This window comes from Sphingomonas sp. Tas61C01 (assembly GCF_052567495.1).
The window spans coordinates 462,536-520,206 of sequence record NZ_CP199583.1 but is presented as its reverse complement, the minus strand read 5'-3'; the positions used below and the strand labels follow the sequence as shown (position 1 = coordinate 520,206).

The window sequence follows — 57,671 nt, the reverse complement described above, 5'->3', positions numbered from 1 at the left end:
GCGCCGCGAAGATCTGTACGAGTGACCCGCGTCGCCTTCGACACCAACGTGCTCGCCTATGTCGCGGGCGTTGACCGGCATGCCGATGATGCAGTGAAGATCGACGCCAGCCGCATGCTCCTGAAGCAGCTGCGCGGTCGTGCCGCCCTCGTCGTGCCGGTCCAGGTCCTGGGTGAGCTCTACGTCGTGCTGACCCGCTCGGGTGCATCACGCGACGAGGCGCGCGACGCGGTGCTGCGCATGGCGCAGGCTTTCGGAACCGCGGACAGCAACGCCTCGGCTTTCCTGTCGGCGCTCGACCTGGCCACAACCCACAAGCTGCAGTTCTGGGACTCGCTGATCGTGAACGCCGCCGCCGAAGCCGGCTGCACGCTCCTCCTCTCCGAAGACATGAGCGATGGTTTCTCATGGCGCGGGACCGTCGTGGTCAATCCGTTCGCGACGTCGGTCGATGAGCGTCTGGCCCGCCTCATCGCCTGAGTTCGGGCAACCCGCCACCCTCCCACGACTTAGAAGAGGAAAGGAGGCGTCGAGGACGCGAGCCGGCGCAGGCGCGCCCGAGGCTCGTGACCAAGGAGACCGACGATGATCCAGACTATTGCGCTCGGCAAGCTCGTGCCGTCCAAGCGGAACGTCCGCCGCCGCAGCGATGCCGCAGCCGATGCCCAGCTCCGTGCCGATATCGAGGCACGCGGGCTGCTCCAGAACCTGATCGTGACCGCCAACAAGAAGCCGCGGGGCACCTACGCCGTCGAGGCCGGCGGACGGCGGCACAATGCGCTCAAGGCTCTGGCCGAGGAAGGCAAGCTCGACACCAACTTCGCCGTTCCCTGCCTTGTGCTCGACGACCTCGGTAGTGCCGTTGCGGAAGCGAGCCTGGCCGAGAACTTCCAGAAGCTCGCCCTGAACCCAGCCGACGAGTGTCTCGCCTTCCAGCACTTCATCGAGCAAGGCTCCGATGTAGAGGGCGTTGCCCGCCGTTTCGGTGTCACCGTGCGGTTCGTGGAAGGCCGGCTGCGGCTCGCGAGCCTCGCCCCCGTCGTCTTCCAGGCGCTCGCCGATGGCGAGATCACACTCGATATCGCCAAGGCCTACGCCTCCACCCCGGATCGCGAGCGTCAGGCCCACGTCTTCGACCAGATGAGCCGCGGCTATGGCGGTGCTCATCCGGACAGCATCCGGCGCATGATGACGCAGGCGACGGTCTCCGGCGCTGATCCGCGCGCACGCCTCGTCGGGGAAGATGCGTATCTCGCCGCGGGTGGGCGGATCGATCGCGACCTGTTCGCCGACGACAGCACCACGCGCTGGCTGGACATCGCCATCCTCGAGCGCCTCGCCAGCGAGATAATGGAAGCCGCCGCCGCCGCCGTCGCGGCGGAAACGGGATACGCCTGGGTCCGCCCGACGCTGGATCGCTACGTCGACTGGCAGCAGACCGAGGGCCTGCAGCGCGTCGATCTCGCGCCGCCATCGCTATCCGCAGCCGAGCAGGACCAGATCGCCACCCTGGAGGCGGGCGCTGCGGACAAGATGGCGCTGATCGAGGACGAGAACAGTAGCGAGGACGAGCGTGCCGTCGCCGAGACCGCGCTCGAAAGCATCGAAAGGGCAATCGAGACAATCACCGAGAGGCCTCCCGTCCTTCCCGAAGAGCTGCGACCGATGGTAGGCGCCTTCCTCGTGCTCGGCCCGGACGGCGCCCCGCGCCTCCATCAGACGCTCTATGTCAAACCGGTCCAAGAACCGGAGGCGGTGATGGAGAGTGACATCGGCGACGAAGTGCCAGCCTCGCCCGCCCGCTCAGTGGGGCTGTCACAGCGGCTGACCGACGAACTCGCGATCCAGCGCCGCGACATCCTCGCCGTCCATGTCGCCGCCGACCCGGACTTCGCTCTCGACCTGGCGATCTTCCTGATGATCGATCGCAAGCCTGGACATGGGGTCGAGCGGTACGGCTCGTCGCTCAGCGCCCGAGCGCCTCAGGAGCCTGTGATCGGCTTCAAGACACCGGAGGCCGCGGCAACGCTCGCGAGGATCGAGGCCGAGCAAGCACTCGACCGCAGCTGGACCATCCGGGAGACGCCGAGCGCCCGCTTCGATGCTTTCCGGGCGCTTGGCGCCGATGAGCGCGCCGCGTGGCTCGGACACGCTGTCGCTTCCACACTCGAGGCGAGCGTGCTCGGTGCCGGCGCGAGCGGCTGTGACTTTCACGATCATCTGGGGCAGCTGCTCAGCATCGACGTCGCGGCATGGTGGCGGCCGACAGCCGCCAACTTCTTCGACAAGGTCACCAAGCCCGTCATGTTCGACGCGCTTGCCGAGATCGACGGGCCGGCGCTCGCCGCGCGGTATGGCAACGCGAAGAAGTCCGACCTCGCCGCCGCGTGCGAGAAGATTTGCGCTGGCGACTTCATCGGTGAGGTCGGCACGAAGCACTTGGCGCGTGGGTGGCTGCCGACGGCGATGCGCTTCACACCGGCTCAGGCTGCCGAGGCAGCGCCGGAGAGCACACCTGCTCTGGAGGGCACGTCTATGAGCGACGCGGACGCCGGCGACGGGGAGGATAACGCGGTCGACCGCGAAGCAGCCTGAACGACGACGACGCGGGGGCGGCCTCTACTGGAGGTCGCCCCTTTGTCTTGGGGCCGGTGAGAGAGGGGAGACGGCTGTCGCCGGGGGCGAGCCGATCCGGCTCTTATCCGAGAGGAGATGCGCGATGCGCCCCACACGTTCTTCCGCCGTGTCCGTCAGTCCCGCCGAGACGATCACCAACGCCATCATCGAGCGCCTGGAGGCTGGCGTCAGGCCGTGGCGCCAGCCCTGGACCGGTGGCCCCGTTTCGCGGCCACTGCGCGTCTGCGGAACCCCCTACCGCGGCGTGAACGTGATCTGGCTGTGGATGGCTGCCCAGGCACGCGGCTTCATCTCACCGACCTGGATGACCTACCATCAGTCGCAACTGCTCGGAGGTCAGGTCCGCAAGGGCGAACGCGGCACCTGCGCCATCTTCTACAAGAGCTACAGCAAGGAGGTCGAAGATCCCGCCACAGGCGAGCGCGAGGACGAAGCTCGCCGTGTGCTGAAAAGCTTCACCGTCTTCAATGTCGACCAGATCGACGGCCTGCCCGAACGCTTCACGCCGGAGCCCATCCCGCGGCCCGAGCCGACCGCGCGCGATCATGCGCTCGACGCCTTCTTCGGCGTGATCCCCGCCTCGATCCGCCATGGCGGCGGCGAAGCCTATTACCTGCCGAGTGCCGACCAGATCACGATGCCCGATCCTGCCGCGTTCCGGTCACGTGACTTGTACCGGTCCACGCTCGCCCACGAGTTGGCGCACTGGACGGGACACCAGAGCCGGCTCGCGCGCTCTCTCGGCAACCGGTTCGGCAGCGACGCCTATGCCATGGAAGAGCTGATCGCCGAACTCGCCTCCGCCATGGTTGGCGCCGAACTCGGCCTGCCGGTCGATCACCTCGAGGACCATGCGAGCTACCTCGCGTCCTGGCTCAAGGTGCTGAAGGCCGACAATCGCGCGATCCTGACAGCTGCCGCCAAGGCCGAAGAGGCGTCTGCCTTCCTGCTGGGCTTCGCTCGGGTTGCGCACGCGCCGGACGCCCTCCTCGCCGCCTGATCCTGCCGCCGGGAGCGAAAGCACGCGTCCGCTCCCGACACTCTCTTTCCATCGGAGACACCCCATGACCTACGATGTCTGTTATCGCTTCGCGCAGGCGCTCGATCCGAGTGGCCTCGACACCATCGCTGCCTGCCTGCACGCCATCCAGGCCGCGGCCAAGGACTGCCGCAACGCAGGCAAACCGTTCGAAACTGATCCTGCCGTCGTGCTCCTGGCGCAGCATCTCGGGGCCGTCGCACGCGCCAAGATGCCCGACCCGGAAGCGCTGCGGTCGTTATGCGGGCAGGCGGTGGCCGAGATCGCCCGCACACCCCTGCTGACCGTGCTTGCCGCTCGCGGCGTCGACCATGATGCAGACGCCAAGCGGACCTTTCATACGGAGGCACGCCGCGCGCTCCGGCGGCTTGCGGAAGAGCTCCAACTCGCCAGCGGCACGTACGAGATACGGGTCTGCGCAGGCGGGCCGGCGGTCTCCGGCGAGGTGATCTTGCACGGCGATGAGCTCTATGTGCAGGTCTCGATCGGCGGCTTCGGCCGAGGTGAGATCCTGCTCCGCAGGTGCCGCGGCCGCTCCGACTATGTCGGCGAACGCAACCACTGGGCACGCATGGCGGAGTTGGTGGATCCCGCCACACTGGCGGCCCGTATCGCCAGCGAACTCGGGCTTGCCATGCCCGTTGAACTCCAGCCGCGGCTGGTTGCCTGAGGTCACAAGAGAAGGTCTCTCAGACCCCACCTGCGGCCGCAGAGGCCCTCTACCCGCCGGCGGTCCACGCGCAACCCGCCCGCCTGCGGCCCGTGTTGCCTCACCCGGTGCCGGGCACCGGGTGAGGCTGCCCGCGCCAGCCTTGTCGGTGGGTGGCGCTGCGTCCCTGCTGCCGGCGGGTTGGAGGGCTTGCGTCGCCGCAAGGATGCGGCGTCTGACAGGAGACCTCCCATGCCGACCACCCTCTCCGCCCAGCTCGCCGCCTTGGAGCTCGGCCATCTCTCGATCACTGCTGATCGCGGAACGCGTGCCCTCGCCCGTCCCGAACCCGAGGCGATCGACCATACACTGGCCGCCGTCTGGTCCGACCTGTTCGCGCTGTTCACCAACACGATCCTCGAGGATCAGGCCGAGGAACTCGGCTGGGGATTCGTGAACCTTTTCCACCGTGCGGCAACGAAGGCCTCGACCCGGATCGACCGCGCGACCGACGAGATCCGCTTGTTGCTGGCAACCGCCGACGGGTCCGAGGTCCATACGTCCGAGCTTGAGCAGCAGGTCGAGCGTGCCCAGGATGCCGAGGCCGAGATGCTCGCACTCGAGAACCTGCGGGAGACCGCGGCATCCTTGTACCTCGCCGAGACGGGGTCCTCGTGGAAGCCCGCCGGCGGCTCTCGGCTCAGTCACGACGCGCTGACGACATCTGCGGTCGTTCAGGGTCGCGAGTTCCTGAAAGCGCGCGCCGAAGGGAAGCGCCGGGCCGCTATGCCCGAGGGAACGCCGGTCGTGTTCGCCGGTGGACGGCAGACCTTCCAGACGACCGATGACGCGAAGACCTATGGCGATGCGATCTGGCAGACGCTCGACCGCGTCCGCGCAAACGTCGCCGACATGGTGCTGGTCCACGGCGGCGACGGCAAGGGAGCCGACCGCCTCGCCGCATCCTGGGCCGAGCGCCACAAGGTGCCCCAGATCAGCTTCAGCCTCGACACGCGCCTGGGCGCACGGGCCGGCTTCCGTCGCAACGAGCAGATGCTCGGATTGAAGCCCCGCTATGTCGTGGCATTCGCCGGCAATGGCGTGCTGGAGCGGCTCGTCATTCAGGCCAAGGAGCGGAGCATTGCCGTGGTCGATCGTCGCGGACCGCTCGGCACCAATCCCAAGCACAACGCACGGGTGACCGGCGCTTCCGTAGCGGGTTGACCGCTCGCATGGGCGTCGCTTCGGCGGCGCCCTTGCCCCCTGTGATCAAGCCCTGTGTGAAGGGCCGAGGCGCGACGGAGGGCGCGCCGCTCAGGACTACGCCGCCTCGCGCTGATCGGTTGCCGCGGCCGCGACATCCCCGCTGCCGACGGCATCCCACCCGGCAGGAGTCAGGGCGTACAGCCCCCGCTCCGTTCGCTCGAACCAGCCATAGACATCGCGCAACAGGATCGCGCCGGCATCCTCGGCAAGGGCCTTCAGATCGCGCGGGCGTTTCGCTCCATCCCGCATGGCTTCAGCGCACGCGATCGCCCGCTGGCGATAGGCAGTCATGATCGGCCAGCGGGTCGATCCGCCCGCAGTCGGATCTCCTTTGCGCCGGCGATGCTCGGCCACAAGTCGCCGCCGCTGCGGCAGGTTTGGCCTCGGCCTATAGGGAGTCGGTTCGGAGATGACGGTCACGCTGCCCAGCCGCAGATCGACCGTGAGCAGACCGATGCCGAGCATCCGGCAAAGCCGATGCACCCTTCTGTCTTGGTCACGGCCCCGACGTGTTGCGGGCACCGCGACATAGACGAGGTCCGAGGATCGCGTCCGCTCGACGGCCTGGAGCAGGAGCTCGAGCGAGAAGGATAGCTTCAGTTCGGTGATCACCACCAGCGGCGGCTCGCCATCGGCCAGGCCGACGATATCGCAACCGCAGACCTCGCCTTTGACCTCGAACCCGCAGGTCTCAAGGTAGCGCTTGATTGGCGCGTAAAGCGATGTCTCGGTAGTGGCGGCCGACCTGTTCGTCATCCTCTGTGCAGTAGCTGCCGCGCGTTCGGCATCAAGCGCTTCGCGAGCGCTCGACCATCGATCCTGCTGGTCCCGAAACCACTACCGGGTAAGAGGCCGTGAATGCTTCTGCTCTTCCTCCTGGCAAGCGCCGCTGCGCCCGGCACGACCTTTACCTGCACGCCCGTGGCGGTGTGGGATGGTGATGGACCGATCTGGTGCGCCGAAGGGCCGCGTATTCGTTTGGCGGGGATCGCCGCGCGCGAAATCGACGAGACGTGCCGGCCCGGCCACCCCTGCCCGTCGGCAAGCGGACGCACCGCACGCGACTACCTCGTCTCACTCTTGGGCGGTGCCCGCGGTACCCGTCGCACCGGCCACGTCGTGGTTCGCGGACCACGCCTCACCTGCGTGTCGAACGGGTCTGCCAGGGGCGATCGGACCGGCGCGTTGTGCCGTTCGCCGCAAACGGGCGACCTCTCCTGTGCGATGGTCCGGGGCGGCTATGCGCTGGCGTGGAAGCGCTATGGCGGCGACCGGCTCTGTAAGTCGGCGGGTCTGTTCTCCAGGCGAAGGTGAAGCGTCAGGGCTTGACCATCGGCTTGGTCAGGACCGCTCCCATCGACTTCTCACCCCTATGGCGGGCGCCATCCGAAGCAACCCGCTCGAGCCCAGGCCCGTGTTGCTCGGGGCTTCGCCCCTCCCTGCCCGCGCCAGCCTTGGTCTCGGGGGTTCCCCTCCGGCCCTGACGGGCCTGCGGTGCGTCGTCTCGGCTTGCCTCGCCATGGCCGGGGCTCCGTCGATCGGGACGGTCCCGACGACCCTTTGGAGTGAGCCCCATGACCAACACCGTTCTTCTCGTCGGCAATCTCGGCACCGATCCCGAGACCCGCACCACCCGCGGCGACACCCGCGTTACCTCGCTAAGCCTGGGCACCAGCCGACCCAAGCGCGACAGCGAGGGCAAGACCTTCAAGGATGCGAACGGCTTTACGGCCAAGGAAACCGAGTGGCACCGCATCACCTGCTTCAACGGGCTCGGCAAGACGGTCTCGCAGTTTGCGACCAAGGGCATGCTGGTGTCGGTGCGCGGCCGGATCCACTACAGCAAGTGGACCGACAAGGAGGGCGTCGAGCGGTACGGCTGCGAGATCATCGCGGACGACGTGCAGTTCCTCAGCCGGGGCAAGCCTGCGGCCGAAGGCGGGGCGAGCCAGTCCGACATCGACGACGATCTCCCCTTCTGACCTCAGCGGATCACCCCGGCGGCAACCCGCCGCCGGGGCTCTCCTGGCGTTATCGACAGCTCGAAAAATGCCGGGCGACCATCGCGTCCAGCCGACGGGTCAGCAGCGCCGCCAGTGTCAGCGCATCCCGTTCGGCATCGAACGGATCACGCGTGCAGGCAGACACGATCGCATCACGCAGCCAGTAGCTGGTTGCCGGATCGGCGATGATCGCGATGACCTCCGCCACATCGCCAACATCGTGTCTCTCGAGGGGCTCAGCCATGGCTGTTCTCCTCGCTTTCGACTGCCGCACCGGTGCGAGGCACAGCAGCCTTGCCAGCCCGTTCGAGAGCCGCAAGGTCTTGCGAGGGAGCAGCCACGGCGTCGGCGATAAGACGCCGCAATGCGTCGGCACCGAGCCGTGAACCGCCAGCGTCGAGCACGATCAGACCCAGCTCGAGTGCCGCCGCACGCCTGAGCTCGGCGCCCTTCGTCTGCATCGCGAGACGCTCCTCGTCATGTCGGGTGAGCGCTTCCAAGGCGCTCGGCTTCTTCTTGGCCACGACCAATCTCCTTGCGGTCGAAGCCCCTTCCACCCGCGATATTGGCGCGGGCCCCGGGTGTAGGAAAGCGATTCCTGTGCAGGCGGGCGAAAGAGGTCTCCGCCTCGGGGCTCACCGCATCCAATCGGCCGGGACGGGCATCGAGCCCGCCCCGGCCGAACTCTTCTACTCGCTCAACGATGGGCAGGATGACAGCGGCGAAGACCGGGCCTCAAGGACGACGGGGCCCCACCATTTTTCCGGCCGCGATCGGGCGGTAGTGCCTCACCTCGAGCCGAGTAGCGCGGCCGGAAAAATCGTGACCCCCATCGCCGCTGCGCGGCCGCACCCTGCGGGTGCGGTCCCTGACCCCCGATCTTCCCCGCTGTCGCGAGACCTCCGTCTTTCACATGAGATTGAGGAGATGGACGATGACTTACTTCAGCCCGATCAGCACCAACGACCACAACACCGTGCTGGAGCACGAAGCCTTCATGGCCGCCTACGCCAAGGCAGCGGCCCGGGCGCCCTACAGCTACTTCGACCAGCACATCATCCGGACCGACGATGCCCGCTGCTGGGTGGCCGATGAAGGGGATTACGAGACGCTGATGCAGGACCTGATAGACCGGATCGTCCACACCGTACCCGCCGGCCGGGACGACGCATACTGACGACGGAGGGGGCGCAACGCTCCCTCTTGTCGTGCTCGTCCAGAGCTCAATCTTCATTGCTGTTCGTCTCTGATCGCGAACTGGCTTACCCGTCCGACCAGCCTTCCACCCCGCCGCGTAAGTGCTTCGATCGCCCGTCTCCGAGCACCGCCTCATGCGGCCCTGGGCTCCTCCGGTATCGACTGATCATCCTGGGGTTCAGGCAGCGAGATTACCGCCACCATCAATCTCTGGGCATAGGGGGACAGGGAGCACACCTTACGCGGTGCACCGCAGGAATATAGTGGGTAGATCAACAGCTTAGCGCCTGATCACCAGTGGCGCCAGTCATGGTCAAAGACCACCAGCTCACCATTGCTCACCACCCTCGGAAAACTGCCGCAATACTGGCGCTGGTCCTTGACGCTGAGCTCGTGTTCCGCCTATGTTCTCGTTGCCTTGCGTAGTGCCCACCACGCTCCATGCGAATGGATGCGTGACATGCAACGACGATTTCAGCTTGCCTGCTATGTGACGGACGACCTCAGCTCCGCGTTTGCGGCACGTGCTAGGGCGCGGGATTTGACGGTCGCGGCAGCGCTCCGCCAGCTCGTCATCAACGACGTGTTCGGGGTGGCCTACGACCCGCGAGAACAGCGCAATCACATCCTCTTCATGACGATCGCGATGGACGGTTTGCTGAGCGAACATCCCAATCCCGATCTTCGGTCTCGCCTGATCAAGGAATGGCAGGAGCGCGTCGCTCGGGAGGACCAGTCCCATGCGGCATAAGTTCACCAACTTCACCCGGGGCAGCCAGTTGCTCGGCCACTTCGGCTTTATGTTCGCCGCCGGCCTGAAGGGGCCACTGATGGTGACGGCCGCGACCTTCACAGGCCTGTGCTGGTGGCGGGTGTCGGCGGCGCTGTCCGACCATGAAAGCTATCTCTGCTGGATGCGGCTTTATGCCGGCATCTACAGCTGGTTCGAGTTCGATCCGGCCAAGGCCGTCAACCTCGAGACGCTGTCTGGTGCGCACGTCCTGCTGCCGATGGCCGACGTCACCGCGCACCCGATCGTGGTCGCCGCCTGGGACCGGATGACCTCGGCTGCCGGCACCGCCGCGATGCTCGCGGCGATCATCACCGTCCCCGCGATCGCGGCCTTCGCCTGGCTGGCAGCCTGGTTCGGCCGGCGCTCCAAGGAAAGCCGCCACGAGCGCGGCGCGACCCTTGCCGAACTGCCCGCGCTGGTGACCGAAATCGAAGCGCATAACGCCCGCGAGCGGGCATCCGAATATCGCCGCCTGCTGGGTTCAGGGTGGCGCTATGCGTCCGCGGCAGAACTGCGCGAGGCCGGCCTGTACGAGCCCTATTCGCTTGCCGACGTGCCCTACCCGTGGCGCCTCGAACAGAGCCACGCGATGCTGATCGGCACCACTGGCACGGGCAAGACCGTCGCCTTGCGTGACCTGCTCGCGCAGGTCCGCGCGAAGGGAGCGAGGGCAGTCGTGTTCGACCTGACCGGCGCCTTCATCGAGGCGTTCTTCGACGAGGCGACGGACACCATCCTCAACCCGCTCGATGCGCGCTGCCCGATGTGGTCGATCTTCGAGGATTGCAGTGACGAGGCCGAGCTGACGGCCGCCTCCGAAGCGCTCGTGCCGCATGATGGGGGCGGCTCCGAACAGTTCTGGGTGCTCGCCGCACGCATGCTGTTCGTGGAGATGTGCCTGAAGCTTATCCGCGACGGCCGCGCGACGAACGAAGCGCTCAGCACCGAGCTCATGACGGCCAGCCTCGCTCACGTCCACAAGCTGATGGAAGGCACCGTCGCCGACCCGCTCACCGCGCCCGAAGCGGCCCGCATGGCGGAGTCGATCCGCGCCGTGTTCAACGCCAACGCCAAGGCCCTCCGGATGCTGCCGACGACGGGTACGCCCTTCTCAGTCAAGCGCTGGGTCACCGGCGACAGCAAACCCGGCGCGATCCTGTTCGTGTCGGCGCGCTATGTCGACATGTCGGTCGCATCGCGGCTGCTGACGGTGTGGATGGATACGGCGATGAACACGCTGATGACGCTCGAACGATCGAGCGACCTGCGGCTCTGGTTCCTGTTCGACGAGCTCGGCGCGCTGCACCGCCTGCCCGCCATCGAGAAAGGCCTGCAGACCGTGCGCAATTATGGCGGCGCGATCGTCGCCGGCGTCCATGCCTATGCCAAGCTGAAGGAGACCTACGGTGAGAACATGGCGATGACACTGTCATCGCTGGCGCGCACCAAGCTGTTCCTGGCAACCGCCGACCGGGAGTCCGCAACCTGGTGCTCGGACTTCATCGGCCACCGCCAATATCGCGAGATGGAGGAAGGCTATAGCTACGGCTACAACAATGCTCGCGACGCCGTCAGCCTGACGCCAAGGCGCCAGATCGAGCCGCTCCTGCTCCCCGATCAGCTCATGAACCTGCAGCGGCTTCGCGGTTATCTGAAGTTCCCGGACGGCTTTCCGGCAGCCCCGATCCGGCTCACCTATGTCGACTTCCCCCGCCGCGCAGAGGCCTTCGTCGCGCGGCCCAGAGGGGCGCTTTCGGAAACCGGGAACGGGCCTGCCGGACGACCAGACGAGCCTCCTGCCGACGGCGCTGATGCACCCGGTGCGACCGACCAAGGTCCGGGTCCGAGCAGCGATGCTCGGGAGCAATCGTCGCCGTCAGACGCACGATCCGGCCCCTTGTTCGACTATGCCGATCAGCGCCCCACAGAGCCCCCGATCCCGCCCGCGGACGTGCCTGCCAGCGCATCCAATCCCGCCTTGGCGCCGCTACGCCCGGCCTTCATCAAGCCTCCGAATCCGCATGCATCGCGCGCGTCGAAGATGGGCGGAACAGCATCGCGGGGCGGCCAGGGAGAGGACGCCGAACCGGCGACCCGTCCGGCGTCGGGGAAGGAGCGATCTCCCGTCACGCCGCCACCCGGCACTCCCGGAACCGTCAACGCGGAACGCGGCGTCCGGCTTCTCCCCAGCCAGGAAAACATCTCACTGCGCGAGCTGAAATCCGGTGTGGCGCCGGGTGACACACCGGTACCGGATGACAGCATCGAGCTCTGAGGGTGTGCCATGCTGTCGGTTGCCACCGTCCGCTCCGCCAAGGGTGCCGCCGGCTATTTCGCCGCCGACAACTACTATTCGCCCGGCGAAGCGGAGACGTCGGGCGAGTGGTTCGGCAAAGGCGCGGAGGCGCTCGGGCTTGCCGGCAATGTCGACAAGGAGACGTTCGAAGCGCTGCTGAAGGGCAGCCTTCCCGATGGATCGCAGGTCGGCACTCCCGAGCGCCACCGCGCCGGCATCGACCTCACCTTTTCGCTACCCAAGAGCTGGTCCCTGCTCGCGCTGGTCGGCGGCGATCGGCGCATCCTCGACGCCTATCGCGCAGCCGTCAAGGAGACGCTCGGGTGGGCCGAGCGCAACGCCGCCGAGACCCGGATGGAGGTGAAGGGCAAGGAGAAGGTAGTCGCAACCGGCAACCTGATCGTCGCCCTGTTCGAGCATGACATCAGCCGCGAGCAGGAGCCGCAAGCCCACCTCCATGCGATCGTCGCAAACGCCACCCAAGGGTCGGATGGCAAGTGGCGCGCGCTCCACAACGACAAGCTCTGGTCCTTGAACACCCTGTTCAACGCGCTGACGATGGCGAGCTTCCGCGACAAGGTGGAGGCGCTCGGTTACGCCGTTGGCGACCGCGGCAAGCATGGAAACTTCGAAGCCGAGGGCATCGGCCGCAACCTAATCATGGCGTTCAGCACGCGACGCCAGCAGATCCTCGCCAAGGTCGCCGAGATGGCGCAGAAGACCCCGGAGGCATTCGCCGCCGCGACGCTGATGACGCGGTCCAGGAAGGCGCCCGTTGCCGACCGTGAGGCGCTTTATGATGGCTGGCGGGAGAGCGCCCGAGCAGTCGGTCTCGACCTTCCGGAACTGATCGAGCAAGCCCGCGCTCGGGGGGCCGCGCCGTTGCCGTGGGAGCGTCTGGCACAGGCTGCAGGTGCCGCGACGACACGCGGTCGCGAGCTCGTCAGCGCGTTGGCCGATCGGCTCGGCCTAGCCAGGTCCGATCCTTATCTGCCCCGCAACATTGGGGCCAAAGGTCCGGCCGAGGTCGCCGCCGCGCACGCAGTGGCCTCTGCGCTGCGTCACCTGGAGCAGCGCGAGGCCGCCTTCAAGACGACTGACATCTACAAGGCTGCGCTGGATATGGGCCTGCCCACTAAGATCGACCAGATCGAGGTGCGTGTGGCTGCGCTCGCGCGAGCGGGCCAGCTCGTCCCCGGCACCGGACGCGCCGAGGACATGATGACCACGGCACAAGGCCTCGCAGTCGAGAGACGGATCCTCTCGGCCGTCGATGCAGGGCGCGGCGCCGGCGCGAGCTTCCTGCCTCTCGGCGACGCACTTGCCACTCTGCGGGACAAGGCGCAGTCCAACTCGGGCATCATGCTCAATCCCGGTCAGGAGGCTGCAGGCGTCCTCCTGCTCTCCTCCACCGACCGCATTATCGCGGTCCAGGGCGTCGCCGGCGCAGGCAAGAGCAGTATGCTGGCGCCCGCCGCCAGACTGATCGAGGAGCGCGGCCAGAAGGTGCTGGGGCTCGCCGTCCAGAACACCCTCGTCCAGATGCTCGAGCGCGAGACCGGCATCCGGTCGATGACCGTCGCCCGGTTCCTGAGAGCCAACGCACCGCTGCTTGGCGAGCGCACAGACGCGGGCGCGCTGAAGGAGGCGCGAGCGACGTTCGGCGGCACCGCCATCCTCGTCGACGAGGCCTCGATGCTGTCGAACGCCGATCAACTGAAGCTGGTCGAGCTCGCCAACCTGCTCGGCGTCGGGCGGATGGCGTTTGTTGGTGACGCGCGTCAGCTTGGCGCGGTCGATGCAGGCAAACCCTTCTCGGTCATGCAGCAGGCCGGCGCCACCACCGCGCACATGCCGCAGAACATCCGCGCGCGCGGCGAGGCGGTGAAAGTGGCTGCGGCAGCCGCCCAGATTGGCAATGTCGAAAAGGCCATGACGGCGCTGGAGCCATTCACGGTCGAGGCCCCGGGCCGTGGTGCCGAGGAAGCTGCGGACAGGTGGCTGGCGCTCGGGTCGGATGAGCGATCGCGCACCGCCATCTATGCATCGGGCCGACGGTTGCGCGGTGACCTCAACCGCACGGTTCAGGAAGGCTTGCTGGCACGCGGGGAGATCGGTCCGGCGAGCCTCGACCTGACCGTGCTGGAGCGGGTCAATCTCACCAATGAGGAGCTACGCTACGCCCAGAATTATGCGGCCGGCATGGTGCTCGATGTGTCGGGACGCGGCAAGGGAGTTCGGCTGCCTACGGCGCGCGCGGAGGTCGTGGCGGTCGATGCGGCGGTGGGCACGGTCCGGGTGCGCGGGACAGATGCGAAAGAGCGGACGTTCCGGCCCGATCGGATCAGAGCGAGCAACGATACCCGGTTGCAGCTGTACGAGCGAAAGGCGCTCACGATCCACGAACGCGACCGCATTCGCTGGACCGCGAGTGATCATAAGCGCGGGCTGTTCAACGCCGACCGGGCACAGATCGTCGGGATCGATCGTGGCATCGTCAGCATCGAAACCTCGCTCGGCTTGAAGCTCGAATTGAAGCAGAATGATCCGATGCTGCAGAGGCTCGATCTCGCCTACGCGCTCAACGCTCATATGGCGCAGGGGCTTACGTCCGACGCCGGTATCGCTGTCATGGAGACCCGCGACACCAAGCTCGTCAACCAGCAAACCTTCCTGGTCACGGTCACGCGGCTTCGTGATACGCTGACCCTGATCGTCGATCGCGCCGACGGGCTGCAGCGGCAGCTGATCCGGAACGCTGGCGGCAAGACCTCATCACTCGAAACAACGGGCAGCGTTCTTCGCACTGAACCACCGAGTGCGGCGAACGGAGGCAAGAATAGCGGGGCTGACAAGCCGACCACGACACCCGAGAAAGCGCTCGATATCGACATCGGTCGTGGGAAAGTCGTCGAGATCGGGATTTGACCAAAATGCTTCGATGTTGCGCTTCGGACCTATATTGGGAGGTATCACGGCGCATTTGCAGACATCCAGCGCGACCTGAGCACCTCCCAAAGCTGGACGCTCGTTCACGCCTGCGGAAGTACGGTCGTAGCTTAACCCGGCGGGGGGCCGGCGTGACGCGGGAGTCGGCTCCTGCCTGGCAAGCCGATCAAGATTGTATAGCACTTGCCGATGTGTAAGATTCATGGTTCGTTCTAAGGACGTGAACATGGCCGACGGTAGTGCAATCGAATGGACGGACGCGACCTGGAACCCGGTCACGGGCTGCACAAAAATCACGGCCGGCTGCGACAACTGCTACGCTGCGCGCTTCGCCGAGCGTTGGCGCGGAGTGCCCAACCATCCTTTCCAGAACGGCTTTGATCTAACGCTCAGGCCCGAGCGCATTGGGCAGCCGCTCGCGTGGAAACGTTCCCGGATGATTTTTGTGAACTCCATGAGCGACCTGTTCCACAAGCGCGTTCCGAGGCACTTCATTGATCAGGTCTTCGAGACGATGGAGCGAGCCGATTGGCACGTGTTCCAGGTTCTCACTAAGCGCAGTTCGCTAATGCGCGACTACCTCCTGTGTCGATACCGGGATGTGGCGCCTCCCGCCCACATCTGGCTCGGCGTCTCGGTGGAGGACGCCCAGTCAGGCGCACGCGTCACCCATCTGCGTCAGGCGCCGGCGGCCGTGCGATTCTTGTCCGTCGAACCATTAATCGGCCCCGTCGGGTGCATCGACTTGACCGGTATTCATTGGGTGATCGCCGGTGGCGAGAGCGGACCCGGCGCTCGGCCGATGGCGATCGAATGGGCCCGGGAAATTCGCGATCAGTGCGCCGATCAGGACGTCGCCTTCTTCTTCAAGCAGTGGGGCGGCGCCAGGCCCAAAACGGGCGGCCGCGATCTAGACGGCCGCGAGTGGAACGAGCTGCCGGTTCCAGTCGCATCGCGGGCAGCCTGATGCGCCCAGACCTCGCCAATTACGCGGGTCGTGAGCAGGCCTACGTCAAGCATCACTTTATTGCAGACTACGTTGAACAGCTCGTGTTCAAGGTCGGGAGTAGGCGGGACGTAGTCTACATCGATGGCTTCTCGGGCCCTTGGAAAGACCAAAGCGAGAATTTCGAAGACACCTCATTCGGCATCGCGCTAGAGAGCCTCCGCCGCGCAAAGAAGACTTGGAAGGACCTTGGCCGCGGCGAGCGGACCATGACGGCGCTCCTTGTAGAGAAAGACCCGGAGGCGCACGCGAGGCTGCAGGAAATTGTGCCCCGCTACCCGGACATCACGATTAAGACGTTCAACGACGACTTTGTGAAGCTCGTCCCGGACCTGATGCGGGCCACTCCCCCGGACGCGTTCTCCTTCGTGCTGATGGATCCTAAGGGCTGGAAGATCGATATGCAGGCGGTCGCGCCGCTGCTCCGACGTGCGAATTGCGAAGTCGTCTTCAACTTCATGTTCACGATGATCAACTGGTCCGCATCCATACCCAACGCAGCGATCCAAGCCGGCCTCGAAGCGCTGATGCCCGGTACCGACTGGAGACGTCGCCTTGATGCGATCGCGCCAGCGGTTGGCCGTTCCACGGCGGACGCGAGGAAAGCTGTGCTGGTTGAAGCGATCAGCGAAGCGATAGGCCGACTTGGCGCGTACGAGTACGTGATGGAGACGCCGGTTCTGTTTCCGACCAAGGACCGGACCTTCTATTCGCTCATTTACGCCACCCGCAGCCCGAAGGGCGTCGAGGTCTTCCGCGACTGCCAGCATGCTACGTTGAAGGCGCAGGACCAGGTCAGGGCCGATCTCCAGGTCGCTAAGAGGGACGATCTCTTCAACACCACCGACATGTTTGGCGGCGCCATCACCGGGAACGAGTTTGCCGGACGCTGGATGGCCGAGCAAGAGGCAGCCGCGCTGATGGCGATACTAGAGAGAGTACCGATCAGCCCCGGCTCGATTACGTACGGCAATCTCTGGCCCAGCATTCTCGCGAAGCACGGTGTCCGGAAGACGAGGCTCGGGCGCATGGCGGCAGAGCTAAGGAGCGATGGCCGTATCGAATTCCTGGATTGGGCGGCGCGGAAGCAGGTGCCCGACGACGCGTACCGAGTGACGCGACGCGTCAACCCCTACGCATGAAGGGATCAGAAACAATCGCTGGCGATGCCGTCAGATCGAGAGGTGTGCGGACTTGAGACTGCACGACCTGGGTGACTCGTGAGCAGCCATTCAGCCCGCCCGAATCTGTTCATGTGATTGGCGGAGGCAAGCACACTCGTATCGAGCGCCTGAGCCGTTGCGGGAGCGAGATCGGCAGCCGCGCCACCATGGTGACGCCGCTTAACATCTGGCGAGCGGCGCGATGGTATTGCGGCGGTCCGAGCGGCTCAGTTCGGGACTGTCGCCGCGGTTCGCTTCGCTCGCATGTCGTTGAAAATCTTCAATGCGGCCGTGGACGAAATGTAAATGAACGGATGCGATTCCACGCCCCGCATCTCCTTTTCGCTCTCGATATGTTTGCCACCGACGCACGCGTAGCAGCCGCCTTGAATGAATCTGGAAAGGAACGGCTTGAACGTGTCGGCTTTCCTCAACTCATATTCTTTGGTCTCAAACGTCACCCATCGCAGGTTATTTCGCGATCTCACGGTGCGCTCTGCCGACTCAACGATGTTGACCCACGTTCCTATGAGCTGGACCACGTAAAACTTGGTGGAATGCTCTACGCGGTAGCGGTTGTCGCCTTGTGGCTGTTGCTGATGATCAGTTGCTCCTTGGCGTACAGAGCGTCCGGCGAATTGATCATCGATCGCTATCGTCGGACGGGCAGCAAGCTCGGCACTACTAGGCGGGCGCGTCGCCTTAGACATGCGCCGACGTAATCCCTGCCGCCTCATAGCGAGCAAACGGATTCTCGCGATCCCACCCCGCCGGCATTGCCGCCCGCAATCCCTGCGCGTTGAGGCTGGCGTCCTCATGGTGACTTAGGAGGCCGAGACGATACCAATGGTTGAGGTACGCGCCGATGCTCGCGCGCGTCAGCTCGACGTCGCCGGCGAACAATGCGGCCACGATGACGCCGATCGGAACAGCATGGTCGACGACCAGCTTCACGTCCCGATCACGCGCCGCATAGCGGCGCTGATAGGTAACAGGATCTCGCGCTGCGTCGTCAAGGATGGCAGTCGCGCCCACCGATCGATAATCGAGCGCGTCGAGCATCTGCACGCGCGCGAGTGCCGACGGATTGTTGAACCAGCGCGGCCGATCGCCCCGGCTACGATGGTGCTCATGCTGCGCATTGAACGCGTTCCAGTTGTCCAGGAAGTCCCGGAACGGCGCGCCGCGGTCCTGCGCCTCCACTGCGATCCGAATGTGGTCGAGGTAGCTGTCCGCAAGCACCTTCAGCCGGTCTGACAATCAGTCGCTCCGATCGATGTTGTGACCACGAATGGCACGCCGCTCTCCGCAACGCGAAGGCGCGGCGTGCCGTTCGCCGCCATATCTTACCTCACATCTTTCTCGATGAATCCCAGCGTGGTGGCATTCTCGATCAGGGTGCGGACCTTGCCCTTATCCATGCCCGACGGCACCTCGGCATCAATCTCGAGCTTGAGCGTGACCTCGCTGCCGGGAATGGTCGTGAGCTGTTCGACGATCGCCTCGACGATCTGATGAATCTCGCGCGCTGGACGCTCTGAGGAGATCATCACTGTGCCTAGGAAGCGCGTCGGCTTCTTCTCAACCGGGGGGGCATCAGGCGTGCTTTCAGTCTGCGGCGTAGGCGACGGCGCACCCCCAGGGACCACGGAACCATCTGCGGTCGGCGTCTCGACCTCTTTTTGTGCCGATCGATGGGCTTCGGCGACATCCGGCTTGATAATGACGCTTTCGCCATCGATGACCACCGCAGCGTTGACCGCCCGCTCGATCGCGAGTCCCAGATAGGTGTCGGTCTTTTCGTCCCACCGCTCGGCATAGGCGAAGGGGCCGGGCAGCATGCCGCCAACAGCCGCCTGTATCGCCTTGACCAAAACGGCCTGGTTCTTGACGCGCGGTAGGTAGGTGTAGCGGTTCAGATACTCCCAAAGGTCTTTCAGAGAGAGGTGCGCCTTGCCGTTCCAGATATATTTCTGGAGATCGCGATCGAGGCGGGTCGGCCCTAGTTCGGAAAGAAGCCCTTCCTCACCCACCAGCTTCTTGCTGGCACGTGCCAGCAGGCCGTCTTGCGCCGGTACCTTTCCCGAGACCCATTCAAGCTCAGCCTGGGCGCTTTCTTGAGCCGGATAATGTAGGTAGCACCAAGCGTCTCTAAGGCGTGTTTTTACCGTCTCGTTGGCTTCCGCGAGTTTGGTCTTGGCGAGAGCGTCATCGCTTTGAGTAAGGTTCAGGCGGTCCTTCTCTTTGACCACCTCGCCCCAGGCGAGGGCGGAACGAACGGCGTCCTTCAGGTTATCGAGCTGCCGGGATTCTGCAGCGATGAAAACCAACATGTTGCGATACACGCGCGGCGTGCTGCCGCGCTGAAGCAAGATATCCTTCGCCTCGATCAGCGCCTCCGAGCCTTCCCGTCCGTGATGTGGGTGCGCTACGCCCAGGACGACAGCACGCACTCCGCCAGCTTCATCCGGCACCTCTGCCGAGGAGGTCGGTGCCACCTGCACCGCATCAAAATGACCGCGGTCGGCGATCCCATTGATATATTTGGCGAGTTCGCGATCGATCTCCATCAGGACCAGCTGCTCGTCGAGTTGGCCAGCCTTATCGGCCGCGATCCGATTGAGGCTGGCCGACATCGAGTACCAGTACCGGCCAAGGTCCGAATGCATGAATTTCGCCTGGTTCGTCAGGCGCCGGAGAGCATCGCCGAAGATCGCCGGCTTCTCCCCAGGCTGAACGACACCAAGATTGATCTGCTTATCGTCAAGGCCGGTGTTCTGTTGTGCATGCGTGGGGGCAGTGCCCATGAAGATCGCACGCGCGATCCGCCGCGTCGCCGAATAGCGATTCAGATTGGGCGCTGCCTGGTCGACCTTGTACGGCGTAGCCGCGGTGCCATCCACGTCAGCTGCGATGATCGACTGCCAACTGACATCGAGATAGTGCAAAAGCTCAGGTTCCACACGAGGAGAGCTGACCGACACACTTCCCGGCATGATCATCACCGAAGGATCGGCGTTCATCCAAAGCTCATGGATCACCTGCGCCATAAGTCGCAGCACGCCACGCGTTCGTTGAAACTTCTCCAGCGATCCCCAGCTTGTATAGAGCTGGTCGAACAGCTCGGGATGGATTGGGTAGGCCTTTTCGAGCTTTCGGCGATAGTCTTCGTCGGCACAGCCTTGCGGGAAGTCGTTCGAGTTCTCCCGGTATAGCTTGGCAAACTGCTTCAGGGTATTGTCACGGTGATGGAAACGGTCGCCTGGGATTTCCTTGAAAAGGCGCCGACGCACGATCTCGTAGCTCTCTTCTTGCGAAGCGGGTCGCCACGACGACTCAACACGGCTGAAGGTTTGCTGCAACCGGGCAAGTGCCTCTTGCCCGCCTTCTCCGCCGACCTCAATTTGTGATGCAGGCAACGACGCCACCAACAATGTCCCGGGGCTCGCCTTCACTGCCTCGGTCAACGACTGGACGAACGAGAGGTTCGCGTCGAAGGAACCGGAGGGAAGTCCTTCGACACGGTAAATTTGGCGTAAGTAGGCCACCCATTCATCGATCAGAATTAGGCAGGGAGAATATTTCCTGAAGATCGCTTCCAGGATGTTCGAGCCTGGCGCTATGCCCTTGGCGTCGTTTTCGGCGATCATATCGAACGCCTCTTCCCCGCCGAGCTGCCAAGCCAATTCGCCCCAGGTCGTCCGGATTTTCCGCCCACCTGTAGCGTTCAGAACATCTTGAGGGCCGCGGGACGTACCGACGAGAACTGCCCGATTGATATTGGCTGGTACGGTAAGCCCGCTTTTCTCGAGGAGCTGATCGAGGCCCGACAGATCTTGCGCAGGGGTTCCGCCTGCCATGTGGTAAAGTGCCAACATGGAGTGGGTCTTGCCTCCGCCAAAGTTGGTCTGAAGCTCCACGACAGGATCGCCACCGCCCCCTGATAGCCGCTTCGCAGCGCCGATCAGGAGCGTGCTGAGACCCTCAGTCAGATAGGTGCGGCTAAAAAACTGCTGTGGATCGCGGTACTCGGCCGGCGCGCTGCCGGCATGAACCTTGCCAAGGTCGGCCGCAAACTCGGCCTGTTGGAACTCACCCGTGGCGACGTCCTGATGCGGCTCGACGACCTCCCGCCACGGCAGAAGCCCCGCGACCGTCTCGACGGAAATGTCTAACCGCTGCGTCTTTCGGCGCTCTTCGTTGCGCTGAAGCTCGGAAAACTTCGTGCGCAGGATCGTGTCGCGCATCTTACCAAGCTGATCGGCAACGTCGCCAGCGCTGATTGATTCCATCAAGCGACGCATCGAGTCCAGCGCACGTTCGGCGTCGTCGTAGGTGAAAGGCTCGTTGTGCGAGAGCTTGTTTCGAACGTCGAGGAGTTCGGAGACATAGGATCGCTCAGGGTGCCCCAGCACCGTTCCGAAAGACTCCTTCCAGAACGCCATCATCGTTTTGAGCAGGCCTTGTTGATCCCAGCCCACTTCACCGGTCGAGTTGGGCTTCAGACCTTGAACGCGTTGAACGACCTCGATCTGCCAGTGCCCTTTTACCGAGCTTTCTAGTCTTTTTTCTACGAACGGGATCAAGGCTTCGGGCAGAAGCTCCATGCCTTCAAACACGTACTGACGTGTGCTTCTTGCCATTTCCGGCTTCCTCTCAAATGTCCAGGCGGATTTGGCGATCGCCGCCAGTATCAGTGACGGCTGCGGCTTGGCGTGACAGTTCGGTCCAATCGGCAATAAGTGCGTTGTAGGCAGTTGCCTCTTTCGCGTCATTTCGCTTATTGGCGCATATATCGTAGAGACAGTAGGCAAGATCTTTCACTGCCTCTGCCTGTGGTTCAAGCCTTTTGAGTAGGACGGCGGTGTCGTGCGAGATGCCACCTGCTTCGTGGCTTCTGATCAGATACTGAAGGCACTCCCATATCGTTAAGTGGCCGTCATCCTCCGGGTCCCATTCATCATCCAGCTCCTCACGCGTCAGAATGCGAACTTTGCCACCAGCGCTTTCCACGATGCCAGCGTGCCTTACGCTGTCAACCGAGATGCCACGGGCGCGAGCAAGGCTATCGGCTGAGCCATAGTCCCCCTTGATCAAGCCATGTTGCTCGAACCACGTGATTGCAAAGCGCGTATCTGCATCAAACTCGCCTTGAATACCGCCCAGGTACTCGTCGAGCTCCCGGTTGATGAGCTGCAGCGCGGTCTTTACGCTCATCGGACTATCGTCGGATTCGATGACTGCCGAGTATCGAGAAAACACTCCCATGCCAGGCCCAATGGCGGACTGAGGCATATCAGCGGGAGCGATATTGGCGGCTTGAAGCTCGGCGATGGAAGGCGGCAATTCACGCTTCAACGATCGCACGAATTCTGCACGGCTGATCACGCCAATGTCCTGCTGCCGCTTGCGACAAACCAGAACTACCGAGTTGGCCAGAGCGTTTGTTCCCGTAGCAATGGTACGAGCGGCACGCTCTGTCCGTACCGGCCAGGTGCCAACGATCGCATAGCCTGCCGAGATCACAGCTTGAATAAATGTAGCCCACCCTACTGAGGCAAGTCCCTCCTGCTCAACCTCACTCTGCTTAAAAGCATAGTATATAGTTGTCGGGTAAGCCGAAGAGGCTTGAGCGGCTAGACTGGTTATAGCCTGCGTCATACCTTCTAAGAAAAACTTTTCGGCTTCTACATGGCCACCATGCCGGTAAGGTGTGGCGACAAGCTCCTCAGCCTTGGGAACTGTTATCGTGCTGCCTTGCGCCGGATATATTCCTTTGATATTCCACCGGAGCCATACATAGAAGTAGTCCGAGAGGTCGGCATAGCCAATGTTATCGTAGTATGGCGGGTCAGTGGATACGACGCAATTCTCGGGCAGGACGACGGTCTGCGCATCATGCTGTATGATGCTACCTTGGGAATTTACGCTCAGTCCAAGAAGCGCTTTCCAAACCCAATCCACAGCACCCAGGAAGTTGCCAGTGCTATCGCTGAAGACGTTGCATTCCGCAAAGTCCCAAGTCATCGCGATGCCCTGGCGAGCAAACGTAAATCGGATGAATCCAGATGATGACCATGTCGCCATTGAGCTTCCAGCATCAGCTACACGATCAATCGCGAATGACAGGTAGACGCGAATGGCCTCGGCGTAAGCCCTGGCCCCGCTGCCGCCATCGCGTAGTGGCACATCATCGTCTGCATATCCCGCGGTTACCGAATCGCGCTCGATTTCTTCATGAACTTCGCGGACGAGTTCGCTAAACGTATTGAGGGCAATAAGCTGCCGTTCGATAAAATAATCTCGAAAGGTGTTGAAGCCATACCGCCGACCCTGCGCATTACTTGCAAACGTGCCGCGACAAGGAACCTCAGTATAGCTCAGGTCCATGTCGCGGATTGTTGCCTCTGCGGCTTCAGTTGCTGCCCGCCCGCTACGCTCGTCAACAGAAAGATAGCGGCGACCGCCTGAACCCTCGGCAATGATAGCGATAAGCGACTTCTTCATACGGCCTGCGGAGGCCATGCGATCGATATACTCACCGTTTATCGCTGCATCTGAAAACAAGCATCGAAATACCGCGCGACCTGCTTTCGTGCCCTTCTTCGCTTTCTCAATCTGAGACTTGCTTCCACCCGAGCGGACCACATACTCGATCGACTTTGATCCCTTATTGATCTTCGGCTCAATCCAGGCTTCCCGGCCCGCGCCTAGGCTAAGCAAAAAACTGGAGGCGATCGGGACTTGAACATCGGCGAAGGCGGGATCTGGACTTGGTACGGTTCGCGTCCATATCCAAGCTACGACCGTTGCTAAGCCACCGCCCATTTCCTTCGGTACGGCCACTTGGGGGTATAGATGACCAATCCGGTCCCAAGCTTTTTGGCGAATTCGCTCTCCATAGAACCTAACATCTTCGGCTAAACCTTCGACGTTGCGATAGTGGTTTCGATCAAGCGCACCAGGGTGAGTTGGTCCCTTGTCTTTGAAACGTGGCGGTATCTCTACCATCGCTTTGCCGATCATGACCGCAACCGGGTTCAGATCAGATCCATACGAAGGCAAGCCGAGGCGCTGCGCCTCAAGAGGAATTGAAGCTCCGCCTGAGAATGGGTCATAGAAGGCGGGTAAATCGCCTCCGCAGCTTTTGCGAATTTCCGCCCTGGCGCGCTCTAGGACCTCCTCATTGGTGGAGTTCTCCCAAATCACCAAGTCCTCGATGATACGGAAAAGTCGCTGTCGTTCGGCCTCAACCTTCTCCTCAGTATCAAAGACCTCTGGGAAGCAGGAGGGATCGTCTACCAACTGTGCGAACAGAACCGCCCGACATGCGGCTAACGGGCGTCGAGCCCACCAAAGGTGTAGGGTTGATGGATGCCCGTGCCTGATTGACTTCTCGCGTGCCGACGCGGTGTTGATCGCCTCCAGCGGTATGGCGACTTCAATCAGCTTCTTTTTGTAGGTCGAAGTCGAGGTCATAGTGAAAACTCTATCGTTGAGGGCGTGGCGACCAGCTCTGGGCCCCGAGGCGGCGCTTCTTTGCGCCAGCCACCCTTGATGGTTTGTATCGACGAGATCGGAACACGTTGCGCTGGCGGCAGCTCGATCAGGCTTTGGACATGCCAAAACACAGCCCAATGACCGTGATTGTCGCCTTCGTACTGCCCGGTGGTTGGTGGACGGTGCGTCATGCCGGTGGAGTGCCGCCCCTTTGGGGCCTCCTCCGATCCTACATACCAACCTTTCCACGATACAATGAAGCTGGCTTTGGCCGGTACGTCCTCATGAGAGGGGTAGATGAGGACGGGCACAGGGCTACCGCCACGCATCTCATTGATCTGCCGGAAAAGCTCCCATTTGCGCGAACCGAAGGCGACGAACCCAGTGTCCTGAGCGATTTGAGTGCCTGATTTCAGGTGTTCCAACGGTACCGGCGCCAAGATGGCGAAATCCTTGATGATCATCGGGGGGCCTCCGCGCGCTCCATAAGGCGGGCTAGGTTGAACTGTATCGCCGTATGCTCGAACGCCGGCTCGTGATCCGACAAGGCCCCGCGGACGTAGCGCGGCGCGCCCGCCTCCCCGTTTTCCACATGAACGACGGCAAGGATATATTTGTCGGGCTCGTGGAGCGACGTTATCACCTCCTGCCGCGTGATCATCACGGTGTCCGCGCCCTGTACCCGTCCCTTCACCTCAATGAAGCGGAGGTGCTTGGTGGCCGGATCATAGGAAACAACGTCGTAGCCGATCTTCTGCGCGGATACGTCAGTCGGGACGTTTCCGAGGGTCCGCTCCGTCGCGATCACAGCATCCATAGCCGCCAGCTCGATCAGGCGGCGGGCAGCAGCATCGGTCGAGAAACCCTGATATGCCCCGTCGAGCGGGCTAGGGCCGGGCGAAGCTTGAGCGTCCAGCAGGCCGCGCGGGATCACCACCATCCCGCCACGCACTCGCGGGGGTTGCGATGAAATGAAGCGTTCCTGCTCCAACTGCCCCATGCGGCGTTTTTGGCGCTCGGCCAGATCCTCGGCACGGCGTTGTGCGTTTTGCCAATTAAGACGCGTTTTCTTACCGGCCTTCTCCTCCTCCTTCAGCTCGAAGGCGCGCGAATCCCAATAATTGATCTCTTTCTTGAGACGCGCACGAACCTCATGCTCGACCTTTTCGATCTCGGGAAGACGTCGGGCGCGGACCTCCGCGATGTGCGCCTGCGCCAGCTCCACGGTCGCGAACTGGACGGCCGTCTTTTCAAGCTCCGTCGTCAGCCAATCCTCGTCCAAGAAGTGGCGAATGCTGGCAATTTCATCTGATGTTGCGGGCCGCAGATTGAGGTGTGGCGCGATCCCCGCGTTCACGGCGCGACCTGCCTTGTCGATCGCGGCGAACTGTAGCCGTTCGGATACGACATGCGGTTTGCCGGCGCTGGTTGTCCTGCCATCCTGAATGCTGTGTTCGAGGAGGAACACGGCTGACAGCGCGTTGCCAGTATCCAGCTCGTCGACCAAGATTGCTCCCTGGCGCATGATCTGCTCGTATTGCTCGCGAACGACGCTGATCACGGCTTCCAGCAACGGATGGCCCGGACAGACGAAGGTCGCGACGGGTTGCTGGTTGATCCGGCTCTTTTCGAAGCAAATCCGCTCATACTTTTTTTGGATCGGAGCGCCCGTGCCGATCTGACGATCGCGCTCGCGGATGCGAACCGGCACGTGAGTGATTTCCCAGCGTCCTTCCTCACGCCGCTTCATACGGCCACCAAGGTGCTGAAACGCTTCCACGAAGAAGCTCTGGACGTGGTGCGGCTGAAGGCGCTGCGCTTCGGCGCGCTCCATCTCCAAACGAAGCTCCTGCACCTTGGCTTCGGGCATGGTGTCGTTGGTGAGCGCACGCCGTTGCAGCAGCTCCAGCAGATGGTCCTGATCGACAGCCCCATCGACCTGGCGGAAGAGGCGCGCCTTCACATCCTCTTGTTCGCCATACTGGATCGCCTGAAACAGGAGATCCTTCAGCGCCGTCCCTTCGAAAAGCTCGCCTAGAACGTCATAGACGCGGCCACCCAGCGCCTCGCGCGCAGCCTCGAGCTTCTCGAGCAATCGCGCATAGACCTCGCCTTCCCGCGTGTCTGCCGCGACGATATTCCAGAGATGGCAGACCTCCGTCTGACCGATCCGATGGATGCGCCCAAACCGTTGCTCGATCTTGTTCGGATTCCACGGCAGATCGTAGTTGACCATCAGATGGCCGCGCTGAAGGTTCACACCTTCGCCGGCAGCGTCATTGGCGATCAGCACCAGCATATCGCGATCTTGCATGAACCGTTCGATGACCTTGCGCCGCTCTTCCCGCGATACGCCGCCGTGGATCACGTCGACCGCATCGGGGTTGCCGATCCGGGCTCGAACTTTGTCGAGGAGGTAGTGCAGCGTGTCCTTCGGTTCTGTGAAAATGATCAATTTGCGCCGATTACCATCGGCATCGACCATCAGATCATCATCCAGAATGCTGTTGAGCTGGGTCCACTTGGCATCGAGCCCTGAGCGCAGGACGCCAAGGGCCATCGTCTCAAGGCCCTTGAGCGTGTCCACTTCCAGGGCGAGCTGCTCGACCGTTTCTGCGGTCGTCGCGCCGGTCGCGATCAGATCCTCAAGATCGTCGATCTCGTCCTGACCATACTCGTCCATGTTCCTGAGGACGTCGGCGTTGATGTCCGGTGCGGCAAAGCCAACCCTGCGTCCTGCGCTCGCCAGACGGGCTTCGCCCAACTCGTTTTCCAACCGCTCGCGGCGTCGCTTCAAGGACTGGTAGATCGCTGCCGGCGAGGAGGCTAGACGACGCTGCAGGATCTGCAGCGCGAAGCCGACATTGTTGCGCTTTTTGCCATCCCCTTCCGCGAACCGCTGCACACGGTTCATTTCCGTCCGAACATACTCTGTGACGGCGGTATAGAGCGCCGCCTCCAGCTCGGAGAGCTGATATTTAACCGTGTAGGCGCGGCGCTCCGGGAAGAGCGGCCGCCCATCGAAGCGAAGCAACTCCTCTTTGGTGAGGCGCCGCATCATGTCCGCGGTGTCGGCGTAATGCACGCCGTCGCGGAAGCGACCCTCGAAGCGATCGCCATCGAGGAGTGCCATGAAAAGCTGGAAATCCTCTTCCTTGCCGTTGTGCGGCGTGGCCGACATTAGCAGGAAGTGACGGCAGGCTTCACCGAGCTTCTGACCAACCTGATAGCGCTTGGTATATTTGACGTCCCCGCCGAAGTAGGTTGCCGACATGCGATGCGCCTCATCGCAGATGATCAAGTCCCATTCCCGCGCGCTCGCCAGCTTCGCTTGCAGCTCCTCGTTGCGAGCCAGGACGTCGAGGCGCACAATGAGCCGATGGCGATCCTCGAACGGATTACCCGACCGCGACGTTTCGATCATGTCGCGGGTCAGAATGTCGAACTCGAGATTGAACTTCTGACCAAGCTCATCCTGCCATTGCTCGACTAGGCTGCCCGGTGCCACGACGAGGCAGCGTTCTAGGTCGCTGCGGGCGATCAGCTCCTTGATCAAGAGGCCAGCCATGATCGTCTTGCCCGCGCCGGGATCGTCAGCGAGCAGGAAGCGCAGCGGCTGACGCGGCAGCATTTCACCATAAACGGCCGAAATCTGGTGAGGCAGCGGATCAACCAAGCTGGTGTGGATTGCCAGATAGGGATCGAAATAGTGCGCGAGCTTGATCCGGTTCGCCTCGGTTACGAGACGCAGCAGCGCACCGTCGCCGTCGAACGACCAAGGTCGGCCGTTCACTTCGACATGGAGGCGGTGTTCGTCGTCTCGATAAAGCACGGCTTCGGCGACGGCACCGTTCAGATCCCGATAGACGACGTTCATCGCCTGGTCGCCGATCCAGTCCACGGACAGAACCTGCACCACCTGCGACGAGGCAATACCGCGCACCGATGCGCCGTTTCGAATTTCCTCAAGCGTCGCCATTCTTAACCCCTCTTGGCTGAACGTGCGGGATCACACCGCGAACTCAGCCTTCTCCAGGGCTACCCTGGTCTCTTCTTGATTGATAACAACGATGTGTTGGCTGCGCGCTGGCAGCTTTGCTGCGTCGCCCAACAATCCAAGCCGTTTTAAGACATAAAACAGCATCGCGTACCGCACCTCGAGATCGGCCGTGCCATCGACCATCCCGTAGTCCTTGGCGACGATCGCTTGCTGCTGGGCTCCAAGGTCGGGATGGGGAGCGATGCGCACGACGAAGCGCTCCTGCCAGAGACCGTCCTCGCGACCGGGGCGGCCGCCATCCCCCGGACCGCGAGATCCGAGGATGCGCGGAAGCAGGAAGTCCTTGAAGCGGTCGGTGAGGTGGCAGTAGGCGCGCGCGTGCCAGCGAAAGCCATCGTAGCCGAACGCGTGCGGGCTTATCCGCCGCCAGGCGGGATCAGGCCGCTGGGGACTCATCGACTGGTAGAGGACCTCAATCGAACCGCCCGCCCGGTACGCGGCGAGAACGGACCGAAGGCACTCGTCGCTCACCTGTCGCGCAGGGGTTAGGACAACATCGACATCGGGCTGAGAACCTATCCAGGACTCCCGCGGGTCGGTCAGCCCTTCCCCCAGAGACCTCAGGCGCATGAGGTACTCGTCAGGTCCGCCTTGCAGGCAGACCGGACGGAACCCCTCGCCCGCCACGTATCGCTTCGAGCCCTTGTCATACACCGCGTTCTCGGGCGCACGCTCCTGATAGAGTGAGAGGTCTTTGGACGCCTGGGGTTCGGACACGCGGAATGCAGACATGATGTCAGAACGTCGGACGCCCCCCTCCCAGGACAGGCGGAACTCGATGAACTCGAGACGACGCTCCACGCCCCAGTTGATCTTGCCTCCATCTGCCGCCATCCGCTGGTACCCTAATACGCATCAAAAGTAGATGGACAGCTTTTCGCTTCCCGTGTACTTCCTATGCCCAGAGTCAAATCGTGTCAACCGGTTCCTCGTCCGGCGCCGCGCGCTTCCGGAAACGAGGGATCATGCCTCACGGGAACGCACAGTGAAACGGAAGGGACTGCCATGCCGCTGAGCAACACCCAGCTGCGCTACTACGACTATAACGTGCTCCGTCTGCCGAAGGAAAAGCGGACCGAGTACAACGCGCAGGTCGACCGCCTGATCGACAACCTGCGTGCGAACATCCGCGACAAGACCGAGATCAAGATCACGAAGGTGGTCAAGGCCGGCTCGTTTGCGAAGCACACGATCCTGCGCAAGACGACCGAGGATCCGGTCGATGTCGATGTCGTGTTCTACATCTCGGGCAAGGACGCCACGGTCGAGACGATCGAGACCCTGACAGCTTTCATCACGAAGCTGCTCACCGCACAGTATCCCAACAAGTCTGTCGAGGACTTCACGATCCAGTCTAAGGCGGCGACCGTCGCGTTTGTCGGCTCCGGATTATCGGTCGACATCGTGCCAGTGATCGAGGATCCTGCCCGCACCGGCTACGGATGGCAGTACGACATCCGCGACGGCGGCAAGACGCAGACCTGCGCGCCGTGCCAGATCAAGTTCGTGTACGATCGCAAGGTCGCCGATAGCGATTTCCGCACACTGGTGCGGCTGGGCAAGCGGTGGCGTAACCGCGCGGAGATCAAGCCGCTCAAGTCCTTCGCCATCGAGTTGATCATGGCCCACCTGCAGGACACGCTGGGCAAGCCTACGAGCATCGAGCAGCGTTTCCGCGACTTCCTGCTCTTCATCGCGCAGTCGGGCCTCAAGATCCCGGTCTCGTTTCCGGAAAACAGCCAGCCGGTGCCGACCTTCAGCGGCCCGGTCGTTATCATCGATCCCGTCTGCAGCTCGAACAACGTTGCCAGCCGGATCTCCGAAGCGGAGCGCAAGACCATCGTCGATGCGGCCCGCGAGGCCTGGGAGACCGCGAACTTCGCTTCGGCCGAGAACGACAACGCGATCTGGAAGGAGCTCTTCGGGCCCAAGTTCCGGACGGAGGAGCAGTGATGAGCACGACCACCACCACCGAGACCTACAGCACCACGGACGTTGAGAACGTCGTGCGGCGGTTTGCCGCCGACCTCAGGATGATCGCGGACAGTTCCGGCACCATCTCGGGCGACGAGGTCGCCAAGTACGTCCACGACGTCGAGATGCTCGCCAAGAAGGGCTACCTGAAGTCGGTCGACGTCACGCTCCTCAACCTCGGCACTGAGGAGCGGGCAGCAAAGTACACGGTCGACGCCGATGCCGGCGGGCTCGTCTCCAGCCGGCCCGGCAACGCCATGTGGCCCCGGCTGACCTTCGGGACGCTGCGCATCATCATCTCGTACACGGCGGCCTACGACGCGGATGCCCGTGAGACGCTCAGCGGCAAGCTGCGCTTCAGCTGGACCAAGAGCTACGACGATACCACCCATTCCAGCCTCAGCGACGATGGCGGACGGAACTATACCAGCGGCTCCTATGGGCTGAAGCGCAAGGATTGGACGAAGTGAGCCAGACCGACATCTTCGACAGCGAGACCCTAGTGCCCGACGAGGTATTGGCGCACCGTGCCGCGACGCTCCTCGGCTTCCAACAGCGCTACGACCGCGTTCACGACCAGTTGCGGCTGCTGCTGTCCGCGGACAAGCTCGCGGACTGGAGCAAGCGCCATCACCGGCGGAACCTGCCGATCTGCGAGCTTGTTGCCGACCAGTACCCGCTCGTCGTCTTTCATGGTGACGTCGGCACCGGCAAGACGGCCATGGCCGAGTGCATCGCTAACCGCCTGCTCACCGAGGCGCGATCGGAGGACGCGACGATCTTCCGGCTCTCCAACCGTGTGCGCGGGAGCGGCAAGGTCGGCGAGATGACCACGCTGCTCGCCGAGGCGCTGAAGCGCGTCACCGCATCGGTCGGCAAGACGCGGCGCGCCGTGCTCGTCATTGACGAGGGCGACAGCATCGCCGCAGCGCGGTCGCAGGAGCACAGCCACCACGAGGACAAGGTGGCGGTCAACACGCTGATCCAAGGGATCGACGACCTACGCCGGTACAAGGGTCGCATCGTCGTGATCCTTTGTACCAATCGCCTAAGCGTGCTCGATCCAGCACTGCTCCGGCGCGCCGCGATCGTCGACCGGTTCGACCGCCCGTCGGATGCGGAGCGCCGCGAGCTGCTCGAAATGGATCTCGACGGCATCGAGGTCACGCCCGCGCAAATCACAGAATTGGCCGAGCTGACCGGTCCAACCGGCGATGCTCCCGGCTGGACCTATTCTGACTTCCGCACCCGCTTCTACCCCGCCGCCGTGGCTAGGGCCTTCCCGGACGGGCCGCTCCGCTACGAACACCTGCGCGCTGCCGCTACCGCGATGGTCGGGTCGCGAATCATGGAAGACCGCTGATGGTCCACTCTCCTCTCTTTGGCCGGCGCGTCCACATCGCCGGCAGCATTTCCAAGGACCCCATGATTGCGACGCCCACCGACGTGGTGGCCGCGCGTGAGCTCGTGACCGGCCTCGTCCGCGCGCTGATGCGGCTCGGCGCGACGTTCGTCGTGCCAGTCGACGCCGAACCCAGGCGCGAGGATAACCATCCGATCTGCTTCGACTGGCTAGTCTGGCAGACCATCCGATCTTCACTCACGGCGCGTCCGTCCGACGCCCCCAACCCGCTCGCCGTTGCGATTCAGCACCACAAGAACGAGGACCAGATCCCCCGGGAGTTCCACTCATTGTGGGACGAGATGAGGGACTCCCCGCAGGTGCGGATCGAAAGCGCTGCGCGCTGGAACATGAACAGCAAGCGGATGGAGGCGCAGGCGCGCTACGGTGACATCCTGATTGCTCTCGGCGGGACTGAAGGCGTGCGTTTCCTTGCCGACCTCTACCATGCCGGGGGCAAACCCGTGATCCCGCTCAACCTCGCGATCACGCCCGACAACGAAGGCGGTCGCCGACTGTACTCGTTCGGCGAAGCCAGCTCTAACAGCCGGAAACTGTTCCAGATCGCGGATGGGGGCGACTCCCATGCCTGGATCAATCGCATCCGCTTCCCGGCGCGCCAATCCGTACCGGACCGCGTGACGGCGCTGGTCGACCTGCTGGAGAACCTCGAGCGACCACGCGCCTTCGCGGTCCGGCTATTGGCGCCTGACCACGCCGAGTACCCTGCGGTCCAAGGCTTCTTCGACACGGTCGTGCAACCCGTGCTCGAGGGTGAACTAGGCTACAGACTGACCGTCATTGACGGAAGGCAGGCCTATGAACACGCCCGCATTGACGAGGAGATCTTCGCGAAGCTTCACCGCTCCAGCGTAGTGGTCGCCGACATCACCGGTTCCAGACCCAACTGCTTCCTGGAACTTGGATACGCGCTCGGCCGCATGATTCCCACGATCGTGACCGCGCGGGACGGCTCCGACACCCCCTTCGACATCAAGACGCTTGCCGGCCTGCACTGGAAGACCAATGGTACGGCCGAGGAGCGCCGCGTGACGTTCCGCGAGCACTGGGAAGCGGTCCGCAACCGCCCGCCGCTGGTCAACGTGGAGGAACTGATCGCGTGACGACGAACCGCAACGAGGCCTTCATCTCGATCGACGTCGAGACGGCGGGACCGATCCCTGGCGAGTACAGCATGCTGTCGATCGGGGCATGCCTCGTGGCCGACCCGTCGACGACGTTCGCCTGCGAGCTAAAGCCGATCAACAACAAGTTCGTCCCAGAAGCGCTCGAGGTATCCGGGCTTTCACTCGATCAGCTCCATAAGACAGGAACGGCACCCGAGGCGGCCATGTCGCGGTTTCGCGATTGGATCATCGACGTCGCCGGTGACAGCGTGCCCGTCTTCGTCGGGTTCAACACGCCTTTCGATTGGTCGTTCGTCAACTACTACTTCCATCGCTTCACCGGCGACAATCCGTTTGGCTTCACCGCGCTGGACATCAAGGCGCTGTGGATGGGGATTTCGGGATGTAGCTGGGCCGACACTCGATCTAGCCGCATCGCCGAGGCAGTGCACCCGAAGCTCCATGGCGATCACGACGCCCTTCATGACGCGCAGTACCAAGCCGAACTGTTTCGGCTCGCGCTCGCTCAGCGCAGAGGACATGGGCCGCAAGCCTAGGTACGAGGCCAGGCCTTGTCCTGTCCCGCCTGTTGGCGCGCAAGATCATATCTAAGGCCGGATGCTTTCGCCCTACACCAAACCCCATCTCAGTTTCGCCGACCAGCTCGCTCTTCTCATGCAGCGCGGCTTGGTGTGACCGATCGGGCCAAGGCCGTCCTCCCCCTGCAGCGGATCGGCTATGGACGCCTTACGCCCTAATGGCAGCCGTTCAAGCAGCTCGTTCCCGATCCAAACGACGCGTCGCGGACCATCCGCATTGAGCAGTTCCAGGCAGGTGCCGAGTTCTCTCAGCTTCGAGCCTAGCGCTTACACCCCGCCCGGAGAGCAGAGCCAGCCGAGAGGATCGGATTCCACTCGCAACAGGGAAGGGCATTCGGTATGCTCTGCGAACCAGTTAGGCCGAGCCAAATGTCCGATCCTGCCACAGATGCTCACCTCCGGGCTCACGAGGATCGGCTTCGTGCATTGGAGAACGACCATATCTTCAGGCGGAACGCAGCTGTGGATGACGGATTTCATATCATTCGCGAATTCAGCCGAGCGGGAAAAGAGAATCGCTCTACTGCTTACCTTTATAGGAAGACTTGGGCTGGTCCCGTTAGCCGAGCCCTTGCCCTCGGAGTGATCATGACTATCGCCGTGATCTGGACGTACCTTCTTTTCTTTTGATCTCTGTCAGTCCCGCTTAAGGGGCGACAACGGCACCGACTTACTCCAACTGCGGGCTAACTCGGCGCCGTCGTCTGTTGGTCCGGCCGCAGCCCCGGCTGTATCTGCGTCCCGAACTCGCCGCTTTCGGTCGATAGTATCTGCACCTCTGAACTGAGCGTCAGAAACTTCGGCTCGGATGCTATCCGCACGTTCAAGCAGCGAATTATCTTCAGCCTCTCCAACCTTCTCCACTGACCTAGCCGCCACGCCGCCGCTCGCGCGAACACCCTGTCCGCTTGACGCCGACGGCCGAGCCAATCCGTTCGCATTTGGAGCGGTCAGATGCTCCTCGACTTCAGCCCGCATGTTGGCTCCGACCTGCCCGACGTATTTCGACATCAGTAGGTCGCGTTCGGCCGTAACCTGAGGATCGCTGCTGTACCAATGGGTCGCATTGGCCGGATCGAAGTCACGATAGACGAGAGGCGTGCTGGCGATCTCTGCCCGCGCGAATGCGAGAAACGCATCGCTGGTGTTGAGCAAGCCGCTTACGCTCTCGCCATCGCGCGCCGACCAGCGGGTTTCGAGGCGATCCGCTTCTTCGTAGAAACGGCGAGCTTCGCGACTGAAGCTCTGTGCTTCTGTGAGACTTGAACTGATACCGGAGGCGTTGCTTGACACGTCGGACCGAGAGCTTGTGGCAACTGATCGTTCAAACGCGTCCCTGTTCTGCGACCAGCCATGGTTCGTCGACCAGCTTTCTAGCGCATCTTCGATCCGAGACCCGTCGCGAGAGACTGCGGCGACATCACTGTCAGTCCAGCGGCGTGAAGCCCCCGCGCTTCCGCTGGCCGACGCGCCCACTTTAGCAACCCCAAAGTTCGCGCCAATTCCAGCGTTCGCGCTGAGCGATCCACTCACAAATCTTTCTGTCGCGATCGTATCAGCCACTTCGGCTCGCAGACCAAATCGGCTCTGGAGCATGCGCGATGCCTGATCCACCTCGTTGAAGCTGCTGGTGATGTTCGAGCGATCCTCTGCGCCGTAGCTGTTGGCGATCGACTGGTCGTTGCTCACCGCGTGGCGGAACTCGTTAAAGCGGTTGACGGCATTGCTCACGCTCTCACTCGCCTGATTGGACAGCGTCTCGCCGCGCGTGCGGGTCTCGCTCGCGACGCGAGACGCCTCGGTTGCCACCGACTGCGTCACCTGCGGGCTGAACGGCAGCCTAGAGACGGGAACGTCGAGCAGGTCGTTGGCGGCGAAGCTCGTTGAGAGCGTGCCGGTGTCGTTGTACGCGCGGGTCTGCGAAGCGCCATAGGTGAAGCTAGGCGCCTGGTTCCACTGATCGTGCTGGCGCGTCTGGATAGTCTGGTTGTCGAAGCTGGCGTTGCCCACGCCGATGTTGCCGGTCGATGCCTCGCGAGCGGCTTCCTCGGCGGCGTTCTGGGAAGGGTTGAGGTAGCTGGTCGCCTGACTCGAAATCGCCATCGCGCCCTTCGCAATGCCGCCGGCCAGGAACGGGATGGATGCGACGAGATAGCCGGCAAGCATGCCGATATCGTCATTGGCCTCGCTCATGCCCGTGAAGCTCGCCAGCGTTAGTCCGTTACCGCCCCCTGCCCCGGCCACCTCCGACGCGCCCTTGAACATCATGACCATGTGCAGGATGACGTAGAGCGGACCCCAGGCGGCAAGATAGAAGAAGCCGGTGACATAGCCGCGCAACGCCAGTGGGCCGCTCTTGGGCATCAGGAACAGCGGAAAGAGCACGGGAAACAGCGCGTAGAAGACGACGGTCAGCACGATATTGAGCACCGGCACCCACTTCATCGCCGAATGCGCGATCGAGCCGTAGGTCCGCTTGGTCTGGATCTCCGCGCGGGTCTGCGCATAGACATCGACGCTGCCGGTGCCCGTCGCACCCGCGGCCGAATGCATCGCTTGGCTCATGGCATTAATCGTCAGCGTCTGCTTGAGGATCTCACTGGCGGAGGCCGAGACACCGGTCAGGTAGCGATAGGCGACCGGCAGGTCTGCAAAGAGCTTGGCCTTGGCGAGATCGGCGCTCTGCCGCGGATAGAGCTGCCGTCCGAAGATGCGACCCAAATCGTCCGTCATGCCGGCCCACTGCATGCTGAGCGTCGTGTAGCCGTCGCGACAGGTCTCGATCGACGAGGTCACCGCGCCGTCGGCATCCCGGGTCAGGAAGCGCTGTGCACGCGCCTGACTGCCGGGGCCGATAGCCCCCCAGATGTCGGGTGCTTTGCTCAGCGTCTCCATCGAATAGCGGCCGAGCAGGACATCGTAGAACACGCACTGCCGGAAATGCTCGTCGAGGTTGGCGGCGAACTCGGGATCGTTGATGCGCAGGTTCTGCGTCGCCTCGAACAGCCGCGAGCCATAGATCATGCCATTACGGCTGTAATCAAGGTCGCCCGGCAACCCGAACACGAGCTCGGCCGAGCCGACGAGGTAGTCCCCGACCTGCGAGGTGAAGCTCGCCATCATCGCCAGCCCCAACGGGACATTCGCCACCTGCGCCGGTGCGAGGCTCGGGTTGATGCGATCGGTGACGTGGACGTCGAGCCGCGGCACCATCAGCACCATGTACATGAGCGTCGCCTGCAGAAACCAGTTGAGCCAGGCGCGCCAGTCGGCATTGAACGCGACGATCACCACCGAGTACGCCAGACCCATGACCATGCAGACCTGGAGCAGGCTCTTGTAGCCGCCGTCGCCGGTCCAAGCCGCAACGGCGTTCAGGACGTTCACGACATATTCGCCGCCACCGATCGTGAAGAGTTCAACCGTCGCCATTGTCCGTGCTCATTTTGAGGGTGGGTGGGTCACCGGCTGGGTGCCCGGCGACCGGAGGTGCGCTAGTTCAATCCCCGCGCGCTCACGCCGCGCGACCAGTCGAGTGCCGCCGCCATGCCCGGCGACATCGAGTTGGCGAGGACGTTCTCGAGGAACTGCGTCTTCTGGATGATTGCCATGATCGCGGTGATCCGCGCCTGCGTGGTCTGCTGCCGGTCGGCGAGCGTCGTCCGCGCGGTGTTGATCTGCGCGCTCCAGGCGGTCAACTTGGCTTCGTCGGCGGCGATGAAGCTTGCTTTCGACTTGCCGACCTCGCTCACCAGCTGGTCGAGGATCGCGTAGAGCAGATCGATCGAGGCGATCTCGGCGAGCGTCGCGCGATCGTCGGTCGACAGGCCGCGGGCATAGGCCGCCTGCACCGTCAGGATCTTGTAGAGCGGCACCGAGGCGATCTGCAGCAGCTCCTTCTGCTCGGGCGTAATCGCACTGTCGGTGCGGATCGCATCGACCATGCCGTCGATGAGCGCCGTCACGCGGGGGCGGATCGCCTTGACGGTCGGCACATCGAGCGGCTTCAAGGTCGGGCTGAGGCACTGGTCCTCGGTGTCGCAGGCATAGACCTGGACCGCGCTTGCGCTGGTGCCGTCGAGCAGCGCGGTCACGAGCGTCGAGGTCATGTCACCCGTCAGCGGCTGGAACCGGCCCGGGTCACTGTCGGTCGGCGGCACGTAGATGATCGTGCCGACCATGGTCATCACGTACTCCGCCAGCTCGCGGTCGAAACTGCCGCCGGCATTGAAGAACTTCGAGCCCTTGAGCACATGCCAGGTGTAGTTGCGTGGTACCGCCGAGTTGACCGCATCCCACTTCGCAGGATCGGCACCGTCGATGGTCGAGCGGCGCTCGCCCTTGTTGCCGCAGCCATGCTTGGCAGCGGCATAGTCCGAGAAGACGCCGTCCGAGTTGCCGATCGCTTCGCAGATCGCCTTGTCGGCGAGATCGCCTTTCGGCCAAACCGAGCCGACCAGGGCCTGCGCGGCCTCGCAGCTCGAGATGTTGAGCGCGTTCATCATCTGCGCCTTCTGCGCAAACTCATCCATGACCTTCGAGCATTCCGGGCAGACGGTGTCGATCGCGAGCTTGAAGGCGAAGCCGACCGCGTTGTTCGCCACGGCCTTCAGCATGGCGACGATCTCGCTCGCGTTGATGAACGAGAAGGAGCCGGCAAACAGGTCGATGCCGCCGCAGCCTGCACGCGCGGAGGGCAGCTGGAGGTTGGCGAGGTTGGTCGTCTTCTGCGGGAAGCGCGTCCAGACGTTGCCGAGGCTGTAATAGCCGGCCGACTGTCCCTGGAAGGCACTTGGTCCGGTGACGTTGGCGGCGCCGCCCGCATCGCGGACGAAATCTTCCATCGCCTTGGCGACTTGGGCGCTCGCGGGCGCGACCGGCACGATCATCGGCACAAGCGCGCCGGCGACGCCGAGGCTGCAGCCGAGCGCCGCCAAGCCAATGCTCGCGCGCCTGACTGCGCGCTTCGCTGCTGCCACCGCACGCTGGTGATGGCCACGCCGCGGGCGTGGCGACGGAGGGTCAATAATCACTGCCGGCCTTTCTCTGGGTGAGCGCGAAGATGCGGTCCATCAGCTCGTCGGCGGCGATGACGCCGTAGCCGATCGGAATGGGGGTGCGGGTTGCACTGTCGAACAGCACAACCGCGGGCGTGACCTGCGAGGTCAGCCCCATGGCAGCGCGCTGGTTGGTCTCGACGGTGTAGCGGGGGAAGGTCTCGGACGGACCGCCATCGGTCGAGATGGCGCGCACGGTGATGCCGTGCGTGTCGGCGACCGCCTTTACGATCGGCGACATCACCGAGCAGGCGCCGCAGCTCTGCGCGAAGAAGTAGAACAGCCCGTAGCGCTTGCCGAGTTGGCTGAGCGTGCGGTCGCGTTCGGCCTTGCGGGTATCGAGCCACTGCCGCTTGGCGACGGTCCCGACCGGCCGCTGGAGCGTGTAGTCGAGCTCCGGCGTCTGCCAGATCGCCCGCTGCCACACGTCTCCGAACAGCGAGGCTCGATCGAGCTGCGCGCGCTGGAAGCGGATATAGGCCGTGACGTTCGCCGGGCTGGGATCGAGGATTGCGCGTGCCTTGAGCTCGCGCAGCTCGGTCGTGACCGCCTCGAGTTGCTCCGCGGCCGTGGAGACTGGTGCAGACGGGGGCGCGGCCTCCGGCTCGGCCGGGCGGGGCCGCTCGCAATAGAACCAGGTCCCGAGCTGGCGATCCTCGCAGTAGAAGCGATCGCCTTGCTGGGCGGTCGGGGCTGCCTGGGCCGGCACGGCGGCGATGGCGTCCCGCGCAGACGGCATGGCCGCTGCGAGGATCATCGCCGCGACGGCGAGTCGATGGAGACGTCTCTTCATCGGCGGGGTCCGTTCAGCGTGTAGAAGTCGGTGATCTTCTGCTGGACCGCAGTCACGGTGCTCAGCTCCTCGGGCAGTCGCGCGGCGTCCTGGAACTCTGCATAGACCTCGGAGAAATCCATGGCGGACAGGTCGAGCCGGGCGAACTCGTCGACCGTGAAGCCGAGGCAAGTCTCCCGTTTCGGCGAGCCCCACGGCTTGCCGATCTGCGGACGACCCTGCTCCTGCAGGATGCGGCTGAGCTTGGACTCGAAGCAGCAATAGGCCTTGCGCTTGGTCACGCAGACGCCGAGCACGCTGCTCGCACAGTAGCTGCCGACATAGTGGCAGAGGCCCGTCGCATCGCGCTGGTGGAGCAGGATCTCCTCGCGCGAGCAGCCGAGCGCGACGAGCAGCTGGCTACCGGGGATCAGCGGAAAGGCCTTGCCCTTGCAGCAGTTGAGGACGCCGAACACGGCGCTTTTGCAGGTGTTACGCGTGCCCTTGAACAGACTGAGCGTGGCGGGATCGAACTCCCGCCCGGCCTGCGCGGCAGCGTTGAGCGCGACCGCGGCGTCCTTGAATTCGGCGTTCGGCTGGCGATCGATCGTCTCGCAATCGCCGTTGATGCAGTAGATGTCGCCGTCACAGATATACTGCTTGTCCGGGCCGACCTGGTCGGGGATCGCGCAGCGGTAGATGCGCTCCCAGGTGGTGCATGGCTCGTCTTCGCTCAGGCATTCTCGCCGTGCGAAGCTGCAAGCCGGGTTAGCGTCGAGGCTTCCGCAATCTTGGCGCTCTACCGCGCGCGAGCACTGATAGCTCCTCTCCCAGGCCCAGCACGGCCGCGTGACAGCGACGCCGTTGATCGTCCGCGTGACCGGATCGCTCGACGTGCAGGTCTCGGCTTGCTCGACGCAGCCCGTGTCGGCCCCGAGGCCCGCGCACCCGCTTTCATCGCGGCGCTCCGCGATCGTGTCGTGCCCTTCCGTGCCGCGGAGCTGCGCACCTGCCACTTCGCTGGTGCAGAGCAGTTCGTCGACAGGTTCGCCGGGTTCGGTGCACCATGGCCGACCGGATTGGTTCCTGCCACCCTGCAGGCAGCGTCCCGGACGCGAACCGGTGACGGTGCAGCTCGCCGTTTCGAACAGCGCGCAATCATCGACATCGTTGAACGCGGCGTTGAACCCGCTGCACCAATAGCGATAGCGCGTCGCACGCGTCACCGAGACGGTGAGCGGAACCGTGCAGCGCTCGATCTTTTGCTCGAGTGCGAGGCCGTCATTGCAGGTCGCCTCATAGCTGCCGTTCGAGGCGCTGCCGGGCGGAAGCTCGCGACAGCTGCCCTGCGCGCCGCCGACACCCATGCCGCTGACATAGGTGTTCGGATCAGCAGCGACCGCCTGGCCGCGCGCGATCGTCGCCTCGATGTCGCCAAGCGGAATACGCGGACGTCGCTCGACCGAGGAGCGCATCGTCTGATAGCCCTCGTGGCTGGCCGCAGCGGCGCTGGCGGCTCGCGCGAGCGCATCGGGATCGTCGAACAGCGACGACTGCGATGGCGACGCGTCGAAGTTGGGGACGCTGTCCGCGGTAGGGACACGCTTCGCCGCATCCTGCGCCTGCGCAGCGATCCCGGCTGCGAAGGCCTTGCCATCGCTCCGCGCCCGGCTCGGATCTGCGGCCTGGCCGAATGCACCGCTGCCCGTGAGACCGGTCGCGAACATGAGCATGAGCAGCGCGATGCCACGCCGATTGTTGCCTGGCGGCTTCATCGCGCCGATCCTTCGAGGCGAGCCCGATAGAGGTCGGCGATACCTGCGCCGGGACCCGAGCCCTGCGCGAAGGTATCGAGCGCATGGCCGAGGCTGACATTGCCCGACATGCGGTCGTGCGGCGGCACATGCGTGGTGCAATCGAACCCGTCGCACAGGTCGAAGTCGGTCGAGGTGACGACATAGGTCGGGACCGTCGTGACCGCGAACGCGCGGAACAGCCGCGGGTCGATCCCGACGGCGTTGCTGCTCCCTGCGGGCACGACCCTGGCGAGCGCGCCCGTGAACTGCTTCACAGAGTTGCCTGGGAACCCGCGGAAGACGACAACGCCTCCGGCGCGCCCGACATCGTCGATCATCTGGCGCAGCGACGCGGCGGGCATCGAGAGACTGGCGAACGCCACCAGCCGCGGCGCATCATCGGCAGATCCGGCCTCGCGCCCGGCGGCGGCTACCATCGCGTCGAAATCGAAGGCATTACCCGGTCGCGCATTGACGGCAGCGGTGCGCGCATGCCGCGCGGCGTTCGCCCGGGCGGCAGCCGCGCTCGCCGCAGCCTGCGTCTTCACCGCGTCCCCGCGCCTGGCGATGACCTTGCCGAACGCCTCGGCATCCTCTGGCGAAAGCCTGGCACGCTCGCGGACCTTGGCGAGATCGAGGCCGTCCACGGTCTGTGCGCCGCCGCCGCTCGCGAGCCCGAGCGCCAGCCCGAGCGCGGTCAGCACGGCGCTGATGATGAGGGGATGACGGCGCATCACAGCACGCAGCAATTGCGTTTGCGCCAGACGAGATAGCCCATATCTTCTCCGATCGCGGGATAGACCTGGCCAGCCGACATGAAGGTCGTGGACGCGCCGATCGGCGCGCAGGCGTAGCGCCCGCTGGTCTGGGGATTGGGATTGGTGGCCTGGAACCGGTATTGCTGCTTGCGCATCACCGGCATCAGATATTTGCCGCACAGGCCCTTGGAGCCCATCGTGCCCCAGGCGACGAGCTCGCGGTGGAGCTTGTAGGCGAAGCGGGCGAGCGCGAGGCGCGACGCCTGCACATGGCCGATCGAGGCGCCGATATTGCCGTTCAGCGGGTACATCGTCCCCTGGCATCCCGCGCACCAGAACAAGGGATCGGTCGGCAGCTTGGCGGTCGCGGCGATGCAGTCGGCAGCGCAGGCGGCGAGCGCGAGCGGATTGGCGAACAGCACCGCTTCGGGGTTGATCAAGGCGGTGAGCTCGCTGTCCTGCCACAGCGGGTCGATCTCGGTCAGGTACAGGATGTCGATCGAGCCCGTCTCGAGACACAGGAAATCGGTGACGATCTCCATCCAGTAGATCAGCGGATAGGCGTACCAGTGGACGTGCCAGCCGCTAGTGTTCTGCGCCTTGCCGCCAACCGCGCTCGGACCGGCGATCGTCTTGAACCCGATGTCGAACCCCGGATCCAGCTTCAGCCCGCCGAGATTGACGAAGCACCAGGGCTTCATGCTGACGTCGGCCAGCCGCACCGGCTCCCAGAAGCCCATCGCGATGCCGGGCCTGATCCCGCAATTGCAGACGGGCAAGTTCGGGTTGTCGGTGTCGGGTCGCCCCGCGATCGACGGCCAGATCTTGAGGCCGCCGACCGACATAGGGAACAGGCAGCTCCAGCAGATATCCGTGATCGGATTGACGAAGCGGCCCGTGCAGCGCCCGGGCGTGCCTGCGGCACGCGCCGGCGACGCGAGCACAAGCGCAGCCAGCGCGATGACGGCGGCGAGAAGTATGAGCGTCACGCGGGTGCGGCGGATTCGCTGCTGGTGGCGCTGGCGTGCCGCCACGAGCCATGCCGGCGGATTTGGAGTATGTGCGGTCACTTGCCGCCCTCCTTTGCTTTGGGGATGGCGATTTCGCTGACCTTGAGTGTCCGCCCCGCTTGCTCGATCACCGCCGGCACCGCGCGCACGCCGAACTTGGTCGTAAGCGTGCCCGACTGGTCGAAATAGAAGCGGCGCTGCTCGGCCTTCATCAGCGTGAAGGGCGAGCCGCGCACGAGGATGAGCTTGGCGTTCAGCGCCGTCGTCCGGCCCATCGCCCAAGCGACCTGCGCCGGATCATCGCCATCCAGGAAGACAAGCCGCTGGCGCAGCGGAACGGTGTCGAGCGGGTTCACGCGGGTCCCCCGCGCCACGACCACACGGCCCTTTGCATCGCGAAGATCCTGCTCGACGGTGATGGTGGGATCATGGGTCCAGCTTCTCGACTGGCTCGCGGCGACGATGCCCTTGACCGCAGGCGGCCGCTTGACCCGCGCTTCGGTGCGCGCGGCCAGCTCGCGATTGGCGCGATCGAGCGCGCCCGACGCCTGCATCGTGGTGAGCTTGTTCTGGATGACCGACAAAAGATCGGTCTCGATGACCGGAAACACCGCGCCCTGCTGACCATAGTCGCGCGCGGAGACCGCCTGCGACATGAGGGACAGGATCGTGGCGCTGGAAAGGAGGAGGAGCCGCTTCACAGGATCGCCCTCCCCACCCCGATGATGCGCGGACGGCAGACCCAGCCGATCGCGGCATAGCGGCTGTCGAAGCTGTCGCGGTGGGGCGTGCCCACGAAGTAGCAACCGCGCGGGATGATGCCGGTCGGTCCCAGCGCGAGCGGCTCGCCGAACCGCGTTGCCGGCTTGGCCAGCGCTACGGGCCGAGCGTTGACCGAGAATAGCCGGCCATGCCGCTCGACCCGGTCGCCGGCGACGCCATAGACGATCTTGCCGAACGGCTGCGGGCGAGCGCCGAAATGACGGGCGAGCAAGGATCCAGGCGGCGGCTCGAAGAAAATGAAGTCGCCGCGGACCGGCACCCGCCGCCGATCGATCATGAACGCCCAGTTCGGCAGGCTGGTCGTGGCATTGACCAGCAGCGCGTGGTCGTCGCTCCAGCGGGCAAGCTCGCCGAGGCTCACCAAGCCGATGCCGACCGCGGCATAGACCAGATAGCGCCGGCGCCGGGCCGGGCCCAAGAAAGCGGGCGCCGGCTGCGTCTCAACGAGGGTCATGACCGCCCTCCAGCGCGCGCTTGACCTCGGTACGGACAAGCTCAGTGCGATCGGGCACGCTCTTGCCGAGCGTCGCCTCGGTGACGAGGACGGTAGTGCCGTCGGCACCTAGCGCACTGACCGACCGGTTGATGGCGGCGAGATAGGCGGCGGTGCGGCTGGCGGTCTGCTCGGGCGTGCCGCCATTGCGGCTCTCGGCGGCCACGAAATCGCCGACCAGGGTCGACAGGCTGACCGACACGATCTGCCGCTTCGAGATGTCGAGCAGCAAGCGCGTCGCCCATGCCGCCCAGATCATTCCACCAAGCAGGAGAATTGTCGCCAGGACGTGCCCTACGGGCCAGCCGGCGATTGTCCGCCGGGTCGGCGCCAGGGTGATGGCATCGCTCATTGCTCATTCTTTCGGGAAAGCTCGCGCCGCATGCGGGCAGCGAAGGCAGGCAGCCGGGCGACGAGGAACAGCAGCGCGAGCGCAGCCGTGAGGCCCACAAGCTGGAGGTCGAACTCGGCGCGGCGTGCGGCGTCGGCGGCGAGATAGTGGCTCGCGAGATTGCCGAGGTGCGCGAACAGGATCGGCAGGCGGGCATCGGCGGCGAGAATCACCACCGCCAGGATCGTGCCGAGCGTGACGAGCAGCGTCCCGCCGAGCCATAGCGTGGTGCTCAGGGCCAGGTGGCACGCGTCGGCGAGAAAACGCCGCAGCCGCACCCTACGGCCGCCAAGTGGCCGAGGATCAAGCGCGGACATGCTGCGCCTCCTTCGTCTTCGGGGCCTGAGCCGTATCCGGAAACGCCACGGCCTCGAGCGCCTGTTCGATCGTGTCGCCCGCGACCATGCGGCGCTCGATCGCGGCATAGGTATCCGGTGAGGACGAGAAGAGCGTCGCCGAATAAGGATCGAGCACGAGCCGACCGAGCGCCTGAACCTCGGGACCGCGGATGAAGACCTCCGAATATTCCGAGCCGCTGCGCTTCAGCGAGCGGATCAGGCTCTCGGTACGATCGTCCATGTCAAGCCGCTCGGACTTGCGGAAGTCGGCGATGGTCTCCGGCTTCTGCTGGAGAACCAGCATCCAGTCGCTGTTCTCGAGTGCGGCGGTCGCGCCGCCCGACTTGTAGAAGTCGTTGAGCGACTGCGTCGCGGTCGCCAGCGCGCCACCGTATTTGCGCGCGGTACGGGCATAGGTCTCGACGAATTCGGACATCGAGCCGCCCTTCAGCATGCTCCAGGCCTCATCGATCAGCAGCAGCTTCTTCACCGAGCGAGGGCTTCGGGTCATCGCCTGGCTGGTCATGAACATGATCGCGGTCAGCACGACCGAGCGCAGCTCTTCCCGCGTCGCCAGGTCCGACATCTCGAACACGGTGAAGTCCGACTCGAGCTTGAGCGTCGCCTGACCGTTGAAGAACCCGCCGTACGTGCCGCCCGACAGGAACGGTCCCATCGCGATCGCTAGGTTGGCGGCATCGGGATTGCCGGTGTCGGTGAGCGCTCGCGCGACGCCGTCGATCGAGCCTGCATGCCCCGCGGCTTCCCACACTTGGTTCACCGCTTGGTCAATCAGGCCGCGCTCGGTGTCGGTCAGGCGGTCGATGAACCGCGCCATCTGCCCGACGATGCTCTTCAGCATCGCCATGCAGTCGAGGCGATAATCCTCGTCTGCGGCCACTCGGTCGGCGTCGATCATCGAGAAGGGATTGAGGCAGAAGCCCGAGGCCAGCGTGAACTCGATGAACGCGCCGCCCTGGAGCCGGCACGAGTTCATGAAGCTGCGGCCGTCGTCGATCACGACGACCTTGGCACCAGCCCCGCACAAGGCTGCGCACATCTCCTGCAGCAGCACCGACTTGCCCGATCCCGACTTGCCGAGGATCGCGACATTGTGGTTGCCCGCGCCATTCTCGAACGGCGACCAGAAGAAGGGCTGCCCGCGCCGCCCGACGAACAGGAGATGCGGGACGTTGCCGCCGAGATACTCGCCCTGGACCGGCGCGATGTTGGCCGCTGTCGTCGACAGCATGGTGCGCATGCGCTTGCACCGCTCCATGTCGGTGCCGAGCCCGTCACCCAGGGTCATCGGCATGGCCGCGAGCAACCCCTGGATCTGCAGGTAGCGCTCGTCGGCAAGGTCCCAGCCGGCTGCCTTGTAGAGCGACTTGATCGTGCGCTCGTTGCGGTCGCCCTGCCCTTCGGGCGAGAAGGCCGTGACCCCGTAGAAGGCGCGCACCAGCCGGCGGCCTTCCTGCATCTGCGCCTGAACCTCGCGCCACTCGGCCGCCTGCTCGCGCAGCTTCGGCAGATAGCGGGCCGAGCGGCCCTCGCTGAGCGAGGTCGTGCGCAGGAACTTCATGCCAGCGCGCGCCGAGGCCGCTTCCTGGTCGGGATAGACGAGGCAGAGCATCGTCGCTGCCGGACAGGGCATGCGCAGCTTGTCGGTGAACAGGTCGCCGATCAGGCGAGCGCATTCCCACGGCGCCCAGCGCGCCGGCATGTTGCGCACGCCGAAATGCCTGACGTCGAAACGGTCGGGATAGATCTCTCCGATCTCGGGCGCGCCTTCATCCGTGGCACCAGTCGGCCGGAAGCGCTCGGTGCGCAGGCACAGCCGGCTCTCCTCGACGACCAGCTCGATGTCGCGACGGATCGCCTGATCGGCGATCGGGTCGAGCGGGTTGTAGCCGATTGTATCGTCCTGCGGCGCGGTCGTCGGCGAGGTCAGATCATCGAGGAAGGCGATCAGTTGCACAGGATCGACATTGGCCACTGGCACGTCGAGCGAGCGCAGCACGCCCGTCAGGCTCTCGCGGACAGCAACCAGCTCCTCCTTGGTGGTGGCGCTGCCCGCAGGAACGCCGACCGAGATGAGGATCTGATGATGGCGTGCATGGAAGGGCGCGCTTGCCGAGCCGCTGGTCCAGACCAAATCGTAAAGGCACGCCGCGCGGCGCCGCGCGATGGCTTCATAGACCCCGCCCCGCGCATAGCGCGGCAGGAACCATGGCGCGATGTTGCGGCCGATACGTGGGGAAGCCCAGTGGACGATCTGGACGCAGGCACCCGCCGGCAGGCCTTCTGAAAAGAATTGGCCGAGCAGGTCGCCGGTCCGCTCGTCCGCGCCGACCAGTGGTGCCACGTTGAGCACGAAACCCATTGAGCGCGCGTTGATGTACAGCCGTGTCGCGGGCTCGTAGACACGGTAGGGCAAAAAGCTCGACAGCATGTCGAGACCGATCACCGGACGCGCTGCTTCCTGCGCGTCGGCGTCGCCGAACAGCCCGCGCGACAGGGTGTCATAGAGGGTGCGGAACGACAGGCTCATTTCGGCGCGTCCTTCGAGCTGGTCGCGGGCGCGAACACCCCATCGAGGTCAGGCTCGGCCGGTGTCCGGCCCAACTGCTCCATCGCAGGTTTGGCGAGGGCGCGGACGCGCCCCGCCGCGATGGCTCCGGCAATGCCAGCCGATGGCTTCGACTTGGTCGAAACTGCGCCCGGACGCATGCTCCCGATCACCGGCAGGGTCTGCGAACGCTCGAGGGGCACCTTGCTCAGATCGATGGTCGCGGGCCGGGCGATGCGGCGCCCGGCCTTAGCCGCAGCAAGTGCCTCCGACGTCGGTCCTGCGATGATGCCGGTCCGGGGGAGCGCACCGACCGCGGTAATAGGGTGAGGGGCTTGAGCGGGGAGTGACTCAAGCCCCTCGATTGCCGGAGCGGATGCTCCAGCAATCACCTCGCGCAGGGAGGAAGGGGCGGAACTGCGCGAGATCTCGAAACTGGGTGTGAAGGTGGCCTCGCCGGAAGCTGCCCTGTTCGCGGAGCCGACCGGCGTCACGGTCCAGGCGGCATCCTCGACGACGACATGCGCTGTCGCTTCGTCGTGGAGCACGCCCGCACGATCGACATGCGCCGGGAACACAACCCGGAGCGTCCGCTCGCCGGTGCGGCCGACGGGTCCCGAAGCTTGCGTCGACCGGAACGGCTGCAGTCGGACGTGGGGCTCGCGATCGGCCTCGGCGTCGTCTGAGCCGACCATCGTCTGGACCGCGCGGGCATCGATCGCCGACATCGGCGAGCATGTGCCGTCGGGTGCCCGGCAGGCGAAATCACCGCTGACATTCCCGCCCAGAGTGGCGCAGCCGGTGCTCGCGAGGAGCGCGGCTAGTGCAGTGCCGCACAGCGCTGCCCGGATCACCAGGCCGACGTGGCGATCGCGACGGAGTGCGGTGCGGGTCATGCCGCACCCCCGGCGACGAACGCCTTGAGCTGTGCCGCGGGGCGGAAGCCCTCGAGCACCGCACCATCGGCGCGGATGATGACCGGGGTGCCGCCAAAGCCGTGCTGCTTGGCGAACGCCTCATTGGCGTCGAGCCCGCTGGTGTCGCACTTGCCGCCAGCCGGCAACGCCTTCTGGTCATAGGCGGCGTGCAGGGCACGCGCCGGATCCTTCGAACAGAGCACGCGCTCGGCGGTGCTCCGGCTCGCCGCGCCGAAGATCGAGATCGGCCGCTCCTCGACCCGCGCACCGATCGCGCGCAGTTCGTCGGTCAGCCGGCGACAATAACTGCAGGCGAAGTCGCTGAGCACGACAAGCTTGGGTCCGTTTGCGGGTCCCCAGTGGATCGCGCCGGCGGCGGGCAGCTCACCGAGGTCCACCTTGGCTGGCGTCGCGGGTGCCTGAGGCGGCGCGGTCTCGTCGGCTTCTGCCTTCTGGCGCGCCGCGCCGGCGACGAGCAGGTCGGGGTTGAGCGCGAGCAGCCGCGTCGCGGTCAGGTCCGCCCGGGTTTCCATGTCGTAGACGCGGCCGATCATCAGGTAGCGCGCACCGCGATCGACGTAGAACAGCGTGGTGCCCGCGACGACCTCGCAGATCCCGCCGAGCCCACCGCAGTCGACCGCATTGATCACGGTCTTCGGCAGGCGCTTGGCGAGCGCGGCGAGCACCGCCTTTGCTTCCGTGCCGGCCGCGATCGTCGGCGTCGACGCGTGCGCAGCGACCGCGTTGGCGAGCATGCCGGTGCTGACACCAACGCCGAGCGACGCGGCCGACAGCAACGTCCAGAAAGCGCGACCTTCAAGTCGCCTGAAACGATCGAGCTGCAATGCCCGAGAAAAGACAGAAGAAGTCATTGCGTGTTCCTCACGTAAACGCCGTCCAGAAAGACGATTTCGACATCGATGCCGGTCGGCATCTCGATAACCGGCTGGTATTGCTCGGCCCGCTCGATCAGATATTTGGAGACCGTGTCGGCGGCGTCGCCGGCACCTTGGCCGAGCCCGCCGGTGACGATGTCGCCGGGCGACAGCTTTTCGCGGGTGCCGTCGGCACCTTGCGTGATCCCGGAGAAGACGCTGTTCGCATTGGCCGAGAAGCCCCGGCCGAAGCCGCCGACGATCCCGGCGATCAGCGCCTGGCTGACGAGACTGCCCTCGCGGCTGACGACGCGACCGCGCACGCCGGTCTTGCCGGCAAAGCTGATGAAGCCCTTGACCTCGCTCACCGCGACCCGGCCGCCGGGCTGGTCGCAGGTCATCTTGGCGAGTTTCACATAGACCTTCTCTGCCGAGAGATCGCCGCGCGCCGCGCCGTTGACGACACAGCCCTGGATGCGAGTCGTGAGCAGCTTGCCGTTGTTGACGACCGAGCGTGCCGGTCCGGTGATCCGCAGGACAACCGGGAGCGGATCGGTCTGGCTCGTGACGCCTGCCGAGGCATCGACGCCGACGATGACACGCGCCGGAGCGTAGCTGTTCGGCGGCAGATACTCGGGACTGTCCTCCACCTCGATCGGCGGCGCGCCCGGACGACCTGACCGAAGCCCCGTCTTGGTCGCTCCTGCGCTCTCGGGGGCACCTGTGCCGAACGACAAGGTCTTGACCTGCCGTTCGGGCGGCGCAGCCTCGCTTCCGGGCGTAGCGGCGAGATCGGGCGACAACGGCGAGCCGGACGGTACCGACGAACCCTGTGCGGAATAGCTGCCGCCGGGCCCGTAGGCCGGTGCGGGCGTGGTCGCCGGCGGGGTCTGCGCGGCGCGGCTCGCCTCTGCGCGCAGCCCGGCATTCTCGGCCGACAGCGCGTCGATGGTGCGCGCGCCGTCGGTGCGCATCGCCTGGTTTTCGGCGGCGAGCGCATCGAGCTTGGCTTGCAGCTCGCTCGGGTTGGTACGGCCGTCCTCGAGCGCCTTCAGTTGGCGCGCCTGGGCGTCGAGCCGATTGCCGTAGATCGCGACGAATTCCTTCTGGCTGAGGTCACGGTTGACGATGCCGTCGGTTTCGATCCGCCGCGGCGCGTCGGGATTGGCGACGCCGCCATCGGGAGAGCCGCCGAGCACGAACCAGGCGCCGAGCAATGCGACCGCACCGCCGCCGCCCAGCAGGATCATCTTCTGGCGTCGCGCGGTCTTTGCGTTGAGGGCGCCGAGTGCGCCGCCTGCCGGCAACTCGGCATCGCGGTTCTCGACCGGTATGTGCGGCTGGGTGGAGCTCACCATGCCCCCTCTCCCGCCATGCCGACGAGCCACACGCTGGTAGCCGCGCCGGGTGCTAGCTCGGGTGTCGCGACGCTGAGCGCCAGCGTGCCGGAAGGAGCGATATCACTCGCGCGAACCGACGCCGGCTTGGTCCCGCGATTGTCTATGCGGAGCACCTTGCCCACGAGTGCGGCGCCGCGATACTCGGCGATCAGACGGACGCTGAGGTCGCCGATGCGCGTCGGGGCGGCGGCGACCTGCCGCAGCTGGTAGCCGTCCACGGTAGCGGACGTTGCCATGGCCTGGATGAGCCGCACCGCGGTTTCGCGCGGGCCGGACTTAGCCTCCCATTCCGCCGCCTTCTCAACGCCGAGCGCCGGATTGGTGACGAAGATCTGTTCGGCCTCGTCGCCGCCGATCGTGCAAGCGAACTTGTAGACATAGCCCTTCTTCGAGGTGGCGAAGAAGCTTAGCGACCGTGCGGCGAACCCGTCCGGGACGGACAGGTAGATGTCTCCACGGATCGGCTCGTTGGTGACCGTAAAGTCGTTGTAGGGATAGCCAGTCGACACCTTGCTGACGCTGGCAAATCCGTCGCCGACCAGCGCGATGCGGGTCAGGTCACGCGAGGACACGACACAATCAACGCGGGCATTGTCCGCAGCCTGCCGGTACTGGTCCGCCCAGGCAGGCGTGGCGCCGAGCACCAGGGCCGCGCCGATCAGCGCGAAGCCAAGCGGCTTCAGCCCGAGATCGATCGGCCGCGAGGCGCCAGCCACGACCGAGGTCGCGCCGGCCGCGAGCAGCCATGTGGGTGGGATGCAGATCACTTAACGTGCCTCCTTGGGCGAATGGACGAGCGCGAAGCTCGTGAGAGAGAGGCGGAGGCCGGCGTAGCTCCAGCCGAAGCGAAACCGCTTGGTCTCGCTGGCAATCACCTGGCCGCCGACGAAGGTCTTGAGGTCACCCTCGACTTCCGACGTCAGGCCCTTGGGGTCGACGGTCATGCCGTTGATCACGAAGGCCTGGCTGACGTCGGAACCGCGCTGCTCGGTTACGATCTTGACGAGCTCGGCCTTGAGCGCGCCGTGTGCTGCCGGGTCGGCGAGCTTGAGGATCTGCTCCATCCAATAGTCGAGGCCGGCCGGCGACCGGTTCAGCAGCATCAGCGCGACGTCGCGCGTCACCAACTCGAGATAATCGGCCTCGACGCCCGACGAGCTGATCGTCAGAGGACGCGTCGCGATCGGTTGCAGGACGATCTCACGGTCTTTCGACGACAATGCCGAGAACAGGGCGATGTTGGTGACGAACGAGGCGGCGGCGGCGAGCAGCAGCACCTTGCGCTGCCGCAACAAGGACTGGCTGCGCTGATGCGCGATGTCGGCGAGCATATCGTCCTCCCTCAGCCGGCCAGCAGGCGACAATGGGAGGGCGGAGTGGCTTTCAGCCTGACAAAGGTCGCACCCAGATACCAATAGGCGGCATGGATCACCCACGAGCTGGCTCGGCCAGCTTTTGCCTTGCGCAGCGCAAACCACGCTCCGCAGGAGAGTATGATGCCAATCAGGATATGCTGGGTGAGAATTCCCCAGGCGAACGGGATCGCCAGCCCCATGAATTCATCAAGGGTCCAAAGGCCGATGAGCTCGGGATCATCGAGACGCCTGGGAACGATATACTTGTCAGACATGGCTGCCGCCCCGCCCTCTTTTCCCGCGCTCAGATGAGCGCGGTGACCGTGGAGGTGACGATCGGCACGCCGGTGCCGACACCGATGCCGACGCCGACGGGCAGCGCCACCTGGCCGAGGCTGAACCGACCCGACGCCATGCCGATGATGCCGCCGGCAAGGCTGAGCACGGCAATGATCTTGCCGCCCGAACCCTCGAGGAAGTCGGTGAACTTGGTCAGCGCCGGGCTGAAGGTCGCGTCTGCGCCGGCGTAGGCGGCGGTCGCGCAGAGCATGAGCCCGACAGCGGGCAGGACATAGTCACTGGCGCGGCCGAGTTTGGCGCGGACCAGCGGGAGCTTGAGGCTGTGCATCGAGAGCGTCTCCGTGGGAGTGTCGGCGCGGTCGAACGCCGACCGCCCACTCACCAAGCGCGCCTCGCCCGGCCGCCTCAACAAAAAGGAACATGAAGAGAACGGATCGCCGCTGTCGTCGCGAATTTTGCGATTGCTATCGCAGCTTGCGTTGGAATCTTCCTACTCCCCGCGACGAGGATCGCGGTGGTTGATCAGCTCCGCACCCGGCGTTGCGACGCCTGTCGCAACTTCCGCTGATTGCCTGATTCGCTCGACTCGTGGCTCGATTCGCGCCTTCGACACCCCATCGTAGTCCGACCCACAAGCCTACGCCCTGCTAGGATGTTCCTGTTTTGTTTTCCTACAGGCCATGTTCGCGCTAGCGTGCGGTGCGACTCGATAACCGGAGACTTTTCGTGCCCGCTAATGCCGACCCTCCACCCTTCACCTCGGCGCCGCTGCATGCCGTGGTTGCCGATCTCGTGGACGAAAGCGGCGTCAGCCAGCGCGACCTCGTTTCCCGCGTCGGGCTCTCCAAGGATCAATTAAGCCGCACGCTGAAGGGCTCCCGACACATGAGCCTGGAAGAAGCGGCGACGATCCTGCACGAAGCTGGGCTGCCGGCCCGCGGCACACTAACGCTGGCGCTGTTCGATCGTCAGGATCTCGCGACCGATTGGGCACGCTCAGGACTCGGTGGCTTTTTGGAGATGATGGTGGCCGCCCTCCCCGATGCGCTCGCCGCGGAAATTGGCGACACCAGCGATCGGGTCGACCCCCGTTGGGGAACGCAGGCCGCGCGCTTTGTCGCGCAGCGGATTGCCCATCACATCCACGACCTGATCGAACGAGAACAGCGTCTTGGCGACTTCTCGCCCGGACGTACCGTCTAACCCACTAGCAGCCGACCACTGGGGAGAGGTCTCGGTAGCTTCAACGAAGGACAGCTTGATGCAAGCTCATCTCTCCCGATCCTCGGAACGCCTCATCAGGCTGCCCGAAGTCAGACAGCGGGTCGGCCTCGGTCGCTCGACCATTTACCGGCTGATGGAACTCGGATCATTCCCGAAAGCGCGGAAGTTGGGCCCTCGCGCGATTGCGTGGTCCGAGGGTGAAATCGACAGCTGGATTGAGGGCAAGCTGACGGACCAAGCTAGAGACTAAGGCGCAATGCGCGTTCGCAGCGCGATCCGTTCATGCAGCAGTTGCTGGGCTCCTGTAGCGATCGCTCTCTCTCTCAAGTGCACGCCTCGGGCAGTCCCTCGGGCAACTCTTTGGCCCGCTCTGCGCCATACAATCGTTTTAGTCGCCAAACTGCCGATCCTCGATGCTGCCATCGGCGCTTGCTCACCGGCGCCGTCGAAAACGACCGGCATTGGGGACGAAGCTGCCGTTCGCGGCGCCGGCGTCGAAAAGACCGCTTGCGGAAACAGCGGACATTCAGGTCTTCCTCTTCTCCAGCCAGAACGCGCAAACCTGGGCCGGCTACCGACAGGCGGGTTTCGGGTGGCTCCAAGTGCAAAGCGGTCATTCATTTGAACAACGGATGAAGCGACTAAGACTCAATGTCCGTTAGCAGCGTGGATGAGGCGCAGTCCGAAAACCGCATTCGTTCATCTAGCGTTTCCGGTTAAAACCGGCGATTGGGGGACGGATAACTACGCAGCCGCTAAGCAGGAGAGCGAAAGTTGTCGCACGAGTAATGAGTGAGTCCGCCACGAGAGAATATTGATCCATCGACAGACATCCGATGTTGCGATACTTTCCCGGGTTGTAGGGGGGTGACGATGCGAAAGTTCGTTGCTTGGATAGCTGCCACTGGCGTCGCTGGCGCATGCTGGTATGCGGCAGTACCGGCGCAATCCGTAAATCCGGCTGACCGACTGGATCGAAGAGAACAAGCCGCCGCCGACTACGCCGGCCCGATCTTCAAGCCGAGCTACGCATTTCCGGCAGCCCTTGTGAACGAGCCTCGTCCCTGGGAAGCGATCGACTTCAAAGCAGAGCCCGACCGTTACATGATGACGGTGCTCGCCTACGTTCTCGAGGGGCAGGACACCCGTCGGTGGGACGTCTCGGCGAACCCCGTGCGAGTCTGGTATCATATGCCCTGGATGGGGCCAGGCGGCGCGGGACGCGAATATATCAGCGGCCTCACGTCCGAACGCCGCTCACGAAAGCAGGAGCTTGGACCCAACCAGCTGAAGTGCCGTCAGAACTGGGCCGTGGGCTTCTACAACCCCGTCGGCGGCTACACACTCGGCAAGGTCTGGGGGCGCGTTGCGGCGGGCACCAGCAATGAGCCCGACTTGTCGGCGCTGCCGTTCAGCCGCGGAACCGTGGTTGCAAAGACCCTCTACACTCAGGCAACCGCAGACGAAGTCCCGTTGCTTGCGGGCGCTCCCACGATCCAGGCCCACATCGTCAAAGACGACACTCCGGATGACGATCAGTGCCCCGGCGATGCAACGCCGATCGGCCAGCCTGCCGCACGGGAGGAGCAGACCCTGAGACTGTTGCAGCTCGACATTGCGGTTCGTGACCCGCGCGCGACCGTCACCGGATGGGTGTTCGGGACGTTCGTCTATGACGGACGATTGCCCGGCCAAAACCCGTGGCAGAAGCTCCGGCCAGTCGGGCTGATGTGGGGCAATGATCCCGGCCTCACCGACGACGCCGCGGCCGCAGGGGGCAAGCCAACCGAAGGCGTTTTCCTTTCCGACTTCGGCATTGGACGCCATTTCGGCCGGGGTGGTCGGGTCAACGGGCCCGTCGACAATCCCACATCGTCATGCTTGTCCTGCCACGCGACGGCGCAATCGCCGGTCACATCCGGCATGGCGCCCAGCACCGGCATGCCTTGGTCGGTCGCGAAGTGCTGGTTCCGTGATCTCCCAGCCACACAAGCATTCGGTGGCGCACCCAGCGCGACGTCCTGCGGCCAGACCAGCGCCGGCCAGCGGAGCCTCGATTACTCGCTGCAATTGGCAGTCGGTGTGCGCAACGTCGCGCTGGCCCAAGCTGCGGCCGCGGATAAGGGCAAGTTCCTGGGCGCGAAAATTGTCGATCCAGAGAAGCCGGCGATCATCAATGGTGTGCGATCGCTGCCGGTGAGCCGCGACGAAGCCGTGTTCGACAAATAATCGTGAGCACCATTCAGCTCGACATGTTCGAGGTACAGCTTGGCGCGGCGATCCTGCTCCAGATGAGGAGCGGCGATGACATCGTCCGTATCCTCGCAGATGGTGGGGTGACCCGGCATCCCGCGAGCTGGGTGCATGACAAGTTGCCGAAGGCGGTCGCTGACTTCGAGCCGGTCGATCGCATTCGCCTCGATCTCATCATCGGCACTCATTATGACGCCGACCATCTCGATGGCCTCGTACCGATCATCGAGGATGAGAACATCGACATCGGGGAAACCTGGCTTCCCCCGGTTGCCAACGACGCCACGCCACATTCAGCAGAGGACACGCCAACCGACTCCCACCTGCTGGCGCTGCAGTTCGCCCGCGACGATGGAGATGAGACGCTTAGGGCGTATCTCGTCCACAAGGCACACGTTTGCGAGACAATCGCGGAGCTGGAGCGGCAAGTCTCAGAAGGCCCCCTTCACGAGCTACAGGCCTTCCTGAGTTCGCGCGAGCTCGACGAGTCGCGCATCGACGAGGATCCGCGGGGGTATTTCGAGCAGCATCTTCGATCCGCCAACGAGACGCTCGGAGACCAGGGCCATGGTCATGCGGATGACGAGATAACCGACACTCGGCTCCCCGATGAGGTGCCAAGCTTCCTCTATGTCGAAGAGGGGATCGCCGGCAGACAGCTGCTTCGCCGTTGGGAGGACAACCCGCCGCTCGCTGCCAAGGACGCTCGATCCCTGGCCTTCATCCGCAAGAGTGCAGCCAAGGACGCGATCAACGCGACGTCGCTCAATGCCGTCGTCAAAGCGCTGAAGGACCGAAAGCTACCAATTCGATCGGCCACCATCAACGATGGCGCGCCACGGCGGTTCGTCTGGGACAAGGCCGAGCGGCGGTTCTATCCGAGCGCCAACAATTCCTCCGACGGACCTGTCCTGACGCTGCTTGGACCTTCCGACGGTCTCGTGAAGAAGCATTGGGATCGGCTACCAGTAGGCAGCTATCTTGCTCTGGCAACCTATGCGCGCCTACCCGTCAAATCGATCACTCCCAGCAATCAGCTCAGCTACGTCGTTCGGGTTGCCCTTGAGGAGCAGAATGTTCTGATCAGCGGCGACGCCGGCCTTGTCGATTTTGCATCCGGGCGAAATCAATATCATCAGCCACTGATCGATGAACTGGCGCCGCTTCATGTCGTGCAGGTTGCGCATCATGGTGGGCTCAACGCCCACTTCTACAATGCCCTGCTCGCGTCCGGCTACGCGACGCAAACCGCGCCCAGCTATCTCCTGCTCTCGCATGCGACGAACGATGCGTCGCGGCCGTCCGGAATCTTCGCCAAGTTCGTCGAACTGATCCGCGCACCTCAGCGGTCCCTGACGGTCCTCTTCACGGCGACGCCACAGGAGCCATTCGTGCGCGACTATAAGAAGCTGATCGGACCCGTCCGAGGAGGGGCGCCGGAGGAGTGCGGCGACGTCAGGCTGGAGTTCGGCGATCGCGGTTGGAACCTAGTACAGCACCTGGTTCAGGTCTGACCCTGGATCCGCACTATCGCTGAGGCACCCCAGCGCTGTACTAGGTTCCATTTGAGATCCGCCCTCGGACCGATGCAACTCGTCATGATGGCACCGCTCGCGAGACCGGAGCTGCGTGAGAGCCGCCTTCTTGCAGGAGCGCTGGCAGGGCGTTCATCCAAGGCTAGAGCGCCTGCTCCCGCGTAAAACCTTCGTTCAAGTGGCGA

At 64.2% G+C, this 57,671-nt stretch carries 51 protein-coding genes (1 of these 51 cut by a window edge); 23 read left to right on the top strand and 28 right to left on the bottom strand.

What is annotated here, in order from left to right; translation table 11 throughout:
* The 6 genes from ACT009_RS02335 to ACT009_RS02310 all read left to right on the top strand — a co-directional run.
* Window positions 1-25, top strand: partial view of a type II toxin-antitoxin system Phd/YefM family antitoxin gene (locus ACT009_RS02335; RefSeq protein ID WP_445192791.1) — the final stretch only. The gene continues 209 nt to the left of window position 1, outside the view; only the last 25 of its 234 coding nucleotides appear in the window; the start codon falls outside the window, past its left edge; the stop codon is at window positions 23-25.
* Window positions 22-480 (top strand): PIN domain-containing protein, encoded by a 459-nt coding sequence (locus ACT009_RS02330; RefSeq protein ID WP_445192790.1) that lies wholly within the window; start codon window positions 22-24, stop codon window positions 478-480. The genes ACT009_RS02335 and ACT009_RS02330 overlap by 4 nt, the downstream gene beginning before the upstream one ends.
* A gap of 105 nt (window positions 481-585) precedes the next feature.
* Complete coding sequence (locus ACT009_RS02325) at window positions 586-2,595, top strand: chromosome partitioning protein ParB (protein ID WP_445192789.1); 2,010 nt, start codon at window positions 586-588, stop codon at window positions 2,593-2,595.
* 124 nt (window positions 2,596-2,719) lie between these two features.
* A complete protein-coding gene (locus ACT009_RS02320; protein WP_445192788.1) occupies window positions 2,720-3,637 on the top strand; it encodes an ArdC family protein in 918 nt (305 codons plus the stop codon).
* A gap of 64 nt (window positions 3,638-3,701) precedes the next feature.
* Window positions 3,702-4,346, top strand: coding sequence for a hypothetical protein (locus ACT009_RS02315; RefSeq protein ID WP_445192787.1), 645 nt, complete (start codon window positions 3,702-3,704; stop codon window positions 4,344-4,346).
* 231 nt (window positions 4,347-4,577) lie between these two features.
* Entirely contained in the window at window positions 4,578-5,549 is a 972-nt protein-coding gene (locus ACT009_RS02310; protein ID WP_445192786.1) for a DUF2493 domain-containing protein, read from the top strand.
* A 96-nt stretch (window positions 5,550-5,645) separates the two neighbouring features.
* Here ACT009_RS02310 and ACT009_RS02305 read toward each other — a convergent pair whose 3' ends face one another.
* Window positions 5,646-6,347 carry a DUF2161 domain-containing phosphodiesterase gene (locus ACT009_RS02305; protein WP_445192785.1) on the bottom strand — a complete coding sequence of 234 codons (702 nt, stop codon included), beginning with the start codon at window positions 6,345-6,347 and terminating at the stop codon, window positions 5,646-5,648.
* A 102-nt stretch (window positions 6,348-6,449) separates the two neighbouring features.
* Between ACT009_RS02305 and ACT009_RS02300 the strand changes: the two genes are divergently transcribed.
* A complete protein-coding gene (locus ACT009_RS02300) occupies window positions 6,450-6,905 on the top strand; it encodes a thermonuclease family protein (RefSeq protein WP_445192784.1) in 456 nt (151 codons plus the stop codon).
* 260 nt (window positions 6,906-7,165) lie between these two features.
* Window positions 7,166-7,573 carry a single-stranded DNA-binding protein gene (locus tag ACT009_RS02295; protein ID WP_093330712.1) on the top strand — a complete coding sequence of 136 codons (408 nt, stop codon included), beginning with the start codon at window positions 7,166-7,168 and terminating at the stop codon, window positions 7,571-7,573.
* A gap of 49 nt (window positions 7,574-7,622) precedes the next feature.
* Here ACT009_RS02295 and ACT009_RS02290 read toward each other — a convergent pair whose 3' ends face one another.
* Both ACT009_RS02290 and ACT009_RS02285 read right to left on the bottom strand, forming a co-directional pair.
* Window positions 7,623-7,838, bottom strand: coding sequence for a hypothetical protein (locus ACT009_RS02290; protein WP_445192783.1), 216 nt, complete (start codon window positions 7,836-7,838; stop codon window positions 7,623-7,625).
* Entirely contained in the window at window positions 7,831-8,118 is a 288-nt protein-coding gene (locus ACT009_RS02285; protein ID WP_445192782.1) for a DUF6437 family protein, read from the bottom strand. Before ACT009_RS02285 ends, ACT009_RS02290 begins: the two co-directional genes overlap by 8 nt.
* A 410-nt stretch (window positions 8,119-8,528) precedes the next feature.
* Here ACT009_RS02285 and ACT009_RS02280 point away from each other — a divergent pair, with 410 nt between their 5' ends.
* The 6 genes from ACT009_RS02280 to tcmP all read left to right on the top strand — a co-directional run bounded on the left by ACT009_RS02280 (window position 8,529) and on the right by tcmP (window position 16,977).
* On the top strand, window positions 8,529-8,771 hold the full coding sequence (locus ACT009_RS02280) for a hypothetical protein (RefSeq protein ID WP_445192781.1): 243 nt from the start codon (window positions 8,529-8,531) through the stop codon (window positions 8,769-8,771).
* A gap of 354 nt (window positions 8,772-9,125) precedes the next feature.
* The gene (locus ACT009_RS02275) at window positions 9,126-9,542 is read left to right on the top strand and encodes a hypothetical protein (protein WP_445192780.1); all 417 of its coding nucleotides are present in this window, start codon (window positions 9,126-9,128) and stop codon (window positions 9,540-9,542) included.
* Window positions 9,532-11,859, top strand: a complete 2,328-nt coding sequence (locus tag ACT009_RS02270; protein WP_445192779.1) for a type IV secretion system DNA-binding domain-containing protein — start codon at window positions 9,532-9,534, stop codon at window positions 11,857-11,859. Before ACT009_RS02275 ends, ACT009_RS02270 begins: the two co-directional genes overlap by 11 nt.
* 9 nt (window positions 11,860-11,868) lie before the next feature.
* Window positions 11,869-14,808, top strand: coding sequence for a MobF family relaxase (gene mobF / locus ACT009_RS02265; RefSeq protein ID WP_445192778.1), 2,940 nt, complete (start codon window positions 11,869-11,871; stop codon window positions 14,806-14,808).
* Window positions 14,809-15,055: 247 nt separating this feature from the next.
* Window positions 15,056-15,796 carry a DUF5131 family protein gene (locus ACT009_RS02260; RefSeq protein ID WP_445193979.1) on the top strand — a complete coding sequence of 247 codons (741 nt, stop codon included), beginning with the start codon at window positions 15,056-15,058 and terminating at the stop codon, window positions 15,794-15,796.
* Entirely contained in the window at window positions 15,796-16,977 is a 1,182-nt protein-coding gene (gene tcmP / locus ACT009_RS02255) for a three-Cys-motif partner protein TcmP (protein WP_445192777.1), read from the top strand. The genes ACT009_RS02260 and tcmP overlap by 1 nt, the downstream gene beginning before the upstream one ends.
* 248 nt (window positions 16,978-17,225) lie before the next feature.
* On the opposite strand, the gene ACT009_RS02250 is transcribed toward tcmP, so the two are convergent.
* From ACT009_RS02250 to ACT009_RS02220, 7 genes are all read right to left on the bottom strand, one after another.
* Complete coding sequence (locus ACT009_RS02250) at window positions 17,226-17,708, bottom strand: hypothetical protein (RefSeq protein WP_445192776.1); 483 nt, start codon at window positions 17,706-17,708, stop codon at window positions 17,226-17,228.
* Window positions 17,701-18,258: a hypothetical protein gene (locus tag ACT009_RS02245; protein WP_445192775.1), complete on the bottom strand. Its 558-nt coding sequence runs from the start codon at window positions 18,256-18,258 to the stop codon at window positions 17,701-17,703. The genes ACT009_RS02250 and ACT009_RS02245 overlap by 8 nt, the downstream gene beginning before the upstream one ends.
* Window positions 18,259-18,344: 86 nt before the next feature.
* Window positions 18,345-21,641: a DUF499 domain-containing protein gene (locus ACT009_RS02240; protein WP_445192774.1), complete on the bottom strand. Its 3,297-nt coding sequence runs from the start codon at window positions 21,639-21,641 to the stop codon at window positions 18,345-18,347.
* 13 nt (window positions 21,642-21,654) lie between these two features.
* Complete coding sequence (locus tag ACT009_RS02235; protein WP_445192773.1) at window positions 21,655-24,477, bottom strand: DUF1156 domain-containing protein; 2,823 nt, start codon at window positions 24,475-24,477, stop codon at window positions 21,655-21,657.
* Window positions 24,474-24,962 (bottom strand): hypothetical protein, encoded by a 489-nt coding sequence (locus ACT009_RS02230; RefSeq protein ID WP_445192772.1) that lies wholly within the window; start codon window positions 24,960-24,962, stop codon window positions 24,474-24,476. The genes ACT009_RS02235 and ACT009_RS02230 overlap by 4 nt, the downstream gene beginning before the upstream one ends.
* Window positions 24,959-28,477 (bottom strand): helicase-related protein, encoded by a 3,519-nt coding sequence (locus ACT009_RS02225; protein WP_445192771.1) that lies wholly within the window; start codon window positions 28,475-28,477, stop codon window positions 24,959-24,961. The genes ACT009_RS02230 and ACT009_RS02225 overlap by 4 nt, the downstream gene beginning before the upstream one ends.
* A 30-nt stretch (window positions 28,478-28,507) precedes the next feature.
* Window positions 28,508-29,392: a WYL domain-containing protein gene (locus tag ACT009_RS02220; protein ID WP_445192770.1), complete on the bottom strand. Its 885-nt coding sequence runs from the start codon at window positions 29,390-29,392 to the stop codon at window positions 28,508-28,510.
* Window positions 29,393-29,455: 63 nt separating this feature from the next.
* On the opposite strand from ACT009_RS02220, the gene ACT009_RS02215 reads away from it, so the two are divergent.
* From ACT009_RS02215 to ACT009_RS02195, 5 genes are read left to right on the top strand one after another with little or no spacing between them, the layout of a single operon-like run.
* Window positions 29,456-30,511 carry a CBASS oligonucleotide cyclase gene (locus ACT009_RS02215; protein WP_445192769.1) on the top strand — a complete coding sequence of 352 codons (1,056 nt, stop codon included), beginning with the start codon at window positions 29,456-29,458 and terminating at the stop codon, window positions 30,509-30,511.
* The gene (locus tag ACT009_RS02210) at window positions 30,511-31,002 is read left to right on the top strand and encodes an HORMA-1 domain-containing protein (protein ID WP_445192768.1); all 492 of its coding nucleotides are present in this window, start codon (window positions 30,511-30,513) and stop codon (window positions 31,000-31,002) included. Before ACT009_RS02215 ends, ACT009_RS02210 begins: the two co-directional genes overlap by 1 nt.
* A complete protein-coding gene (locus tag ACT009_RS02205; RefSeq protein WP_445192767.1) occupies window positions 30,999-31,895 on the top strand; it encodes an AAA family ATPase in 897 nt (298 codons plus the stop codon). Before ACT009_RS02210 ends, ACT009_RS02205 begins: the two co-directional genes overlap by 4 nt.
* Window positions 31,895-33,058 (top strand): hypothetical protein, encoded by a 1,164-nt coding sequence (locus tag ACT009_RS02200; RefSeq protein WP_445192766.1) that lies wholly within the window; start codon window positions 31,895-31,897, stop codon window positions 33,056-33,058. The genes ACT009_RS02205 and ACT009_RS02200 overlap by 1 nt, the downstream gene beginning before the upstream one ends.
* Window positions 33,055-33,618 (top strand): 3'-5' exonuclease, encoded by a 564-nt coding sequence (locus tag ACT009_RS02195; RefSeq protein WP_445192765.1) that lies wholly within the window; start codon window positions 33,055-33,057, stop codon window positions 33,616-33,618. The genes ACT009_RS02200 and ACT009_RS02195 overlap by 4 nt, the downstream gene beginning before the upstream one ends.
* A 678-nt stretch (window positions 33,619-34,296) precedes the next feature.
* On the opposite strand, the gene ACT009_RS02190 is transcribed toward ACT009_RS02195, so the two are convergent.
* The 18 genes from ACT009_RS02190 to ACT009_RS02105 all read right to left on the bottom strand — a co-directional run bounded on the left by ACT009_RS02190 (window position 34,297) and on the right by ACT009_RS02105 (window position 52,802).
* Window positions 34,297-37,092: a conjugal transfer protein TraG N-terminal domain-containing protein gene (locus ACT009_RS02190; protein ID WP_445192764.1), complete on the bottom strand. Its 2,796-nt coding sequence runs from the start codon at window positions 37,090-37,092 to the stop codon at window positions 34,297-34,299.
* Between the two features lie 62 nt (window positions 37,093-37,154).
* Complete coding sequence (locus ACT009_RS02185; protein WP_445193978.1) at window positions 37,155-38,549, bottom strand: conjugal transfer protein TraH; 1,395 nt, start codon at window positions 38,547-38,549, stop codon at window positions 37,155-37,157.
* Between the two features lie 133 nt (window positions 38,550-38,682).
* Window positions 38,683-39,510, bottom strand: a complete 828-nt coding sequence (locus ACT009_RS02180) for a conjugal transfer protein TraF (RefSeq protein WP_445192763.1) — start codon at window positions 39,508-39,510, stop codon at window positions 38,683-38,685.
* On the bottom strand, window positions 39,507-41,264 hold the full coding sequence (locus tag ACT009_RS02175; RefSeq protein ID WP_445192762.1) for a conjugal transfer protein TraN: 1,758 nt from the start codon (window positions 41,262-41,264) through the stop codon (window positions 39,507-39,509). Before ACT009_RS02175 ends, ACT009_RS02180 begins: the two co-directional genes overlap by 4 nt.
* The gene (trbC, locus tag ACT009_RS02170) at window positions 41,261-42,019 is read right to left on the bottom strand and encodes a type-F conjugative transfer system pilin assembly protein TrbC (RefSeq protein ID WP_445192761.1); all 759 of its coding nucleotides are present in this window, start codon (window positions 42,017-42,019) and stop codon (window positions 41,261-41,263) included. The genes ACT009_RS02175 and trbC overlap by 4 nt, the downstream gene beginning before the upstream one ends.
* Window positions 42,019-43,047 carry a conjugal transfer pilus assembly protein TraU gene (gene traU / locus ACT009_RS02165; protein ID WP_445193977.1) on the bottom strand — a complete coding sequence of 343 codons (1,029 nt, stop codon included), beginning with the start codon at window positions 43,045-43,047 and terminating at the stop codon, window positions 42,019-42,021. The genes trbC and traU overlap by 1 nt, the downstream gene beginning before the upstream one ends.
* A 62-nt stretch (window positions 43,048-43,109) precedes the next feature.
* Window positions 43,110-43,754 carry a type-F conjugative transfer system protein TraW gene (traW, locus tag ACT009_RS02160; RefSeq protein WP_445192760.1) on the bottom strand — a complete coding sequence of 215 codons (645 nt, stop codon included), beginning with the start codon at window positions 43,752-43,754 and terminating at the stop codon, window positions 43,110-43,112.
* A complete protein-coding gene (locus ACT009_RS02155; RefSeq protein WP_445192759.1) occupies window positions 43,751-44,290 on the bottom strand; it encodes a S26 family signal peptidase in 540 nt (179 codons plus the stop codon). The genes traW and ACT009_RS02155 overlap by 4 nt, the downstream gene beginning before the upstream one ends.
* Window positions 44,277-44,681 (bottom strand): TrbI F-type domain-containing protein, encoded by a 405-nt coding sequence (locus ACT009_RS02150; RefSeq protein ID WP_445192758.1) that lies wholly within the window; start codon window positions 44,679-44,681, stop codon window positions 44,277-44,279. The genes ACT009_RS02155 and ACT009_RS02150 overlap by 14 nt, the downstream gene beginning before the upstream one ends.
* Window positions 44,678-45,037, bottom strand: coding sequence for a hypothetical protein (locus ACT009_RS02145; protein WP_445192757.1), 360 nt, complete (start codon window positions 45,035-45,037; stop codon window positions 44,678-44,680). The genes ACT009_RS02150 and ACT009_RS02145 overlap by 4 nt, the downstream gene beginning before the upstream one ends.
* On the bottom strand, window positions 45,024-47,609 hold the full coding sequence (traC, locus tag ACT009_RS02140; protein ID WP_445192756.1) for a type IV secretion system protein TraC: 2,586 nt from the start codon (window positions 47,607-47,609) through the stop codon (window positions 45,024-45,026). The genes ACT009_RS02145 and traC overlap by 14 nt, the downstream gene beginning before the upstream one ends.
* A complete protein-coding gene (locus ACT009_RS02135) occupies window positions 47,606-48,523 on the bottom strand; it encodes a hypothetical protein (RefSeq protein ID WP_445192755.1) in 918 nt (305 codons plus the stop codon). Before ACT009_RS02135 ends, traC begins: the two co-directional genes overlap by 4 nt.
* Window positions 48,520-49,416 carry a DsbC family protein gene (locus ACT009_RS02130; protein ID WP_445192754.1) on the bottom strand — a complete coding sequence of 299 codons (897 nt, stop codon included), beginning with the start codon at window positions 49,414-49,416 and terminating at the stop codon, window positions 48,520-48,522. The genes ACT009_RS02135 and ACT009_RS02130 overlap by 4 nt, the downstream gene beginning before the upstream one ends.
* Window positions 49,413-50,777, bottom strand: coding sequence for a TraB/VirB10 family protein (locus ACT009_RS02125; protein WP_445192753.1), 1,365 nt, complete (start codon window positions 50,775-50,777; stop codon window positions 49,413-49,415). The genes ACT009_RS02130 and ACT009_RS02125 overlap by 4 nt, the downstream gene beginning before the upstream one ends.
* Window positions 50,771-51,586, bottom strand: coding sequence for a type-F conjugative transfer system secretin TraK (locus ACT009_RS02120; RefSeq protein ID WP_445192752.1), 816 nt, complete (start codon window positions 51,584-51,586; stop codon window positions 50,771-50,773). Before ACT009_RS02120 ends, ACT009_RS02125 begins: the two co-directional genes overlap by 7 nt.
* A complete protein-coding gene (locus ACT009_RS02115) occupies window positions 51,587-52,150 on the bottom strand; it encodes a type IV conjugative transfer system protein TraE (protein WP_445192751.1) in 564 nt (187 codons plus the stop codon).
* An 11-nt stretch (window positions 52,151-52,161) separates the two neighbouring features.
* Window positions 52,162-52,449, bottom strand: a complete 288-nt coding sequence (gene traL, locus ACT009_RS02110; RefSeq protein ID WP_145147011.1) for a type IV conjugative transfer system protein TraL — start codon at window positions 52,447-52,449, stop codon at window positions 52,162-52,164.
* Between the two features lie 29 nt (window positions 52,450-52,478).
* Window positions 52,479-52,802, bottom strand: coding sequence for a TrbC/VirB2 family protein (locus tag ACT009_RS02105; protein ID WP_445192750.1), 324 nt, complete (start codon window positions 52,800-52,802; stop codon window positions 52,479-52,481).
* A 398-nt stretch (window positions 52,803-53,200) separates the two neighbouring features.
* On the opposite strand from ACT009_RS02105, the gene ACT009_RS02100 reads away from it, so the two are divergent.
* The 4 genes from ACT009_RS02100 (at window position 53,201) to ACT009_RS02085 (ending at window position 57,465) form a co-directional block, all read left to right on the top strand.
* Window positions 53,201-53,677 carry a helix-turn-helix domain-containing protein gene (locus ACT009_RS02100; protein ID WP_445192749.1) on the top strand — a complete coding sequence of 159 codons (477 nt, stop codon included), beginning with the start codon at window positions 53,201-53,203 and terminating at the stop codon, window positions 53,675-53,677.
* 58 nt (window positions 53,678-53,735) lie between these two features.
* Window positions 53,736-53,948, top strand: a complete 213-nt coding sequence (locus ACT009_RS02095) for a helix-turn-helix transcriptional regulator (RefSeq protein WP_145147017.1) — start codon at window positions 53,736-53,738, stop codon at window positions 53,946-53,948.
* A gap of 623 nt (window positions 53,949-54,571) precedes the next feature.
* Window positions 54,572-55,927, top strand: a complete 1,356-nt coding sequence (locus ACT009_RS02090; RefSeq protein ID WP_445192748.1) for a hypothetical protein — start codon at window positions 54,572-54,574, stop codon at window positions 55,925-55,927.
* A gap of 2 nt (window positions 55,928-55,929) precedes the next feature.
* Entirely contained in the window at window positions 55,930-57,465 is a 1,536-nt protein-coding gene (locus ACT009_RS02085; RefSeq protein WP_445192747.1) for a hypothetical protein, read from the top strand.
* The last annotated feature ends 206 nt before the right edge of the window (window positions 57,466-57,671 follow it).

What these genes read in the sequence shown, in the direction of transcription:
- ACT009_RS02325 (WP_445192789.1), top strand. Translation starts at nt 586, where the DNA reads ATGATCCAGACTATTGCGCTCGGCAAGCTCGTGCCGTCCAAGCGGAAC.
- ACT009_RS02320 (WP_445192788.1), top strand. Translation starts at nt 2,720, where the DNA reads ATGCGCCCCACACGTTCTTCCGCCGTGTCCGTCAGTCCCGCCGAGACG.
- ACT009_RS02315 (WP_445192787.1), top strand. Translation starts at nt 3,702, where the DNA reads ATGACCTACGATGTCTGTTATCGCTTCGCGCAGGCGCTCGATCCGAGT.
- ACT009_RS02310 (WP_445192786.1), top strand. Translation starts at nt 4,578, where the DNA reads ATGCCGACCACCCTCTCCGCCCAGCTCGCCGCCTTGGAGCTCGGCCAT.
- ACT009_RS02305 (WP_445192785.1), bottom strand. Translation starts at nt 6,347, where the DNA reads ATGACGAACAGGTCGGCCGCCACTACCGAGACATCGCTTTACGCGCCA.
- ACT009_RS02300 (WP_445192784.1), top strand. Translation starts at nt 6,450, where the DNA reads ATGCTTCTGCTCTTCCTCCTGGCAAGCGCCGCTGCGCCCGGCACGACC.
- ACT009_RS02295 (WP_093330712.1), top strand. Translation starts at nt 7,166, where the DNA reads ATGACCAACACCGTTCTTCTCGTCGGCAATCTCGGCACCGATCCCGAG.
- ACT009_RS02290 (WP_445192783.1), bottom strand. Translation starts at nt 7,838, where the DNA reads ATGGCTGAGCCCCTCGAGAGACACGATGTTGGCGATGTGGCGGAGGTC.
- ACT009_RS02280 (WP_445192781.1), top strand. Translation starts at nt 8,529, where the DNA reads ATGACTTACTTCAGCCCGATCAGCACCAACGACCACAACACCGTGCTG.
- ACT009_RS02270 (WP_445192779.1), top strand. Translation starts at nt 9,532, where the DNA reads ATGCGGCATAAGTTCACCAACTTCACCCGGGGCAGCCAGTTGCTCGGC.
- mobF (WP_445192778.1), top strand. Translation starts at nt 11,869, where the DNA reads ATGCTGTCGGTTGCCACCGTCCGCTCCGCCAAGGGTGCCGCCGGCTAT.
- ACT009_RS02260 (WP_445193979.1), top strand. Translation starts at nt 15,056, where the DNA reads ATGGCCGACGGTAGTGCAATCGAATGGACGGACGCGACCTGGAACCCG.
- tcmP (WP_445192777.1), top strand. Translation starts at nt 15,796, where the DNA reads ATGCGCCCAGACCTCGCCAATTACGCGGGTCGTGAGCAGGCCTACGTC.
- ACT009_RS02250 (WP_445192776.1), bottom strand. Translation starts at nt 17,708, where the DNA reads ATGTCTAAGGCGACGCGCCCGCCTAGTAGTGCCGAGCTTGCTGCCCGT.
- ACT009_RS02240 (WP_445192774.1), bottom strand. Translation starts at nt 21,641, where the DNA reads ATGGCAAGAAGCACACGTCAGTACGTGTTTGAAGGCATGGAGCTTCTG.
- ACT009_RS02235 (WP_445192773.1), bottom strand. Translation starts at nt 24,477, where the DNA reads ATGACCTCGACTTCGACCTACAAAAAGAAGCTGATTGAAGTCGCCATA.
- ACT009_RS02230 (WP_445192772.1), bottom strand. Translation starts at nt 24,962, where the DNA reads ATGATCATCAAGGATTTCGCCATCTTGGCGCCGGTACCGTTGGAACAC.
- ACT009_RS02225 (WP_445192771.1), bottom strand. Translation starts at nt 28,477, where the DNA reads ATGGCGACGCTTGAGGAAATTCGAAACGGCGCATCGGTGCGCGGTATT.
- ACT009_RS02220 (WP_445192770.1), bottom strand. Translation starts at nt 29,392, where the DNA reads ATGGCGGCAGATGGAGGCAAGATCAACTGGGGCGTGGAGCGTCGTCTC.
- ACT009_RS02215 (WP_445192769.1), top strand. Translation starts at nt 29,456, where the DNA reads ATGCCCAGAGTCAAATCGTGTCAACCGGTTCCTCGTCCGGCGCCGCGC.
- ACT009_RS02210 (WP_445192768.1), top strand. Translation starts at nt 30,511, where the DNA reads ATGAGCACGACCACCACCACCGAGACCTACAGCACCACGGACGTTGAG.
- ACT009_RS02200 (WP_445192766.1), top strand. Translation starts at nt 31,895, where the DNA reads ATGGTCCACTCTCCTCTCTTTGGCCGGCGCGTCCACATCGCCGGCAGC.
- ACT009_RS02190 (WP_445192764.1), bottom strand. Translation starts at nt 37,092, where the DNA reads ATGGCGACGGTTGAACTCTTCACGATCGGTGGCGGCGAATATGTCGTG.
- ACT009_RS02185 (WP_445193978.1), bottom strand. Translation starts at nt 38,549, where the DNA reads ATGATCGTGCCGGTCGCGCCCGCGAGCGCCCAAGTCGCCAAGGCGATG.
- ACT009_RS02180 (WP_445192763.1), bottom strand. Translation starts at nt 39,510, where the DNA reads ATGAAGAGACGTCTCCATCGACTCGCCGTCGCGGCGATGATCCTCGCA.
- ACT009_RS02175 (WP_445192762.1), bottom strand. Translation starts at nt 41,264, where the DNA reads ATGAAGCCGCCAGGCAACAATCGGCGTGGCATCGCGCTGCTCATGCTC.
- trbC (WP_445192761.1), bottom strand. Translation starts at nt 42,019, where the DNA reads ATGCGCCGTCATCCCCTCATCATCAGCGCCGTGCTGACCGCGCTCGGG.
- ACT009_RS02155 (WP_445192759.1), bottom strand. Translation starts at nt 44,290, where the DNA reads ATGACCCTCGTTGAGACGCAGCCGGCGCCCGCTTTCTTGGGCCCGGCC.
- ACT009_RS02150 (WP_445192758.1), bottom strand. Translation starts at nt 44,681, where the DNA reads ATGAGCGATGCCATCACCCTGGCGCCGACCCGGCGGACAATCGCCGGC.
- ACT009_RS02145 (WP_445192757.1), bottom strand. Translation starts at nt 45,037, where the DNA reads ATGTCCGCGCTTGATCCTCGGCCACTTGGCGGCCGTAGGGTGCGGCTG.
- traC (WP_445192756.1), bottom strand. Translation starts at nt 47,609, where the DNA reads ATGAGCCTGTCGTTCCGCACCCTCTATGACACCCTGTCGCGCGGGCTG.
- ACT009_RS02135 (WP_445192755.1), bottom strand. Translation starts at nt 48,523, where the DNA reads ATGACCCGCACCGCACTCCGTCGCGATCGCCACGTCGGCCTGGTGATC.
- ACT009_RS02130 (WP_445192754.1), bottom strand. Translation starts at nt 49,416, where the DNA reads ATGACTTCTTCTGTCTTTTCTCGGGCATTGCAGCTCGATCGTTTCAGG.
- ACT009_RS02125 (WP_445192753.1), bottom strand. Translation starts at nt 50,777, where the DNA reads ATGGTGAGCTCCACCCAGCCGCACATACCGGTCGAGAACCGCGATGCC.
- ACT009_RS02115 (WP_445192751.1), bottom strand. Translation starts at nt 52,150, where the DNA reads ATGCTCGCCGACATCGCGCATCAGCGCAGCCAGTCCTTGTTGCGGCAG.
- traL (WP_145147011.1), bottom strand. Translation starts at nt 52,449, where the DNA reads ATGTCTGACAAGTATATCGTTCCCAGGCGTCTCGATGATCCCGAGCTC.
- ACT009_RS02105 (WP_445192750.1), bottom strand. Translation starts at nt 52,802, where the DNA reads ATGCACAGCCTCAAGCTCCCGCTGGTCCGCGCCAAACTCGGCCGCGCC.
- ACT009_RS02095 (WP_145147017.1), top strand. Translation starts at nt 53,736, where the DNA reads ATGCAAGCTCATCTCTCCCGATCCTCGGAACGCCTCATCAGGCTGCCC.
- ACT009_RS02090 (WP_445192748.1), top strand. Translation starts at nt 54,572, where the DNA reads ATGCGAAAGTTCGTTGCTTGGATAGCTGCCACTGGCGTCGCTGGCGCA.